This window comes from Pseudomonas sp. GW821-FHT02A11, assembly GCF_059421985.1.
This window is the reverse complement of the sequence record NZ_JBWKWB010000026.1, coordinates 1-54,109: the sequence shown is the minus strand read 5'-3', so window position 1 is coordinate 54,109 and position 54,109 is coordinate 1. Positions and strand designations below refer to the sequence as shown.

The following is a 54,109-nucleotide window of genomic DNA, read 5'->3' as shown; positions in this document are numbered from 1 at the left end:
AGCCCCTTCGGCGCGGTCTTGCTGAACTTGGCGTCGATGGTGTCGATCACTGTCGTCAGCACGTCGCTGACCTTGTGATAGTCCGGCTCACCATCATCCAGGTCGCGCAGGTCGGCCATGGCCTGCTGACCGCGAGCGATGATCTCGGCAACAGGCAGGTCGTCATTGGCTGACTGACTGATCGCCTGGGCCGTCTCCACGACCTTCCGCAGCACGGCGCGCTCGCGGATCACCCGGGCGTAGGTCTTCCAGCTCGAGGTGCCTTGGGCGTTCGCCTGGATGGTGGCCGCGTACCCCAGCATGCTGTCGCCGCTGGGCAGGTACTGGTGATGCTCGCTCACCATCACCACGTTCACCGGGTCGCCGGCCTCATGACAATCAAGGATTGCACGGAACAGCGCGGCGTTCTCGATCTCATGGAAGTCTGACGCGCTGACCTTGGTGGTGATCTCGTCAATCAGCAGCGGGTCAATGAACATCGCCCCGAGCACGCCATACTCGGCGTCGACGTTGAACAGTTCTCGGCTCATGCGGCACCTCGCGCGGATTCCCAGCGAAACAGCACTGCGAGGCCGCCCTTGTCGCGAAGCCGATCCACGGCCCGGTCACCGAGGCACTGGCGCAGATCGGTCATGCCGAGGTTGCTCACCACGATTGTCGGCTTGCGTTGCTCATACCGGCCATTGATGACTTCGAAGAGCACGGTGCGCTCAAAGTCGGTCCCATGCTGAACGCCAACCTCGTCGATGACCAACAAGTGCGGGAGCACCAGGTCGGCATAGACCTTAGATTCAGACCGGTCACGGTTACCGAACGTGTCCTTGACCGAGCGGATGATGCCGCCAGCAGTGGTATAGCGACCGATCAGACCCTGTGAGCCGAAGTTTTTGATCAGCTGCTGCAGGATGCCGGTGGCCAGGTGAGTCTTGCCGGTGCCGACCTGACCCAGCAGCATCACCGAACGGCCGACGCCGAAGTTTTCGCTGAATGCATCGACGTAACCGGTGGCCATGTTCCAGGCACGGAGCTTGTCCTGACTGTTGCCGGCGGACCAGGTGTCGAGCGAGCAGCTCTGAAAGCGCAGCGGGATACCGGCGTCGAGCAGGCGCTCATTGGTCAGGCGGTCACGGTGGATCATCACGCCGATGGCACGAATGACAGAATCGCCGGAGTGACGCTTGTCGAAGTTGCAGCGGGGGCAGCCATACCAGTGAGGCCCTGCACCAAACTGCTCAACAAGCGAGTCGGTGAACTGGCCATGGTCCACGCACTCTCGCAGCGCGGTCTCGATGGTGTGTCGAATAATCATCAGAGGTTCCCCGCGATTCGGTATTGCCCATCTGGACCGAGCTCAAGACCTTCCTCGTAGTCGATCTGGTCGAAGCCTGTGTGCCGGGAAGGCGCGCCAGTTCGAGCTGGCTTCAGAACATCGAGGTAGCGCTTCTTGTTCAGCCAAGTGGAAGCCATGGGGACGTATTGGCCATCGTCCTTGGTCCAGTCTCGAGATACGGAATGTTGGCCAAGGGCAGTCATCAAGGTCTGGCGCATGTTGGCGTCTGGCTTGAGGCGCTTCCATGCAGCTGCTGCCTCTTGCTTGCCCTTCCCGTTCGGGTAGAGCTTCCAGAACACCTCGAAGCCTTCCATCGGGTCGGGTTTAACCGAAGGTTTTTCAGTACTTGCTGCTTCACTCAGTACTTGCTTACCTTCAATACTTACTAGTGTCGGATTTGCCGGATACGGCTGAGCCGTTTCCGGTGAAGCCGGATACGGTGATTCCGGAAGCGGTGTTTCAGACACCAGATAATTGATCTCGCCGAGCACTCCAGACTCTGATCTGTCCTGCCGACGAGCGACGTAACCAGCATTGATCAGCTCCTGCAGAAGTCCGTAAACACCATCACGACCGGTAGGCTTGCAGGAATGAGCGGTCTCGCCGCGCAGGTGAGCAACTGATATCTCCCAGTGGTCAGGCTTGCCCAATAGAAACACCAGCAGGCCGCGTGCAGCCCAGCTCAAGCGCGAGTCCTCGCTGATACCTTTGTTCAGCAGATAGAAATTACCCTCAGGGCGAGGGGCGCGAATAATGCTCATGCCCTACCCTCCATTCCACCTACCAATCTCAGGCCCTTTCCACCGGTGCCAGCCTCCAGAATCTCGTTCAGAAGGACTTGCCCGTCGTCCGACATGCAGAAGTGATAGCAATGCTCTTTGATGGCGGTTTGTACGGCCTCGAAGCTCGCTCTGAAAAACTCCCGCGCAGGGCTTACCCTGTCAGCCTCAAACATATCGTGCAGAGTCAACTCGACATGGCGAGGGTCCTCGACCTCCCCATAGCACAGCAAAGTAAATGGCAGCGGCGAACTGGTTGAGTCGGATAGCTCGTTACGGCGCTGCATAGGTGATCGAGTAGTCATGCCGATTTTGAAAACACCCGGCATGCATGGATTGCTCATGCAGTAGACGAAGCCCCAGGCGCTCATTGCAAAGTCTCCCCCGCAGGGCGGCAAGCACCACTCACGGGCTCGCCAGTCAGTCGAGAGACCAGTTCACGGATAACTGCCATGGTGTCGATCGAGCTGACGCGCGCCTCCTCAATCTCCAGGGCATGCGGTGAGTCGTTGGAAATGGCTTCGTTCACCCGGCGGGCATACAGCAGCCCTGCGCGCCCCAGGTCCGTATCGCTCAGACCTTTGAACACTTCCGGTGGGTACGGTGAGCAGCCAGGTGCTACGCGCGGAATCTTCAGCACTGGCTCAGGCCCGCCCTCGATCGCGTGCTTGCGCATCTGTACCCAGTGCTCTGCCGAAACCTCGCTGGCACATGCACCTGTTTTGCGCTGGAACAGCGTTTGCAGAGCCCAGAAGGCGTGCACAAGCTCCATGTAGGCTTCGTCCTGAAACTTGATCTCTGCGCCCTCTTCGATGGACTCAGAGACTGACCCGACCATTTCGAAGCAGAACAGCAGCAAAGAAGCGTCTGAGTGCTTCCTGAGCTGATCAACGTCGATAGGCGCGGCCATGTTCTGCGTCGGAAACTTGAGGATATTGGTCATTGCGCACGCTCCAGCCGCTCGACGAGCGTGCGCAGTTTGCGTTTCAGCTTCGTCGTCAGATCGCGCTGGGTTTTCCACCGGCCATAGGCGGCGTTGGTGAAGTCGAGCACCGGAAGGTACGCATCGTCATCAGGGTCAATACGACGTCGTTCATCGCCATACGGGCGACCATGGGCCTGAAAGAAAACGGTGTACATGTCGTTCAGCTCACGCCGGAACGAATTGCGCTTCGTCTCAGCCAATTGATACAGCACTGCGGCCTCGGCGATCAGCTCCATGTGCGCCTGTTCGTTGAAAATCTTACTCATGGGTATCTCCAGCAGTGCCGAACAGCTCGGCCAGGTCAATATCAAAAACAGCCGCCCAGGCAGCGGCAGGCCAGGCCTTTACGCCTTCGGCGTAACGCTTGTCTGGAACTGTTTTAGGGGTGACGCCGTTGGCCTTACACCAGCGCCGGAGGTTGACGAAGCTGAAGCTGCGATTGAGTGCAGCCTCGACCTTCAGGATCGTCGCGTGACGCGCGCTGAAACCAAGTTCGTCTCGAAGGCGACTGGCTTCGCGCATGGCGGCGCTGGCGGTCGCCATTGCCGTTGCTTCGCGGCGGGAACCGATTTCGGCCTTTGTCTGAATAGCGTGGTCACGCTGCTCGATCGCCAACTGTTCCGAACGCTTCGACGCCAGCAGATGTTCAAGAGCGCTGATGTAATCGCGGGGTAGCACCGGGGCTGGTTGATTGCGCTGCTGCACCATGTCCCAAAACTCACGCACCAACGTTTTCTTGAAGGCGCGGACGATGGCAGTGTTGCGCATGTAGGTCAGAAGCAGCGTCGATTGCTGCTCGTTGAGGAATGCGTACTCGGTCGGGCGGCCTCCGGTACTTTCGGATTTGAAATCCAGAAGTCCGAACTCCTCCATATCCCCCTGATAGGTGCGCACCAGCTTAATGACGCTGGCGTGATCAACCTCGCAGCCAGCAGCGATTGCGAGCGTAGTGGTGACGGCATCGCCGTCTTTGATGATGACGATGGTCATACCCCACCCCCGACATGCACCGCGTCGTGAGAAGCGCCAGCGTGGCGGCCTTTCCAAAGGAAATTCCCGGAAGCGAAGGTTATTGCCTCAAGACGGCTTTCGAGCTCCGTTGCCATCGGGTTGCCCCAGCCGCCGAGGGCGGGAACGACCTGGGATAGCAAGATCGAACGTAGCTCGTTGAAAACCGCACGGGCCTCGTTCATACGTGCCATTTGCTCGGCACCCACCACCACAATGTCGAGCAGCTCGCCTTCAGTGGTTTCAAGCGCGCCACGATTGGCGAGCATCAACTTTCGTGGCGCGCGCATCTTCGGAATTGCTGCTGGTAGGAGACTCATGCGAAAGCCCTCGACCGTGTGTCACGGCGGTAGACGCGACGACGGGTACGAGCGCGCTCAATGAGCTGAGGCGCAACTTTCGGCCCGACATAAGCGGTAAGGCCGTCGGTCATCAACATGGATTGAGGTACAAAGCTGTATTGCCCGCCTGGCAGAGCGCGAGGCGCCCGGCGCGTGCGGGGAATGTGCAGGTCGAGCAGCGCCATTGCCTCGGCAGCTTCCTCCTGCACACGCTTGCCGTTTTCACAAAGCGGGACCGGCTCACCTGGGCGAATCTGATTCCAAGCAAAACGATCAGCCAGGATTTCGTTGACGAAGCCGATCGCCCGGTGACATTTGTCGTGGACTTCCTTGTTCTGAATGCCCCACAGGTCGAAGACGAAATGGTTGTCCAGCTTGTGCCCGATCTCATGCTGGACGATGAACGGATAGATCTCGTCGTCGTGGAGCTGTGACCAGTCGATTTCAGGGCGCTGAACGCTGCGCATTTGCCCTGCGTTAACGCTCGTGGCCAGCTGAATGACGATTTCCTCTTTCAGGTACTTGCTGTCGATGGCAGCGTCCTCATGAACAGCAAGCCCAAAGGGATTGAACATCCCCCAAGCGCCGCCCAACTGCTCAAATGTTGAAAGCCCAAGGCAGCAACCCGCCTGTTTAGCGAGCTCGGCAAGTTGGCGGTACTGAACGCGGCCAAGCCGCAAAGTGGTGTCGGTCTTCATTGCGCCGACTCCTTAGCAAGTTGTTGCGTCCGGCAATAACCGGTGGTATTTTCTGGGCGTGACATATCGTTCTCCTGGAACGAAGATTCAAGAAAGTCCATTGGCGTGGACTGGTTAAGAAGGCTCGCGGAATGCGGGCCTTTTTGTTGCCTACTGAAAAGTCAGCCGGACAACAAATACTGGAATGGGCGCTTGTTCATTTCTTGCTCCCGATCAGATCGGCAAACGCCATCAAATGGAAGTGGCTGAAAAGGGACTCAGCAGGCCCTTCCAGCTGCGGCTCTAATGTGTTTATGCAAAGGCTACTCATATACCGAGGGCCTTAGGAGGGTCGAGTTTTACCTTGGCGTAGGTACTGGATGCCTGAACAGCGGAATCGACCTCCTGTTGAGGATGGCACTGTGCGAGTATCTTTTGATTCAAGGTCGGAGCGAGATGCGGTCTGGACTTCTTCGGGCGCTTGGACTTTTCCCACTGAATGTCGGGGCGCAGCTCATCACGACTCACAGCGCCGTCGGTTGCATCCTCGATTTGAATTGCGCGCTCTGCAGTGATGGAGCGGTCGCCGGATATAAGTCGAGACAAATAGGACGCTGTGACCCCAAGCTTTAAGGCGAGCTGTTTTTTCCCTCCCCGAGGCAGCTCAGCTGCGTATTTCGAAAGCTCCATGATGTTTACCCATTGGAATACTTGGTACGTAGGTTACCCAGTTTACGTACCAAATCAAGGTAATTTCCCCACTGGGAAACAAAAGGTATATTTGAGGTATGGACATCAAAGACATACGCAAAGCTAGGCTTAGGCAGCTCATCAATCTCAAATTCGGAGGCGTTATGGCACGCCTTGCCGAAACCATAGGGCGCCAGTCGTCATACGTGGCGAGACTACTGGCGGAGAGCTCAGATCACAGTAGGAACATTGGCGAAAAGCTCGCCCGTGAGATTGAGGAAGCTTGTGACCTCCCTTACCGGTATCTTGACGCGCCTCTGGACGCTGAATTTCTCCCGGACGGATCGGGATGGGCAATTGGCTCACGCGGGGATGATCCGCAATCGGTGCTGGACGGTATAGAGATTCGAGACACGCTGCAGATACCAAAGCTTGATATCGGATTTGAACCAGGCGTTCTCGTTTGGGGGGTGCCGTCAGGGCATGATCGGATGATCAGTTCTATCGGACTGCACTCAGCATGGATACGCACTCATCTATCGGTAACATCCCCCTCCAATCTTCGTGTGATTAGCGCGGTCGGAAACTCAATGGAGCCATTAATCATGGATGGTGACTTGTTGCTCATTGACACTGGCATCCAAGAGTTCACGAGGGACGGAGTGTACGTTCTGTCTCATCTGGGCCAGATCATGATCAAACGAATTCAGCGGGTTCTGGACGGGCTTCGAGTGTTTTCGGATAACCGAGTCTATGTCGAAATGACGTTCCCGGCGGATAGGGAGCACGAAATTCAAATTCATGGCCGCGCGGTTTATACCTGGACTGGTACAAGCCTATGACCAAAATGTTGTACGAACCCGCCACGGCGGGTTTTTTTTTGCCTGAAATCTTTTCCAAAAGGTATTGACCAAAGATTTCCTTTTGGTAATCTTTGTTCCATCGCATTCATGCATGGAGCTTTTCAGATGATCACTTCGACCACCATCACCGCACATGGCATAACAGGCTTTCTGGGCCGTGGCGCTGCGCAACGTGAGTTGGAATGTTTGCTGGAAATTGCGGCTGGCAAGACATCGAAACAGGCAGCAAAGGGCTTGGGATGTACGCCGAGCACAGTCGAAAAGGCGGTTGAGCGCATCTTTTTCAAGCTGCGGGTAAGTAGTCGGGCAGCGCTTGTCGCCAAGGCCTTTGCCATGGGTTTGATCTCGTTCGCCGGCGCCGCCAGCCCTTCCCCCGAAAACCATCAGTCCGAAAACGAACACGACGGCATCCTGATCGCGTAACGCCGAAGCAGCGGCGTGCGCCTTCGATGTGAGGACGCAGTCCGGTGCTGGAACCAACACCTGAAACCGTGGGAGCTAATTGATGATCAACCTGAATATCCAGATCGGGGCCGGGCCCGCCCACCGAGCGGCACCTGCCGGTCAGGCCAGCACGACAAAACCAAAGCTGACCACGATCAAAGAGCTGGCCGAGGTCATAAAGATGGACCGGAGCGCAGCGCGGCGCTACGTGTTGCGCCTGGGCATCGAGCCAAAGCGTGCGCGCACATCGTCGAGCGGATTCCAGACCGCTTTAGTATTCACGCCGGAACAGGTCGAGCAGGTCGTGCAGGCAAGGTCGGCAGACGGGTACTGCTAACAGGCGTCAGCGCAGAGCCGCTTAGAAGTTAAGGCGGCTGTACGGTGATCAGCGAAGCCTGACCCATAACCCAACTGATTTTTGCGAAAGCCAACAACGCGGCCGGGATTCGTTCGGCCTGAAATAAGGAGATTCACCAAATGTTGATACTCAGCCGAAACGTCGGCGAAGCCATTCTGATTGGTAACGACATCACAGTCACCGTCCTCGGCGTCCAGCAGGGCCAGGTCCGCATCGGCATCACGGCACCGAAAGACGTCGCCGTTGATCGCTCTGAGATCCGCACCCGCAAGATCGAGAACCCACGTGCCGAGGTGGCCCATGCAGTCAATTGATCGAATCACTCTGGTGCTGCGCGCCAAAGAGGGCGAGACGCTTACCCCGCTCCTGCAGCACGTCACTCTGGGCGCACCCGTCGCCATAGGCACCGGCGTCGCTGTCATTGCCGGCGCCAGCGACCGCGATGTCCTGGAGGCCAGCCTTGGCAGTGACGAATTCAATATCGACGCCCGCATCAAGGAGGTCGCCGCAGAGGTCGACGCTCGCAACCTGTTTGCGCGCATCAACCCAGTAGGCGCCAGCCCTGACGAACTGGAGCAGGGACGCAATGGTTTCGTCGATGAGCGCACCCACGCGGATTACCTGATCTTCCTGGCCGGCTTCAACGCCGCACTGGAGACCGTCCCATGCGAATCCTGATCCTCGCCCTGCTGGCGACCTTGGCCAGCCTCGCCCACGCCGAACAACCCCAAGTGCTGATTGACGTTCAGCACGACTCCGTACGCGGCGTCACTTGCTGGATCACCCCAGCCGGGGGCATCAGCTGCTTGCCGGACAGTTCGCTCCCACAGAACGCCACCCCTGACACTCAGAAGAATCGGGCCTCTCAGACCAGTTTGCCCTCCCGAATCTCTGGGTTCGACGCCGGTTCGCTCCCACAGGCAGAGAAGGTCCAACTATGAGCATGCTCACCCAAGGTTCGCAGCTGACCGTGCGCACCGAGTTTGAAAGCCTGGGCGATCGCCTGATCCGTTTTGGGCAGGCGCTCAAGACCCCAGAAACCACTGTTGGCCAGCTGACAACCTTGGCCAACTCCTGCGGCATCGCGCTGAAGCTGCGGGCCGTGGCCGAAAGCAACGAAGGTGAAGCGCCGATCTGACGCATCAGTTCCATCACCAACGCAAAACCTGACGAGTCAGGAGTAAGACCGAATGCGCTACATGACCATCAGGAAATTCGCCAGCGAGTCTGGCTACAGCGAGGACGCTATCCGCTCGAAGATCCGCGATGGAATTTGGCGGCTTGGCGAAATCTGGTTCAGGGCTCCGGACGGCCGGACGCTGATCGACACACAGGGATATGAATCATGGGTAGAGACGGGCGGGGAGTTCGGGCGATCTCCGATTCGAGCATCGAAATCACGTTCATGTATCGGGGCGTCCGGTGCCGCGAGCGCATCACGCTCAAGCCCACCGCCACTAATCTGAAGAAGGCCGAGCAGCACAAGGCCGCGATCGAGCACGCGATTTCGATCGGGACCTTCGACTACTCGGTCACCTTCCCAGGCTCGGCGAGAGCTGCGAAGTTTGCGCCCGAGGCATCCCAAGAGACGGTTGCCGGGTTCCTTACCAGGTGGTTGGCGTCAAAGCAGAAGCACCTTTCCAGCAGCACCTACGAAGGCTATCGCAAGCTGGTCGAGCATCGGCTTGTGCCGGCGTTGGGCACGCACATGATTGTCGATCTGAAGCGGAAGACGATCAAGGACTGGCTCGACACGTTGGAGATCAGCAACAAGACGCTGAGCAATATCCAAAGCTGCCTGCGCTCAGCCATGACCGAAGCAATCGACGAGGAGTTGATCGAGAACAACCCGATGGCTGGCTGGACCTACAGGCGCAAAGAGGCGCCGACAGACGACGATGATGTCGATCCGTTCAGTCCAGAGGAGCAGCGCGCGATTATCGCAGCCGCAAACGGCCAAGCCGCCAACCTGATCCAGTTCGCACTCTGGACGGGACTGCGGACGAGTGAGCTGGTTGCACTCGACTGGGGTGACGTTGACTGGATTCGCGGTGAGGTGATGATCACCCGGGCGATGACCCAAGCGTCGAAGGGGATCGCAGAGATACCGAAGACTGCGGCCGGGCGTCGCTCCGTGAAGCTGCTCGGGCCAGCCATGGCAGCGCTCAAAGCGCAGAAGGATCACACCTTCCTGGCAGGCAACGAAGTGTTCCAGAACCCTCGGACGCTCGAGCGCTGGGCAGGCGACGGGCCGATCCGGAAGACGATGTGGGCGCATGCAGTGAAAAAGGCCGGGGTTCGGTACCGGCGCCCGTATCAAACCCGGCACACCTATGCCTCGATGATGCTTTCAGCCGGCGAGCATCCGATGTGGGTGGCTAAACAGATGGGGCACAGTGACTGGACCATGATTGCCAGGGTATATGGTCGATGGATGCCTTCAGCGGACGAAGATGCAGGCGGAAAAGCTGAAGTCCTGTGGTCCATTAATAATGTGAATTCCCCTAGCCCCGCTACGATTTTCACGAAGATCTAACAGTAGCCGAACGGCATGGTTTAGGATGCGCAAAGTCAAAATTGGAGGAAGCAAAATGGCGGTTTACGCGGTTTGGAACAATAAGGGCGGAGTTGGGAAAAGCTATCTGACGTTCCAGGTCGCCTCTGAATACGCGCAACAGAACCCTGACAAGCGCGTTCTGGTTGTCGACGTCTGCCCGCAAGCTAACTCTTCATCGATGATTCTGGGCGGAATCGAGGACGGTGAAAATGCGCTCGCAGCGATTCACCAAGGCACACCTCGGCGCACGATTGCCGGGTACATCGAGGATCGTATCCTCAGCCCATACGTTAACCCCAATACCGGGGCAAATTTCGTAACTCAGGCAAGCGCTATCAACCCTAACGTGCCAGACAACCTCTATCTGGTAGTCGGTGATGAGCAGTTGGAAATCCAGGCATCCAGGGTCATGTCTGCGACTTTTCCTGGTCCTCAAGATGCGTGGCGCATTGTTCACACATGGCTAAGCGATTTGATCAACGATATTGCCAATAGCTGGGATCAGGATGAGTACACAGTATTCATTGATTGCAATCCCAGCTTTTCCGTCTACACAGAACTAGCAATGTCGGCAGCGGACCGGTTGTTGATTCCATTTTCTGCGGACGGTTCCAGCAAGCGTGCAGTCAGAGCTGTTCTTTCCTTGGTGTATGGGATCGCCCGACAAGCAGGCCAGCAGCAGTCAGAGTTCTTTATCAACTCTAACCGATATCGAATGACCCTCCCGGAAATATATATGTACATCGGCAACAGATTGACTCAGATGAACCAGTCATCTGCGACTGCCTTCAAAACTGTTGTCAATGAGATTGGCGATGAAATCTATGAAGTATGGAAATCTAATGCCAACTTATTCTGCATTCATCCGAATGGTGCGTTAATCCCCAGCAATAAACGCCTATTCAAGGCAATGTTTCAGTACGAAGTTAACGATGCCAACACTGCTTCGGTGGTGTCGGGAGCTTCAGGGATACCTATCTCTGTGTTGCGCTCTGGACAGGCTAACGTTCTGGGCAAGCTGGTGAAAGTGAATCAAAGCCAACTGGATAAGCAGGTTCCGAACCTAGTGAACCTGGTTGCAGCTATCGAATGACAGCTTTATGACAGCCTTGTGGCTGAAAGCCCCGAGAAATAGGGTTTGGACGCGGGTTCAAATCCCCCCGGCTCCACCAAATATCAAAAAGCCGTCCTTGGACGGCTTTTTTGTGCCTGAGGTTTGGCAGGTGCAGCAAGCTCGCTCCTTTCCAGCAACCTGCCAAGCCCTGTGATACCTGGGTGGCAGAGGTCGACAAGCGCAACAGCATTACTCCTGCGCAAAGTAGTCACTGTCCAGCTGCTTGACCTCGTACACGTGCTTGACGCTAACGCCCAGGTTGTTTTCGACCATCAATCGCGCGAGTTCAACACCATCAATCAGCACCACTTTTATATCCAGCGCGAGCACCGCAGCGCGCGCTCCTTGGGAAAACTCTGACGTAGTAATAAACACCCCCTTCCGGGCACGCTGACGCGTCAGAGCGCCGATGAAGTTATCGATTTGCGGGCGATGCACGGTGTTAGTCCAGCGCTTAGCTTGCAGATAGATGACGTCGAGCCCAAGTTTGTCCTCTTTGATGATCCCATCGATGCCGTCGTCGTTGGTTGCCTGGGTCGCCTTACCTGCCTCTTTGCGCGACCCTCCGTAGCCCATGGCAATCATTAGATCGACCACGAGCTGCTCAAAGAACCGAGGGCTCGACGCCAGTACCTGTGCCAACAGGTCCTCTGCGAGCGACTGCACCAACGCTTGATGCACCTCGGCTAACTGCTCGTCCGGCGTTGTCTCGGTAAGATCAACGCTCGCTGCCAGGGGGAGATCGTTCGATTGCGACTTAGCCGTGTGGAAGTCTGCGAACTCGGGGAACCGCTTCAACCACGTCACAGTGATGCGTTCTGGGCCATTAGCCAACGTGTCCAAACCGCGTTGAGTGATCTGCACCATTCCCTTTGCAGGGATCGTCAGCAGCCCAGCCTTGTTGAGGTAGGTCCTAGCCCAACCCACTCGATTGTTGATCACAGTCTGCTGGCCAGATGGCAGGCGCTCCTTGCGCTCATCCTCAGTGAGTTGAAACTGATCGGCGACCCGTTCACGCAACTCATTAAGCTGCATCGGGACACTGTTTTGCACAGTGCTTAGCACCGGGCGCATCACACTTTGAAAGTCTGGAATTGCCATTGGTTCTCTTTACCCTTACCAGCCAGCTTCAGGCAGCGCCTTCGTTCCGATCATCGGCCGCAGCCGACGTTTTCAACATTTTCAGAATCATGAGCGCGAACGCCCGACTCTTCGTCTCATTATCGAGCACCTCGAGCGAGAGCTTCTCATAATCGGTCATTGCATCCAGAACGGTGTCCAGCACCCGTTTCGGGAAAAGGCCATGCATTACTTGATCGACGGAGTGGTTGTTCACCTGAGCCATCACATCCTCTTGGCGGCTGATGCGCTGAGCGATGCCGGTAAGGAACTGCAATTGGTCGTCGTCACTCACTTCGGCGCCGAAGATATCGTTCAGTGCGTCGATAATTTCCGAGAGTCGCTTTTTCTCCGGATCGTGAGGCTTTCCGCTACCCACATCGCTGCCGGGTTTGAGGCCGTATTCGCCACGCTCTTCATTCAGGCGCAGCTGGTATTCGGCGCGTTTACTCAGGCGATAGTGACTTAGTTGCAGCTCGCCGACATCCACGTCGTCCTGCTGTAGGCGGTCGACGCGTAGCAGCGGGTGCAAGTGCTTGGCGTAGACACAAAGCTGTTCGAGCTCTCGATCTTCATAGGGCACGATCTGCGAAAGAAACTCATACAAACGTACGAAGCTTTGCAAGTTTTTTCGGAACAGGTCGAGTTGATCGATTTGCTCGCCAGCTTCTTTAAGCGCGTGCTCGGCTTTTTTCAGGCCTGCACTGTCGCCGTTGATTTCGGCGGTGCGCTTGAAGTCCAGTGCCTGCTGGTGCGACTCCACCAAGAAGGCATAGCGCTTGGCGAAGCGTTCTTTTGCGGGTGTGCAGTAATAACTGAGCTTGCTGGCGGCCGCTTTGGGGTCGAAGAACGCCATGGCGAACGCCTCGACCTCCTGCCAGTGATAGATGCCCTCGGCATCCAGCTTCTTCTGCAGGTCATAGATGATCTGCGGGTCGGTCACATCGGTCAGCTCGGCCTTGGTGTAGTAAGGCAGGAAGGCGTCGAGAATGTCCTGCGGCTCATTGAAGAAGTCGAGGATGAAGGTTTGCTTGCTGTCACCGAAAGTGCGGTTCAATCGCGACAGTGTCTGCACGCAGTCAACACCCTGCAATTTTTTGTCCACGTACATGGCGCATAACTTGGGCTGATCGAAACCGGTCTGATACTTGTTGGCGGCGATCATCACGTTGAAGTCTTGCGTATCGAAGGCTTCAGCCAAGTCGCGACCGTTTAACCCGGCGTTGAGCAGATTGCTGTTTTCCGTTACTTCCTCTGGGATCACCTCATCCGGCAACACGCTGCCGGAGAACGCCACCAGCGGGTGCACGTCTTTGTAATCCATCTGCTGCACGTAGGCTTTCACTGCCAACTGATATCGCACCGCCTCCTGGCGGCTGCTGGTGACAACCATGGCTTTGGCTTGGCCATTCAGCAGGCCACGAATGTTGGCGCGGAAATGCTCGACGATCACCTCAACCTTTTGACTGATGTTGTACGGATGCAGGCGCACCCAACGCGCCAGCTTGATGCGCGCCTTCTTGCTGTCCACCTCGTCGTCTTCGCCATCCGGGTGGGCGATCTTCCAAGCGGTGCTGTAGGTGGTGTAGTTGCGCAGCACGTCGAGGATAAAACCCTCCTCGATGGCCTGGCGCATGGAGTACAGGTGAAACGCCTCGGGCTTATTGCTGGAACTGGCCGGCAGCGCCGGGTCGGCCGGGCGCCCGAACAGCTCTAGAGTTTTGGCCTTTGGCGTAGCGGTAAACGCGTAGTAGCTGATGCACTCATTCGGTTGGCGCGCTTGTACGGCAGCATCCAGAAGGTCTTCAGCGCTGACTTCCTCGGCGTCCAGCGCATCGCTGCCCAGAATCTGCTTCAGTTTGCTGGCCGACGATCCCGTTTGTGACGAGTGCGCCTCGTCAGCGATGACCGCATAACGTCCGCTGGCCAGCTTGGGGTATTTATCCAGCGCATCGAACAGCGCAGGGAAGGTCTGAATGGTGACGATGATGATGCGCGTCTGCTCGGCCAGCGCCTCGGCCAGTTGTTCGGATTTACTCTGATTGCCGACATCACGGCTGATCGGTTTGACGACACCTTGAGCGTGTTCGAATTGATAAATCGTGTTCTGCAACTGGCTGTCGAGCACAGTGCGGTCGGTGACGACGATTACCGAGTTGAACAGCCGCTGTCCTCCTGCGTTGTACATCGAGGCGAGTTGATGCGCAGTCCAGGCGATGGAGTTCGACTTACCGGAGCCCGCGCTGTGCTGGATCAGATAGCGTTTGCCCGGTCCTTCGGCATGGGTGGTTTCGATGAGTTTGTTGACCACTTCCCATTGGTGGTAACGCGGGAAGATCATCGTTTCCTTGGTCACCAGCGTACCGTCAAAGCCCTCGTTGGTTTTTTTGTCCAGGTGCAGAAAACGCCCCAGCACTTTAAGCCAGGCGTCTGGCTGCAACAGTCGCTGCCACAAATAGCTGGTCGCGTATTGGCTGTCGTCGGCAGGCATTGGGTTACCTGCGCCGCCTTCATCGCTACCGAGGTTGAATGGCAGAAAAAAGGTGTCTTTACCCGCCAACTTGGTAGTCATCGCCACTTCGTTCTGGCCCACGGCAAAGTGCACCAGCGCGCCGCGTTTGAAGGTCAGCAGCGGCTCGGGTTTACGTGTCAGCGGATCTTTAACCGGACGGTCGTCACGATACTGGCGCTTGGCGTTCTCCACTGACTGCTTGAACTCGCTTTTCAGTTCGAGCGTGGCAGTGGGGATGCCATTGACGAACAGCACCAAGTCCAGCCGAGGGTTGTAGCTTAGGCCACCATTGCCTGCATCACGTGCGTGCGGCGAGTAAGAAACCTCCGGCACCACGCGCAGGCGGTTGCACTGGTAGCGCTTAAAGGTGTCCGGGTTCATGTCGTGATCGGGCTGGAAACTGCACAGCTCGACTTTCACCGCCGGGAGCTTGAAGCCATGACGAAGGACATCCAAAGTGCCGCTCTGCTCCAGTTCGCGCACCAGCTTTTGCACCAGCACGTCGTCCGGGTTGTTCGGATTGGCCTTGGCGAACTTGTCCCAACGCTCCGGCCAGGCATCCGTGAAATAGCCCAGGACATCTTCGGTATACAGCGCCGTGCGGGCGTCGTAACCGCTGGCCGTGCCGACTAACCAGCCTTGGGCGGCCAGGGCGTCGATGATGTCCTGCTGGAATTGCGCTTCCTTGCTGTCCGCCATTACACGGCCTCTTGTTCTAATTCGTAAGTTGGCGCGCTGACCGGTGGTTGCCAGCTGCGTACGTCGATCTTGCCGGTGACGGCGGCGGAGATTAGGGCGGAACGGCGCTCAAAAAGCAGTACAGCGCTAGCTTCCGACTGAGCTATTAGAGCTTCATACTGAGCTTTTAACTCGCCAACCAATTTATCAATTTCGTCTCGCTCAATTTTCGGCGGGATTACAAGAGGGATGTTATAAACCTGTTCCACTCGAAGATGAACTACCGTGCTACCTGATGCCTCGCTTTCAATATATTTAGTAAGGCAATCAGAGGTAAGGAAGTCAAAAACAAATGGCGTCAGCTGTGAATCAATCGGGATAATGTTCATCATCCGCTGCCCCATACAAAGAGCTGTATCAGCAGGCACGATATAAACCTCTCCTGACGGGGCCTCTCGAGTAAAGAAAATGGACCCTGGCGGAGGTATACCTCTTTCTGTCCAAATTTTAAAATTATCGAGATCTGTATAAAGAGCATTATCTAGGCTTAGCTGCTGCTTTTTTATATTTGAGGTTCGAACTACTAAATATTCTCCGTCATCAACATATTCTGGAGTTCGGTTTTTACAGTCCACGATGTGAGAAATATTTTTTAGCCGCACCACTTCCCAATGTGCCGGCACCTCGCCCAACCACTCCACGCCGGAGTCTTTCATCGGCACCGTGGGGTCGAGGCCTTTGGTGACGGCTTGGGAAATCACGGCCTGGCGCTTTTCCTTGAGCAGTTCGATCAGGCGCTGCTGCTCTTCGATCAGAGCGTCGATACGGGCGGTTTCGTGGTCGAGGAAGCGGGCAATTTAGGTTTGTTCAATTGCAGTTGGGAAAGCGCCCTGAAACTTCAAAATATCAGTTGGATTAACCCGTTGATGGCTACGAGTAGCTGATTCAACCAATGATTCGAGTCGCTTTCTGAAGTTTTCAGACCTGACAAGATAATAAAGCCACTTATGGTTAAGAATGTCTGACTGTAAGGGAACAAATTCGCCTGAGCAGACAGTAAGGGCATCATGCGGTCGAGCCAAGCAAACCGTGTTTTTTCTCGGATTAAGCTTAGATATCAGAATTTGCCGGCGCTCAACCAAAAGCTTTGAGCTATCGATCTCGCTTCCATCTTCAAGCTGCCCATCGCCGGATGACTGAACAACGGGTATTGAATAGTGAAAGACCTCTTTATCGTTCAAGCTTTCAGCTCTTACAACCTTTGATGTTGAGCTGATATATGCATCGCCACGTGAGATTGTCCAATGCTCAGGAACCTCGCCCAGCCATTCTACGCCTGAGTCCTTGTATTTCGGATAAAAGCGAAACGTCATGCCGACAGGCCCTCAATCATCTGCTTGATGCGGTCTGTACAGGCTTTTAGGTCGCGGTCGATCTCAGCCAGCGGGCGCGGCGGCTTGAACACATAGAAGTGGCGATTAAAGGGAATCTCGAAACCGACAATGCCAACCTCGCCGTCCAGCGTATCGGTCTTGCTCTCGTCGATCCAGGAATTCGGCACATGGGGGATGACTTCGCGCTGGAAGTAGTCGTAAACCGATTCGCCCAGCGGCACGTTCTCGTTGTCGCGCAGGCCAGCATCCGCTTCTGGCTGGCCTTTGGTCCTGCAGATATCCGCCTCGGGGTCTCGCTCGCTTAGGGCGCTCATCAGAGCTTTGAGTTCCGGCGTGCTAAGGCTGACGCTGTGCGCGCTGAGGGCTTTTTTCAGCAGCTTGCTGAACTGCTCGCGGTTGCGGTGCAACTGGCTTGCGTCCATCGCTTGCAGGGCGGCCAATAGCTGCTGCTGAGCGGCGCTGTCGTGTTTCTGCAGGGCTTTTTCTTCCAGCACTTTGGCGATGCGCTCGGCGCTCGTTTGGAAGTTCAGGCGCAGCGGGCGTTCGACGGTGATGCGGCGGTAGCCGAAGGCGTCGATGGGGAAGATCTTGCTCTGTGCGGTTTGCTCAAAGCTGCCATACAGGCGCACCAGCTCGCTGATTTGATCCTCGGTGATGTACTGGCGCTTGCTGCCCAGCGACTTGCGCATTTTGGCGAAGTGCTGGCTGCCGTCGATCAACTGCACCTTGCCCTGGCGGGCGGCAGCTTTGTGGTTGGAGAGAATCCACACATAGGTGGCGATGCCGGTGTTGTAGAACATGTCGGTGGGCAACGCGATGATGGCTTCGACCAGGTCGTTCTGCAGCAGGTAGCGGCGAATCTCCGACTCGCCCGAACCCGCGCCGCCGGTAAACAGCGGCGAGCCGTTGAGGATAATGCCGATGCGCGAGCCACCGTCGCGTGGATCACGCATCTTGCTGACCAAGTGCAGGAGGAACAACAGCGAACCGTCAGATACCCGTGGCAGGCCTGGGCCGAAGCGGCCGTCGAAGCCCTTCACCGTGTGCTCGTCGGTAATCTGCTTCTGTACTTTCTTCCATTCCACGCCAAACGGCGGGTTGCTGAGCATAAAGTCGAAGCGTTTGTCGGCCAGTTGGTCGTTGGACAGGGTGTTACCGAGCTTGATGCTGGCCACGTCCTGGCCCTTGATCAGCATGTCCGCCTTGCAGATGGCGTAGGACTCGGGATTGAGCTCCTGACCGTGCAGCGACACGCTGACCTTGTCGCTGATGGATTGGATGTACTCATCGCCTTCGGACAGAAATCCACCCGTACCCGCAGTCGGGTCATAAATGGTGACGATGCTGTTTTCGGCGAGCTTGTGGTCCTGATCGGTAATCACCAGCGAGGTGGTGAGGTGCACTATATCGCGGGGAGTGAAGTGCTCCCCTGCAGTTTCGTTGGAGCTTTCTGCAAACTTGCGGATGAGCTCTTCGAAGATGATGCCCATGCCGAAGTTGCTGATGCGTTCGGGGCTCAGGTCAGTGGCAGCAAAGCGTTGCACCACCAGATAGAGCAGGTTTGCGTTCTCCAGCTGCTGAACGAAATCCTCAAAATGGAAATGCTCGAAAATCTCGCGCGCGTCTTTGCTGAAGGCCTGCACGTAGCTCATCAGGTCGGAAGCGGTCTGAGTGTCGGACAGCGTACCGAGCGTAAGCGGCGAGGCATTGAAGAACTGTTGGCCAGCAGCGCGCAGCAGAATCATTTCGCGCACGGTGTCAGGGCGGCCTTCCTGGGCGAAAGTCTGCTTGATCACTTCGTCCTTGGTCGGCGCCAGCACGCACTCCATCCGCCGCAGCAAGGTGAGAGGCAGAATGATGCGGCCGTATTGGGACTGCTTGAAATCACCACGCAGCAGGTCGGCAATCGACCAGAGAAATGCGGCCGTCTGGGAATGATTTTCCGTGTTCACGCAATAACTCCTTGGAGTGCGGGCAAAACGGTAAGTCTAACACCCCTAGGCGCTGATCCCGAGCATTAGCTCAGGCCTCAATCTGTCGCAACACCAAGACCATTCCCTATCCCCCAGTCAGCCAGTCAGCCAGTCAGCCAGATGCTGTGGAAAACAATTCATCGCTTGAGCATTTGATATACGTACCAAACCTTGTACCATCCTCACCACCCAAAGGTAGCCATTAGGCTTTCGTTCGCGCCACAAGGCGCAATCTGTCTCGCGCTTAGCCGAGAAGGACCTGATCCATGCACGTACTCACATTCAGCCAGGCCCGCGCCGGCCTTAAACAGGCGATGGATGATGTTTGCCGCGACCATGAGCCTGCTGTCATCACCCGCCAGCGCGGTGAGCCGGTGGTCATGCTTTCGCTGGATGACTACAACGCCATGAACGAGACCATGCATCTGTTGGGCTCGGCGGCAAACGCCACGCGCTTGCGTGCATCCATCGCTCAGCACAAGGCAGGGAAAGTGGTCGCCAGGGAGATTTCGCTCGGTGTCGAAGAACCAAAAACAACAAAACAAGACTGAGGCGCGTCAGGCGTCGATACAGTTCACAGGTATCGGTTGGGAAGACTACACGCACTGGCAGCAATGCGATCCGAAGACCCTGGCCAGCATCACCAAGCTGATTAATGAAATCCTGAGAAATCCTTTCAAAGGCATCGGCAAGCCGGAACCCCTCAAAGGCGACCTGACCGGCTACTGGTCTCGCCGCATCGACAAGGCACATCGCCTCGTCTATTTCTACGAAGCCGATACGCTGACGATCATCAGTTGCCGATTCCACTACGGCTAAAGTGCTCGGCTCCACCAAACATTAAAAAAGCCGTCCTTGGACGGCTTTTTTTGTGCCCGGATAAAACCCTCAAACCGGCACTGGCGCATTCCCCGCAATCAACCCCGCCTCACGCAGTTCCTTCCAGAACCCCGCAGGAATCAAAGCCTGCAACGCGGCCACATCTTCAGCAATCCGCTCAGGACGGCTTGCGCCTGGAATCACTGCCGCCACCGCCGGATTGGCCAACGCAAACTGCAACGCAGCCGCTTTGATGTCCACGCCGTGCTGTTGGGCGATGCGTTTGATGTGTTGGACCTTGGCGATGATGTCTGGGCTGGCTTTTTGGTATTCGAAGTGGGCGCCGCCGGCGAGGATGCCGGAGCTGTAGGGGCCGCCGACGACGATGTCGGTGTTGTTCGCGTGGGCTTCGGCCATGAGGCGTTGCAGGGCGCGTTCGTGGTCGAGCAGGGAGTAGCGGCCGGCGAGGAGGAAGCCGTCGGGCTGGGCGTCGGCAAGTTGCAGGGTCAGTTCGATGGGCTCGACGCGGTTGACGCCCAGGCCCCAGGCTTTGATCACGCCTTCGTCGCGCAGGCGGGTCAGGGCCTTGAAGGCGCCGGTGCGCGCTTGTTCGAAGTAGTGCAGCCATTGATCGCCGTAGAAGTCCTGGGCGATGTCGTGAATCCAGACGATGTCCAGGCGGTCGGTTTTCAGGCGCTTGAGGCTGTCTTCGATGGAGCGCAGGGTGGCGTCGGCGGTGTAGTCGTTGACGATTTTGTTGCGCAGGCCGTGCTCGAACACGCCGCTCTTTTCGCCCAGGTCGCGGGCGCTGTTGTCGAGTTCGTCGAGGATGACGCGGCCGACTTTGCTACTGAGTACGTATTCGTCGCGGTTGTATTTTTGCAGGGCGTTACCAAGGCGAATTTCCGACAGGCCAGCGCCATAGAACGGCGCGGTGTCGAAGTAGCGAACGCCTGCGGCCCAGGCCGCGTCGACGGTTGCGTCGGCTTCGTCCTCAGGGATGTTGCGAAACATGTTGCCCAGTGGGGCAGTGCCAAAACCCAGTTGGCCGGGGAGTTTGTCTTTGAGGCTCATGATGATCTCCGAATCGTTGTGGGTCGCTCTTGCGACCGTTGAGCCGATCCTAGATTGCCCATGCGAGACCGTCCAAGACACAATAGGCAACACTTAAGACCCTGAGAGCATCGCCATGTTGGACCTGCGCCAGCTTCGCTATTTTGTTGTCGTCGCCGAAGAGGAACACGTCGGTCGCGCCGCTGAACGTCTGCACATCTCGCAATCGCCCCTGAGCAGGCAGATCGCTCAGCTCGAAGAGCGCCTGGGGCTGATCCTGTTCGAGCGCAGTCAGCAGCGCATTCGCCTGACCACCGATGGCCGCACGTTCCTGACCGAAGCGCGCGCCTTGCTGACCCACGCCAATCGCCTGGAATCCTTGGGCAAGCGCCTGGGCCGGGGCGAGGAAGGCGGGTTGTGCATCGGCTATATCGAGAACGCCATGCACGCCAACGTGCTGCCCAAGGCGTTGAGTGAGGTGCGCGACATTCGGCCCGGCGTGCACGTCGCGCTGTACAACTTGAGTTCGGCGGATCAGCTCGAAGGCCTGCGTCAGCGCAGCCTGGACGTGGCGCTGGTGAGCGAGCCGCCCGCCGATGACGACCCGGACCTGACCCACCGTCAGCTGCTGGAAGACCCGATGCTGCTGGCGCTGCCCGTGAATCATGCGCTGGCGAATGTCGAGCGCCTTACGCCTGCTGATCTTGAGGATCTGGACTGGATCGGGGTGAAGTCCAGTCAGGGCCAGAGCCATCACGACGACTTTGTTGCGGCCTGTATCCGTGCAGGATTTACCCCGCAGATTCGTCTGGAAGCCGCCGAGCCCTACACCGCCCTGGGACTTGTCGCTGCCGGATTGGGCATTGCGATGACGCAAAAAAGCCTCAATCAGTCGGCGCATCCGGGGGTCGTGTTTAGGGAATTGCCCTGGCTGACCTTTACCATGCCGCTCTGGGCGGCGTGGCATCGGGTGACGTTGAGGCCTCTGGTTGGCGCCTTTCGCATGATCCTGACCGGCGCGGAGCCTGATGCCTCTCTCGGCGCCACGGCTGACCAGCCGACGCGCGAACCGGTTACCAACTGACCCTGACACCCAGCGATCCACTGACGCTTTCCAGCGCTTCGCTGTCCAGGTTGGTGTCGTAATCTGCCGACAGGTACAGGCTGACGTCGGACGACAGCTTGGCAACGAGGCCCATGCCGATGTCGGCCGACGAGGACCGGTGTTCACTCTTGATCCGGTCGACGCCGTTGTAAGTCACTGTGTCCTTGCCGCCGAACGTGTGCCAGAGATTGGCACGCAGGTACGGTTCGACGGGAATCGCGTTCAACTGGTAGCGCCCTTTGAGCCGAACACCGGTGCGCGCGGTCCAGTCATCCTGGGCATCGAAAGACACATCCGAAATGCCGTCGTGCTGCTTATCAAGGTCAACGCGCTGATGGATCACCTGAACCTGCGGCTCGACCACCCAATGCTCGGACACCGGCAGCGGGTACCCGCCCTCCAGTGACAGGCTTACGGCGCGGCCCTCGGTATCGAGTTTCACGCCGCGGTCCGACCGGTTGCTGCCGCTCAGTCGGGTGCCCATCGCGACCGCGTCAATGTAGGCGCCCTGGGGGCCAACGCGGGTCCAGTAGGCGCCGAAATGATCGCCCTCAAGCTTGAGATGACCGGCTTTGCGGTGCTCGAAACCTTCGGTGAAACCGTCGACATCGCCGCGCAGGCGACTTTGCCCGACAAACAGCCCCACTCTCTGCGAGGCTCCGGCATCGGACGATACGGCGTAGAGGTCATGCCCGATCTGATAGCCCTGACTCGACCCCTCAAAGCGCGGCGATACAGTGCCCGCCCAGCTCTTTCTCAGGTCGCTGCCATACAGGCGCGCCCACCCCGCAGGCGCTGCACCGTTGCCGGTCAGCAGGCTTTGCTCGCCCTGCCGATCGTGAAAGGTGCCGAGCGCAGCCCGCGTCAGCATCTGCACAGCAGGAACGATGACCGAGTAGACCGGGACCTCAAGACGATACAAGGGAATGGGATCCGCCCCCGCCAAGGCCTGTGGCAACGCGGGGGTGGTGGCGGCGGGTACCGGCGAGTTGGCGGCCAGCGCCGCAGTTTGCGGGATCTCGGGGGCAGAGGGCGCGACCGGCGTTGCTGTCGGCGGCTCCACAGACGGCTCATCGGCGCTGACGGTTGGCGCCGGCGCAGCAATCGGCGCGACAGGGGCCGGAATCACAGGCTCAGGTTCCGCTGGCGGCACGGCCAGCGCGCTGACTGCGACGACAGAAGATCGCAGATACCAGTTGTTCTCGGTCCCCGCCGTAACCCCGCCCTTGAACAGGTAATACTGATACGCCCCCGCCGAAACCGAGCCTTTGAGGGCGAACGCATCGTTGCTGCTGGTGGCGCCATTGACGGCCTGAACCACTTCGATGCCGCTGGCCCGGGTCAGGCCGCCAAGCCCGCCAAGATTGGTGACGCCCAATTGAGTGTTGCCACTGATCGTGCCTTGCGAAACGATCAGCCGGTCGCTGACCGAATCGTCTTCACCCAGCGCGGTCTGGACCCGCAATTGCCCATTGTTGCCCACGTAGTTGCCGAAGACGCTCAGGGTATCGCCCGCCACGGCGCTGCCTGTGGTCATGTCGATAACGCCTGAGTTATTGAGCGTCGCCAACTGGCCCGCCGTGTATGGCCGGATTGCACCGCGCGTTGCAATCAAGGCACTGCTGTCGTCGATAGTGAAGGTACCGGTTGCGGTGGTTTCGTCGCCAAGAAAGAAGTCACCTGCCAAATCAAAACGCGATTGACGGGTGAGGCTCACGATCTCCCAGCCGACATAGCGCGCGGGGGTGGCAGAAGCGGTATCGATGAAGGTCAAGGCGTCAGTGCCCAGCCCGCCATCGATGCTTGGTGTAGGACTGAGCTGGCCTTCATTGAGGTGGCTGATGCTCGCGACGTCGTTGCCGTCGCCCATCAGCACGGCAGATTGGATCTGCCCGCCTGAGCTCCAGCTGAACGTGTCATTGCCGAAGCTGGCGCGAATCTGCCCACTGACGACACCGCCGCTGACGCTGATGCTGTCATCGCCCCCGCTGACGCTGATGTTGCCGCCGACACTGCCGCCGAAGATGCGAACGGTGTCCTGGCCGAAGCCAGTCACCAGATTGCCGATGATCCGCCCACCCGAGAGGTCATAGACATTGTTGTCGAGCTTCATGTCCACACGGCCAATAGTGCCGCCGCTTTGGCTGGCGACGTCGCCATCTTCGAAGGCGCCGATGATGGTACCGCCAGTCATGGTAAACAGGTCGCGCCTGTCACCCTGCGACAGCGACAGGATGGTGCCGCCCGACATGAAAAAACGGTCCACACCGCTGCCCTGCAGCACAGCACCCGTGACAGTCCCGTCGCCGATACGGATGACGTTGCTGCCATCCCCGAGATCGACGGCGCCCTGGATCGTGCCGGAATCCATCAGCAACTGATTGGCGCCGGGGCCAAACAGCACATTGCCGGTGACCACCCCAGAACCACCGGATGGAAAGGTCAGGGTGTTGTTTCCCAGCAGATCGGTCAGGCCGGAACTGCTTCCACTGTCGCAGACATAGCTGTCATTGCCTGCGCCCGGTGTGAGGGTGCAGGCTGCCTTAATCTCCGTGACTGGCAATAACGACATAAATACGCAAGACATACAGAGAATATTGCTGACGCTAGCCCCTTTGGGCTGCTTCATCAGAAATACTCCTGCGGGCATGACCCGAGGTGTTTACTTCCCTTTAAAAACCGGTAGCAGTTCCATTCCTGTCACCGAGTTTGGAATCCTTGTCTTTTTTCAGATAAGTGCAGACTTGCAGCGACGTCAAGTTTTCCTGTCGGACAGCCAGTCAAGGCGGTCGATATCATCAGCAGCGCGCGTAAGAGCCAATTTGACGCACGGCGCGCCCGTTGTGACAACGTTAACAAGGGCGTAGACTTCGCCTCATCTGGTCGTACCCTCCCATACTCATAATAGTTTGCTGACTGCATGCACCGCACAGGCCTTGAGCCTCGCGCGGTCTTTTTGCTTGTCGGCGTTTCGTATGTGGGCTCGGCGGCCGCTGAATTTGATTTCACCTTGAGGCTGACACGTCTTTTAATGAACACCACCGATGCTCGCACTGGAAGTTGGCTCAGCGTTATCGCGCTGGCCCTGGCGGCTTTTATCTTCAACACCACGGAGTTCGTGCCGGTGGGTCTGCTGAGCGCCATCGGCCACAGCTTTGACATGACGACTGCGCAAGTCGGCCTGATGCTGACGGTCTACGCGTGGATCGTGTCGCTGACGTCTCTGCCGATGATGCTGATGACCCGCAACATCGAGCGACGCAAATTGCTGGCCTTCGTGTTCGTGCTGTTCATCGCCAGCCACGTGATGTCGAGCATGGCGTCGAGCTTCGGCATGTTGCTGGTCAGCCGCGTCGGCATCGCCCTGGCCCATGCGGTGTTCTGGTCGATCACCGCTTCCCTGGCGGTGCGCGTGGCGCCCGCCGGCAAGCAGGTTCAGGCACTGGGGCTGCTGGCCACCGGCACCTCGCTGGCCATGGTGTTGGGCATTCCGTTGGGGCGTGTGTTGGGGGAAGCGCTGGGCTGGCGCATGACGTTCCTGGCCATCGCCGGTACTGCGGGCCTGACCGTGCTGGTGCTGATGAAGTCGCTGCCGCTGCTGCCGAGCCAGAACTCCGGCTCCCTGCGCAGCCTGCCGATTCTGTTCAAGCGCCCTGCGCTGGTGTCGCTGTACGTGCTGACGGCGCTGGTGGTCACGGCGCAGTTCACGGCCTACAGCTACATCGAGCCTTTCGCACAGGTTGTGGGGAAAATGAGCGGCGACATGATCACCGTCGTCCTCTTGCTGTTCGGCGGCGCCGGTATTCTTGGCTCCATCGTGTTCAGCCGTTACAACAACCGCTACCCGCGTGGCCTGTTGATCGCTGCGGTCGGCGCGCTGGCGCTGTGCCTGGTGTTGCTGCTGCCGCTGTCGGGCAAGGCGTCGTGGATCGCGACGCTGAGCATTGTCTGGGGCATGGCGATCATGTGCTTCGGCCTGGTCATGCAGGCCAAGGTGCTGGCGATGGCGCCGGATGCCACGGACGTGGCCATGTCATTGCACTCGGGCATCTACAACATCGGCATCGGCGGCGGCGCGCTCTTGGGCAGCCTGGTGATCAGCCAGCTGGGCATCGCCAATATCGGTCTGGTCGGCGGTCTTGTGGCCCTCAGCGGCCTGGCGCTGGCGTGCGTAGCGACATTGCGGTATGGCGAATCCATTCGCGCCTGAGTAGCCGTTAAGCGCCGGGTATCTGCAGACAGGTCAACGCGGTGTGTCAGACATAACGCATCGCGGCCGTCGTAAGCTTCGACTTCTCCTACAGGGTTGGCGCCAAACCGAGTTCCTTTGCAAACCATCATTCCCATCGATAACCAACATTCCCGCGATTGCCTTCCGCCCAAAATTCAGGGGCGTACTATCACCTCACACCCAAACACGAACGAGGGCAGGAAAAATGGTTATTCATCTTCTGACTTGCTTGACGCTCGCAGCCCTCACCAGCTACGTCGTCGCCCTCAAGCTGTTCGCGCTGGAACCCGTGCATGCCACGGACGAACAGGCTCATCGTGTTATGGCACGGGCCAACTAAGGCCCAAGTAGCTGACACTTATCAGCACCTTGTGACTTTCAACTTCCTGTTTGATGCGGAGCACTCGACATGACCCGAGACGTCACCCTGCACGTTAGTTTTCCCAAATTTGGTAATAACTATTACTCACAACATGTCGTCGTACGCAAAAACCGCCAAAACCTGATTGAAGACACTCGCTTCGATGCCTTCATGATGCCCTCGGCGGAAAATCACTTCAGCAATGAAGTGGTGGGCTTCAACGATCAGTTCCGTTTTCTGACGGATGTGTTGGCCATGCATCTTCTGGAAGTTGAAAGTGCGCGACCTGCGCGCAAAGCCCGTCCTTTTGCGCAGTCGCACGCGGTTTAATTCAAAAATATTGAATTGAATGTGCATTATTTCGAATTTGCTTCATTGTTTGTCCCCGCCCACAATCCTCATGCTTTGAGTTCGACGGGAGGTCGCCGCAACGACCTCCCTTTCGTCGTTCTGCCCTTTGAAATGACTAGCACATGCCCCTTCTGTGCGGGAGCTCAGCCACTGCCGGCGCGCTCCTTTTTTCACCTGGAATTCTCGCTTGAAAGCCCTTCTTCGCAGCTTCATCCCCCACTCGCTCAACACTCATCCGGCCGAATGGTCACGCTCGGCGTTAGGCGCCTGCCTGGGGATATTCGTCAGTGCGCTGTTGAGTCAGCAGTTTTTCGGCCTCGATGTCACGTTGCACTTGCTTGGCCCGATGGGGGCGTCGGCGGTGCTGTTGTTCGCAGTGTCGACCGGCGCATTGGCGCAGCCGTGGTCGATCATCGGCAGCTACCTGATATCCGCCCTGGTGGCGCTGTCGTGCGTTCATCTATTTGGGCATACGGTCACGGCGGCGAGTGTCGCGGTGTGTTCGGCGATCGTGATCATGTGCATCTGCCGCTGCCTGCACCCGCCAGGCGCAGCGGTGGCGATCAGCATCATTACCTCAAGGCAGGAGCTGGCCGCGCTCGGGTTGCAGGTGCTGTGGCCGGTAATGCTCAACGCCTGCGCCCTACTGCTCACGGCGCTGATCTACAACAACCTGACGCGGATGCGTTATCCCCACATTCAGCCACCCTCTGCGCCTGCACTTCCTCGAACGGAGCGCGGATTCAACAGCGACGATCTGGACAAAGCTTTGGACGATGTAGGGACGTTCATCGATGTGTCCCGTGAGGACCTCGAAATGATCCTGCTCATGGCCGAAGCCAACGCCCAGCAGCGCAAGCGGGCTTAAATCAACGGGTCCCAACGCTGCGACCAGTCGCCCTTCTCTTTGGCAATGTCACGCAGCAGTTCGAACGCGCGCTGCAAGGTCGATGACGGGTTGTCCCGCGAGTAAACCAGGTACGTCGGGTAGCTGAACTCGGGCGCCAGCGGCACGCGCTCGACGATGCCGCGGTCCAGATACGACTGGACCACCCGCGTGCGAAAGTAACCGGCGCCGCCATTGTCGAGAATGTACTGCAGGGCGAAAGGCCCGAGGTTGAAGGCGACAGCGGCCTTGGATTTTTCTGGCATGGCGGCGTCGTGTTGCTCACGAAACGCAGGGCCCCAATCGATGTACACATAGGGCTCGGGCTTATCGACCACGCGCACCAGAATCAGCTTCTCTTCCAGCAATTCTTCGACCTGCAACGCAGGCCAGTAGGCCGGCCGATACACCAGCGCGGCATCCAGCACCCCCCGCTCGACATCCTTCATCAGCGCCTCGCCGTCCTTGACCTCCGAATGCAGGGCATGGTCCGGAATCGCGTAGCGGATCTCGCGCACCCAACTGAGCATCAGCGGGTTGCACAGGCTCATTTCGGCACCCACTCGCAACACGTGACGATAGCCATCGGGCAGCGGTATCTCCCGTCGCGCGGCGTCCCAGGTTTGCACCAGTTGGTTGGCGAACAGCACAAACGCTTCGCCATCGCAGGTCAGTTTGGCGCCGGTGCGATTACGAATGAACAGCGTGCAGTTGAGGTGGCTTTCCAGCTTCTGCACCCGCGCGGTGATGGCGGTCTGGGTGACGTGCAGCTTTTCGGCAGCGGCCATGAAGCTGCCCAGGCGGACGATTTCGAGGAAGGTTCGGGCGAGGTCAATGTCCATCGGTGGGCTCGGCTGCTGGCTTCAAGGCGTCGGCTTTCAAGGTTGTCGCGCCATGGTAGCGCAGTGGCATGCCGTTCAGCGGGAAAGCGTTGAGGATTGAATCGCAAAGACGATTTCGATCTGGCAGAAATCCCAAATCCGCTGTCTCATGCAGCAGGTTCGTACAGATCACGAGCCCCTCACCTACCCTTCTGCGGAAAACAACATGAAACACGCCCTGCTCACCGGCCTGCTCCTGACTGCCTTCGCCCTGCCCTTCGCGGCGTCGGCCAACGATGACAACAGCCAGTGCCAGATAAACCTGAGCAAAGTTCGAGATGCCAAAGTCGCCAAGCCCAACCTCAGCGATGCCGTGAAAAGCGATGTCGACACCACCGTGCACCGCGCCGAATCGGCACTGGCGCGGCACAACGACGACGGGGCGCGGGAGTGTGTAACGTTGACGCAGCAGGCACTGCAGAAGATTCAGAGCAATTGAGCTAGTCGCAGCACAACAAATCTACTGTAGGAGCAATTCATTCGCGATGCGTTTGTACATTCGACGGATTTGCATCGGATGTACCTGCCTCTCGCGAATGATTCGCTCCCACAGGTTCACGCCGTTATTTAAGTACCAACAACCGATAAACCCCCGCCTCGCTCTCGATCCCATGGGTGTCATGGGTGAACCCGGGAAAGGACCGGTCGAAACTCTCCAGCGCCTTCAGGTACGCCAGCAGCGGGCCATCCGACGGACCGGCATTTTCCCCCGGCATCAGCAGCGGAATGCCTGGCGGATAGGGCACGATCCCCGTCGCGGCGATACGCCCCGCGGCCTCCTCAAGCGTCACCTGCTCGACCTCATTCCTCACCAGTTTTTCATACGCCTCCACCGGGCTGAATTCGGCTTTTGGCAGCGTGCCGAACGCTTGGGCCATGGCGGCTGTGGTCTTGGTTTTCTTCATGGCTGCGAAGATTTCTTCAGCCAGATCCCTCAGGCCCATGCCGGCATAGCGTTGCTGATTGGCCGTCAGCAAATCGGGCAGGCACAGCTCCAGTTCCAGGTTGGTGTCGTAGTCGCGCTTGAAGTCCAGCAGCGCGTTGACCAGCGTGCCCCATTTGCCTTTGGTGATGCCGATGGAGAACAGAAACAGGATGGTGAAATCGGTGGTTTTCTCGACCACGATGCCTTGGCGCCCCAGGTACGCGCTGAGCACGCAGGCCGGGATGCCGAAGTCGAGCAGGTTGCCGTCGTCGCCCATACCGGGGCTCAGGATCGACACCTTGATCGGGTCGAGCATGCAATAGCCGTCTTCGATGTCGCCAAAGCCGTGCCAGACCTCGTTCGGGTGCAGCACCCAGCAATTGGGATCGGCCTTGAGCTTGGCGGGGTCGACTTCGTGAAACGGAATCGAGGTCGCGCCGACCGGCACTGACGGCGGCTGCCAGCAGGAGAAAAACCAGTCGTCGTTGCTGAGCATGTCGCTCTGCATCCGCGAGATGACCTGGCGGAACGCGATGGCTTCCTCGATGGATTCGTTGGTCAGAATCTGCCCGCTGGGCGCCTCCATCATCGCCGAGCTGACGTCGCACGAAGCCATGATCGCGTAGTTGGGCGAGGTCGAGGCGTGCATCATGTACGACTCGTTGAAGCGCCCGTGGGGGATCGGGTTGCGCCCGTTGCGCACGTGAATCATCGAGGCCTGAGACAGCGCTGCGAGCAGCTTGTGGGTCGACTGCGTAGCGAAAACGGTGGGTTTGGACGGGTCATGATCGTCGGGGCTGCCGTGCATCGCGAAGCGATCCTTGTACAGCGGGTTGAAGCGCGCGTAGCCGTACCAGGCCTCGTCGAAGTGCAGGCGGTCGACGCTCTGCCCCAACAGCTCCTCGACGCGGGTAACGTTGTAGGTCAGGCCGTCGTAGGTGGAGTTGGTGACGATGGCGTGCACCGGCGTCGGATCGATGTGGCTTTTGACCAGCGGGTTGCTGGCGATGGCCCCCTTCACGCCCTCGGCGCTCAGGGTCTGCGGCAGGATCGGGCCGATGATGCCGAAGCGGTTACGCGTGGGCACCAGATACGTTGGAATCGCGCCCGACAGCGTCATCGCATGCTCGGCGGACTTGTGGCAATTACGGTCGCAAAGCGCGATCTGGTCGCGGGTCACGCTGGCCATCAGGATCACCCGGTTGGACATCGACGAGCCGTTGGTCACGTAGTACGTGCGATGGGCGCCGAACACCTTGGCCGCATAGCGCTCGCCCTGGCCGATAGGCCCGCTGTGATCGAGCAGCGAGCCCAGTTCACCGACGGAAATCGACAGGTCGGAACGCAGCAGGTTCTCGCCAAAAAACTCGTAGAACGCCCGCCCTGCAGTGCTCTTCAAGAAAGCCGTGCCGCCTGCATGACCGGGTGTGTGCCACGAGTACTCATAACTGCGGGCGAACTTGAGCAGCGCCCCGAACATCGGCGGCAACACGGCCTGACGATAGCGCTCGATGGCCGCCATGATCCGCCCGCTGAGGAAACGGCTGGTGTCTTCCGGCAGCCAGATGAAGTCGTCGGCGTGCTGCATCACGATCAGCGGCACGCTCGATGCAGTGCTGCGATCGCTGATCAGAAACACCGGCACGCGGGTGTTGCGTTCGCGCAGGGCGGTGAGCAGGTCGATGCATTCCTGATGGTCTGCGCTGTCATCCATTTCCCAGCTGAGCAGCACGCACTGGATGGCCGGGTCGGTGCTCAGAATCGACTTGGCATCGCTCAGGCTCTCCGAGGTCAGCACGCTGATGGAGCGCTCCTCGACATCGGCGATCAGCTGGATCAAGGCCCTGCCGAACACGCTGCGTTTGTCGGGCTGCTTGCTGACCAGCAGCGCCAGCATGCCGAGCAGGTGTCTGTATTCCGTCATGGTTGAGTCTCCAAGGTGGCCTGATTCACGCTTTTAAGAGGCAGGTTATTCACAGGAATGGGGTCGCCAACAATGTGCTGCGCGGCGACGGTCTGGGTCGGAACGCTGTTGTTCAGGGCCTCCAGTTTGATCAGGCGCGTGTTGACGAAGCCGAACAGCGTGTAGCCGACGATAGTCGCCACGCCGCCGAGCATCAGCGCCTGCTCGCCGGAGCTGTACAGCGCCAGATAGCTGTAGGCCGCAGCGATGTAGGCGACGATGTTGGTGATCAGTGCCTTGCGGGCCGGCACATTGGAGACCTTCTGCAGGGTCATCAGCGTGGCCATCGACAGGATGTACGGCACCAGGTTAGTCACCACGGCGAGGTTCACCAGGGTGTCGAACTGCTTGGCCAGATCGGGGCTGATGGTCAGCAGGGCCATGGCCGTCTGCATCGCCAGCAGGATCAGCATGCTGATGATCGGCACCCCGTGTTTGTTGGCTTTGGCGAAGATGGGCAGGAAGTAACCGGTGTCCGCCGAGCTCTTGAACACCTGCGCCACAGTGAACTGCCAGCCCAGCAGCGAGCCGATGCACGCCAGCACCATCAGGCCCATGACGATGTTACCAATCAGGGGGGTGAACATCTTAGCGAACACCAGGCCAAACGGCGCGGTAGACGACACCAGCTCGGCGTTGTCGACGATACCGGCAATGACGTTGGTGGAGACGATATAGATCACCGCCGCGCCCAAAGTGCCGCCGAGCACCGCAATGGGCACGTTCTTCTCGGGGTTCTCGACCGCATCGCCGTTGGCGCACGCCGATTCAAGCCCGAGAAACGCCCACAACGTGATCGCCACCGAAGCGCCCGCCGCCTCGTACCAGGTTTTGTCGTGAGGATTCCAGCCTGCGGCGTACACGCTGCTGTCGAACCAGAACCAGCCAACAGTCGACACCAACACCACTGGCGCGATAACCCCCCAAACCGTGACCGAACCAATCCTGCCGGTAATACTTGCGCCGCCGAAGTTGGCAAACGTGGTAATCCACAGCAACGCGATGGTCGCCAGACCGACTTGCAGCGAACCCAGCTTTATACCGAATAACGTCTGGATATAACCCACCGCCGTAATACTGATGGCCACGTTGGCGATCAATAACGACAAACCGTAGGTGTAGTTGGTGATGTAGTTGCCGGACTTACCGAACGTGTATTCGGCATACCCGCCCATCCCGCCGGTCTTGCGGCTGAGCATGCCGCAGCGGGCGAACGCGTAAGCCAGCGCCAGGGAGCCGGTGGCCGTGATCAGCCAGGAGAGGATTGAGATGCCGCCGACTTCAGCGAGTTTGGTTGGCAACAACACGATGCCGGAGCCCAACATGTTGACGGCCGTCAACATGGTGAGTTGTCCCACACTCATTTTCTTTGCGACTGACATTCCGTTGCCTCATGGGGATGAAGTGAGAGGCTTTTAGCTATAGCAAAGGTTTGTTACTAAGCAAGAACGTCTGACAATAAATCAGATAGCGAAAAGCCATCTTCTTACAGCTTCAAAATGAGTAGCGAAGGGGATCGACATGATTGAATAGTGCGGGCAAGTCCGGACGGAAAGGTCGTTTTCGGGATGAGATGACATCCTCATGTTGCGTTCCCGCTTGCCCGCGGTAGCGATTTAAAAGACGCCGCCGCTGGCAAGCTGTGCCGCTACAGGTTTTAGTCAGGAAGGCTGTTTTTCAGACGAGCCATGACGTCGAGGTCCGTGCGCTCGAATCGCAAAGGCGTGGCAGAAATCCCGCCATGGGTCACCACCCAGGTTTCGCTGTCCTCGAAATCGGGCCGTTCGTGACGGTCGATGGTCAGCCAGGAGTAACCCTGTTCGCGCATGTCGGTGCGCTGAGTGATGTTCAGGCCATCCATGCGACCGATGCCCTGTCGGGTGATCTGCAGCAGCCCCGCCTCTTCTGGCGCGACGTCGGGGAAGTTGACGTTGAGGCAGACATCCGCTGCCCATTCCATGCTGATCAGCCGACGAATCACGTCCGGCGCCAGGGCGCGGGCGGCGCCCCACTTCACGGCATCGCGACGGGTGAAAAACTGGCTCAGGGCAATCGACGGTACACCCAGGAGTAGCCCCGCCATGGCCGCGCCAACGGTGCCGGAGAACATTGTTTCAACGCCCAGATTGGCACCTTTGTTGATGCCCGACAGCAGCAATTGCGGCGGCTTGTCCATTAGCTGACGCAGGCCGATCGCCACACAATCCGCTGGCGTGCCCGACACCGAAAAACGCCGTTCGCCACGGGCCTTCACCCGCAATGGGTGATGAAGGCTCAGGGCGTGAGAGATGCCGCTTTGGTCCTGATCCGGCGCGACGACCCAAACTTCATCAGCCAACTCGCGGGCAACCGCCTCCAGGACTTCCAACCCCGGCGCGTCAATGCCATCGTCATTGGTGATCAGGATCCTCTCGATTCGCGGGCTCGACATGCAGTGCTCCTTGGCAGATAAATCGTCAAATGCAGCGTGAGTCATCTGTAGCAGCACGGCTTGCCGGCGGCATTCAGAAGGCGTGACCGATCTCAGACAGTGATGAGGACACCTGTGGGAGCGAATTCATTCGCGAGACGCAAGTACATCCGAGCCAAATCCGTCGTCTGCCCGGACCTCTCGCGAATGAATTCGCTTCCACAGGGTTTGGCGCCAGCCAACAGCTTTGCGCAAAACCTCAAACAAACAACGTAAACAGCGCAAACCCGGCGTACCAGACAATCGCCGCGCGGATGAGCAACTCCCACAGCACGTCCAGGCTGTTCACACCCTCGGCGCCCACCACCGGCGCAGGCACTTCACCGGCCACGCAACCGGCGCGGGTGATCAGGGCCGCCGCGCTGATGTTCCAGTTGAGCAACTCGCTGAGCATCACGCGGCTGACCGCGACGAAGTTGCCCACCAGGGCGAAACTCGCCGCCAGCAAACGCACGGGCACCCAGTCGAAGGCATGACGCAGCTGAGCCGCACGCTCGACCAGCGCAGGCGTCTTGCCATGCTCGGCCGCCAGCGCCAACAGGCGATAGGCCAGCGCCGCCACCGGGCCCAGCACGAAATACCAGAAGATCACCGCGAAGAAGCCCTGATAGACCTGCCACAACAGGTATGTCTGTACGCCGCCGAGCAGCTGCTCTTCATCCTCGGCACGAACGCCCAGATCACGATCGGCCACCAGCACTGCCGCTTCCTGATCGCCCCGTCGGCAGGCATCGCGGAAGGAACCCAGCCTGGCCTTGATATCGCCACGGCCCAGGCTATAGATCAGCACCAACAGGTGAATCGGCAGCGCCAGCCAGCCGTAGGCGACCGAGCCGACGATCACCAGCACCAGCGCCAGAACCAGCAGAGGCAGCAACACCGTCAGCGTCAGAATCCACCACGGGCGCTTGGCCGTACGCGGGTTGGATTCCAGTCGCCCCAATTGATACAGCCAGGGCGCATCACGCTGAACACGTTGGCGCAGGGCCGAAAACTTCTCGACCCACACGGCCAACAGCAACACCAGAAAACTCATCACCTGCTCCTTGATTCAATCCTGCAAAGCCGAACGAAACCGCGCCCAGTCAAAGCATGGCCCCGGATCGGTCTTGCGCCCCGGGGCAATGTCGCTGTGCCCACAGATGCGTGGTGGCGTGATCGCGGGCCAAGCCGACCGCAACTGTCGGGTCAGGGCGATCAGCGCCTGGTATTGCGCGTCGGTGAACGGCTGATCGTCAGTGCCTTCCAGCTCGATGCCGATGGAAAAGTCGTTGCACGTCTCGCGCCCTTCAAACAGCGAAACCCCGGCATGCCAGGCACGGTCCAGACAGGAGACGAACTGCGTCAGCTCGCCATCACGCTCGATGAGAAAATGCGCGGACACACGCAGTTCGGCGATGCTTTCAAAGTAGGGGTGTTCGGTGAGATCCAGTCGGTTCTGGAAGAATTCCTGGACCTTGCCGGTCTTGAATTGCGCGGGCGGCAGGCTGATGTTGTGGATGACCAGCAGCGAAATGTCCGCCTCGGGGCGCGTGTTGAAATTGGGCGAAGGGCAATGGTGCGCGCCGTGGCACCAGCCCGTGGCGGGGTCCAACTGCATGAAGGGTCCTTAAAACCTGAGTCGACAGCGGTCAGTATGCCCGCGATGAGAAGGGATGTGTGCGGCAAAATCCAAGACAACATTCAACTGACTGTGGGAGCGAATTCATTCGGGAGGCGTCGGTCCGCTCATCACCAATGCGTCTGGAAAACCGGATCGCGAATAAATTCGCTCCCACAGGTATGCGCTTAGCCCTTGAGCTTGCGCAGATTCCCGAGCACCGACTCCAGCGCCCGATCGAACAGCAGCGAATCATCCAGCACACGAATCGTGCCGCGACGAAACTCCACGGCCAGCCCCATGCGAGTCTTTTCAAGGACCTTCATGCCGGTTCGATTGACGAACACATAACGACCGCTCGGCTCGACAATTGCGGCCAGCTTGCAACGCAGCTTGTGGTCTTCGTCTTCGTGAAGCTCGACCCAGCTGCCCAGGCGCAATTTATCGACCTGCAGCAGGCATTCGTCGTTCTCCGGCAGATGCACCGCTGGCTCGCTCAGCACTTGCTCGCCCGGCGCTACCAGGACGATTTCTTCGACCACAGCCATCATCGACGGCCCTTCGGCCGAGTCACCCGCTGCCACGTGTGCCTGCTCGTCCGGCCCACGGGTCGCGTGGTTGAAGGCCTGCACGTGCAAGGCTTCGAGCTGGCTGAAAAACTCGCTGGTGGCGAACGGGTCGAACGCCGCACTGCTGAGCCCGTCGCGCAGGGACTTGAGCAAGCCGGGCACCAGCTCCAGCAGACGCTGACGGGCTTCCAGGTCGTCATGGGGCTCGACGCTCCAGATCAGATCGTCCATGGCCTGCAGACCGGCGCGCCATTCGCCGGACTGCTCGCCATGTTTGAGGCAGGTCAGCAGCAGCACCTTGCTCCAGGCTTCCTGCAACAGACGCACGACCACCTCGGGCAGCGTCTTGCCGCGCAGGCGATCGTTCAGGGCCTGTTGCACGCGCTGACGGGCCAGTTCAGCCAGCGCCCGCCCTTCTTCGGCGTCGCGGGTTCGTTGCTCAAGCAGTTCGCTGCGACGGCGCTCATCGCTGGTGAAGGCGAGAAAATCCACCAGCAGCTCGGTGAAGATCGCAGGATCGTCGACGAAATCGTGCAGCAAACGCTGAACGATCTGGTCGATGCGCGTGTACAGCGAGTCGCGCTGCATGTCGTCGCGACCGCCCCAACCCAACGCCGCCGAGGCGATTTCGTTGAGCAGGCGTCGCGCCGGATGGCTGCCACGGCTGAAAAAACTCTTGTCGATGACCGCCACTTTGAGCATTGGAATCTGCAGACGCGCGATCAGCGCACGCAACGAATCCGGCAGGTTACGGTCATCCAGAATGAATTCGAAAAGCATCGAGACCAGGTTGATCACGTCCTCGTCCATCGTACCCACGGTGCGGAATTTCCCGCTGCGGGCACTGACGCGGCTGATCAGTTGTTCGAGCTGCGCGCGCAGGTCGAAGTCGTCCGGGGTCTCGGCGCGGGGCACGTACTGCTGCAGGTGAGACAGCAGACGCAGCAGATCCTGGCTGGAAATCGGCCGGGCTTCGGTGGCGTTTTCAGGGCGCGGGGTGAGGTTGCCGCGCACGAACACGAGCAATTCCTGCATCGCCGAAAACACTTCCTGCACGCTCTTGTCGAGTTTCTCGGCAGCCTGTACCAGTGCGGCATTTTCAGCGCGCTGGGCTTCAGTGGGCGCGGCGGCGCTCGCGGAGCGATCGGAGGCACGCCGAGATGGCAGGACCTTCAACTCCGGCAGCACACCCGCAGCGATCAACAGCAGGTTGGCTTCTTCATACAGCTGGTCGGCGTTGGACAGCGCGTATTTTTCGAAGAGCTTGAGGATGATCAGCTTGACCTTGATCTCCACGCCCAGATTGCGGCCCGCCTGCAAAAAGAAATCGCACAGCAGCGTCGGCCCCAGCGGGTTGCTCTCGTCGGTCAGCGGTTGCGGGATCAGCTCGTTCAGGCGCGTGGTCAGCTGGCTCAGGGCCACGCCGTCACGGTTCATCACCTTGGTCACCATGGCGTCGATCGCCACGGTACGTTCCAGGTCGTCGTTGTGCACCAGCGCGAGTTTGTCGAAGGTAACGGGTTCAGCGAGGATCGGCTCGGCAATCTCATAATTTCCGAGGCGCAGGAAGGCTTCGAAAAATTTGTCCAGGAAGTTGCGCTCGATGCTCTTTCGCTTCAGGCGAAGGTCGCGCATGGCTTCGAAAAAGACGTTCTGCTCGGCGTTGTTGTGCGCCCGGTCGGCCATTTCGAAGAGGGTGTCGTCGGCGTTATCGAACAACGTCTGCAGGCTTTCTTTAAGCTGCTGAGCAGCTTTATCGCGGACCTGCAGCAGAACGACGGGCAGCCGAGCGACAGGCGAGGACCCCGACTGGTCCGGACCCGACTTACTCAAAGGCACCACTTTATTGTCGTTCTGCATCAAGGACTCCTTCCGTCAACCCACTCGCAACAGCCACACTTTCTGACAAACGCAGGATGAGCCTGGGTTTGACCGGTTCTCGAAATTTTGTCCCTGGGGAATACGGCGATAACGTCAAGGCTATGACGTCAAATACAAGGCGCAGTATCTGGTAAATCCTGTCCGCCCGCCAGCGGACGCTTCGCCTTAATTGGAATAATAGGAGGGAGCGAAGCGGTTCGTGCACCGATAGACCGCGAAAATCGCATTCTGTCGCATATGAGATGAAAAAACCGACCAAGTGCAGCTCATGCACTCATTTGAAGGGCGCGACGCAGGTGGGTTGGTACAGACGACTGCCTTATACTCCGACCACTTAGTAAGTGGAGTCCGATATGCCGAATCTACGTCTTGCCGCTCTGACCGCCGAAATCGAAGCCAACGTACGCCGTGCGCTGCTTGAGGACGTGGGCAGTGGCGACATCACTGCGCAACTGATCACCGCCGAGCGTCTGGCCAAGGCCACCGTGATTTCCCGCGATGCAGCGGTGATCGCTGGCACGGCCTGGGTCGACAGCGTTTTCCGCCAGCTCGACCAGCGCGTTGCCGTGCATTGGCAAGTCGCGGACGGCGAACGGGTCCAGCCCAACCAGGCCCTGTTCCACCTCGAAGGCCCTGCCCGCTCGCTGCTCACTGGCGAGCGCAGTGCCCTCAACTTCCTGCAAATGCTCTCCGGCGTCGCAACACGCTCGCAGCATTATGCCGACATGGTCGCTGACACCCAGGTCAAACTGCTCGACACCCGCAAAACCCTCCCCGGCTTGCGCCTTGCGCAGAAATACGCCGTCACCTGCGGCGGCTGCCACAACCATCGCATTGGCCTGTACGACGCCTTCCTGATCAAGGAAAACCACATCGCAGCCTGCGGCGGCATCGCCCAAGCCATCGTCGCCGCCCACAAGATCGCCCCCGGCAAAACGGTTGAAGTCGAAGTCGAAAGCCTCGACGAACTCAAACAGGCCCTCGACGGCGGCGCCGACATCATCATGCTCGACGAACTCAGCCTCGACGACATGCGCGAAGCCGTACGCCTCACGGCAGGCCGCGCCAAACTCGAAGCCAGCGGCGGCGTGACCGACGCGACCCTGCGCACAATTGCCGAAACGGGCGTGGATTACATCTCGATCGGGACGTTGACCAAGGATGTGAGGGCGGTGGATTTGTCGATGCGGTTGAGTGTTTGACGTTCGAACCCGTAGGAGCGCGCTTGCCCGTGAATACGGTTTGTCAGTTACGCTGCATGATGCTGAAACACCGCCATCGCGGGCAAGCATGCTCCTACAGCATGACGAACCCTGCGGAAACGAAAAGCCCGGTCTTGAGGACCGGGCTTTTTGTTTGGTGCCGAAAATAGGAATCGAACCTACGACCTTCGCGTTACGAGTGCGCTGCTCTACCGACTGAGCTATTTCGGCTATGGCGGCAGGCTAGCAAAGTCGATAACGGCAGACAACGTTTTGAGCACCATCAGTACATGGCAGCCAATGGAAAAATCCCGCCTGATGGCGGGATTTGGAAGCCCAAGGCAACCTCAGATATCGAGGTGGTCAGGGAATATTAACGGCAGGTAGTAGGACGCAACTGAGCAGGTACCGTACCAGCGCAGGTCCAAACCAAAGTACCTGTAGCGTCCTGCGCAGGAGTCAATGTAATTGTCAGACCGCGCAGGGCAGTGTTCGAGTTAGCTTGATCGGCCAAAGCGGTAATCACTCCGCCTGCACCAACGTTTACGGAGGCAGTATATTTACCGGTCGCCCCACCATAGTTAGCAGCCGCGTTACTGGCAGGAAGCGCTCCAGTAGCTTGAAAAACCTCAGCGACAGGAGTTTTTGCCCCATCCGCCAGAGACATCAGCTCCGTCACCTGAGCTCTGACCGTATAATTTTGATAAGCCGGAAGCGCTACAGCAGCCAAAATACCGACGATCGCCACCACGATCATCAGCTCGATCAGGGTAAAGCCTTTTTGTGTATTCATTGGTACTACTCCAAAACGTCAATGAGGTGTCGCCCTAAAATGCGAGAAGCATAGTGTGTGCCAACCTGCACTGACCCACCCCACTAGAGTGGCACCTTACCTCACTCCTCGCACCCGACCCAGACCCGGCATAAAGTGACATTTTTTGTCACTACTATACGCCAATTTGGCAGCCAAGCCCGACTACGCTATAAAAGGTCCAATGTCTGTGTGTGGTGGCTGGAATGACTGATGTGGTCCTCACTGGTTTGGCAAAGCAACTCGTTTTAGCTGAACTTCTCAACGAAAAAGCTGCACAACAAGCCTATCAGCAAGCGCGTCGCGATAAGGTTTCGCTTGTCAGTCATCTCGTTCAAAATAAGTTAGTCAAAGGTCTGACACTGGCAGAGCTGGCATCAGAGCAGTTCGGATTGCCTTTTCTTGATTTGAACACGCTCGACAAAGATAGCCAGCTTAGAGGGCTCGTCAGTGAAAAGCTGATTAGGCAACACTCGGTTTTGCCGTTGTGGCGCAGAGGCAACAAGCTGTTTGTCGGTGTATCCGACCCGACAAACCATCAAGCGATCACTGACATCCAATTCAGTACCGGCCTGAACACTGAAGCGATCTTGGTTGAGGACGACAAACTCACTGCCGCCATCGAGAAGTTTTTCGATAGTCATTCTGGCTTGGGCGACATGTCAGATGTTGACCTCGGCCTAGAAATCGAAGCCGTTGATGATGCCAAGGAAAATCCGATTGCCGGGCAGGACGCCGATGACGCGCCAGTTGTCAAATTCGTCAATAAAATGCTCATGGACGCTATTCGTCTGGGTTCATCGGACTTGCACTTTGAACCTTATGAAAAGATTTTTCGAGTACGCTTGCGCACTGACGGCATTCTTCACGAGGTGGCCAAACCCCCAACCCAATTGGCGGGCAGGATCGCAGCGCGTCTGAAGGTTATGGCAGGACTCGATATTTCCGAGCGTCGTAAGCCACAGGATGGTCGCATCAAACTACGTATTTCCAAAAGCCGCGCCATCGATTTTCGCGTCAACACCTTGCCTACTCTATGGGGCGAGAAAATCGTGATGCGGATACTCGATCCCACCAGCGCACAAATGGGCATTGACGCATTGGGCTATGAGCCTGAACAAAAAGCGCTGTATCTCGATGCCCTAAGCAAGCCACAAGGCATGATCTTGGTAACCGGTCCGACCGGCTCAGGTAAAACAGTTTCACTTTATACCGGTCTCAATATCCTTAATACCCCGGATATAAACATCTCCACAGCTGAGGATCCTGTTGAAATCAACCTTGAGGGTATCAATCAAGTTAACGTCAATCCCCGTCAAGGCATGGATTTTTCTCAGGCTCTGCGCGCATTTCTGCGCCAGGATCCAGACGTGATCATGGTCGGTGAAATTCGAGATCTTGAAACTGCGGAGATTGCGATCAAGGCGTCGCAGACAGGCCACATGGTCCTTTCTACGCTACACACAAACAGCGCTGCAGAAACATTGACTCGCTTGCATCATATGGGTGTAGCTGCGTTCAATATCGCCACAGCAATCAATCTTATCATCGCTCAGCGGCTCGCTCGCAAACTCTGCCCACATTGCAAGAAAGAAATCGAGATACCCAAAGAAACCCAGGTTGCTGAGGGGTTTCCAGCAGAGAAGATAGGAACATTTAAACTTTACTCTCCGGTAGGTTGCGAACAGTGTAATGCAGGCTATAAGGGCCGCGTGGGTATTTATGAGGTAGTCAAAAGCACCCCCGCACTTGAGCGTATCATCATGGAAGAAGGAAACTCCCTCGAAATTTCGGCCCAAATGCGTAAAGACGGGTTCAACGACCTCCGAACTTCAGGCCTAATGAAAGCTATGCAAGGCCTTACTAGCCTTGAGGAAGTCAACCGCGTGACCAAGGACTGAACATGGCGACCAAACCAGTAAGAGTCAGTGTTTACACTTGGGAAGGGCTGGATAAAAAAGGCACCAAAGTTTCGGGAGAGCTGAATGGACACAACCCGGCCCTCATCAAAGCACAACTTAGAAAACAAGGTATCAATCCGACTAAAGTCAAAAAAAAATCTGTATCGTTCTTCGGCGCAGGTAAGAAAATCAAACCCTTGGATATTGCTTTCTTCAGTCGGCAGATGGCGACCATGATGAAGGCCGGGGTGCCATTGCTGCAGTCATTCGATATCATTAGCGAAGGTTCCGACAATCCGAATATGCGAAAGCTGGTAAATGATGTCAAACAAGAAGTAGCCTCAGGGCACAGTCTGGCCACATCTCTCCGGCAAAAACCTATGTACTTTGACGAGCTGTTTTGCAACCTCGTAGATGCCGGGGAACAGGCGGGGGCACTGGAGTCGCTACTTGACCGAGTTGCCACCTATAAAGAAAAGACCGAATCGCTTAAAGCGAAGATAAAAAAAGCGATGACTTACCCCATTGCGGTAGTCGTCGTGGCATTTATCGTGACAATGATCCTGCTTCTAAAAGTGGTCCCCCAGTTCCAGGAGATTTTCGCAGGCTTTGGCGCCAAGCTGCCTCAGTTCACACTGATGGTCATAGGCTTATCACAGATTGTGCAGGATTACTGGTGGATGCTAATAGGTGCGCTGTTCATTTTAATTATTTTATTTAAGCGTGTACATCGGAAATCTGAGAAATTTAGAAACTCTCTTGACCGCGGATTGTTAAAGATACCGGTCATAGGCCCGCTGCTTTATAAATCTGCGGTTGCACGTTATGCGCGTACCCTCTCGACCACCTTCGCAGCGGGTGTTCCTCTCGTCGATGCGTTGGATTCAGTAGCAGGTGCCACTGGCAATGTCGTGTTCCGAAATGCCGTTCAAAAAGTCAAACAGGATGTATCTACCGGCATGCAGCTGAATTTCTCGATGCGAAGTACCGGTGTATTTCCAATGCTCGCGGTGCAAATGACCGCCATTGGGGAAGAGTCCGGCGCTCTGGATTCTATGCTCGATAAAGTTGCGACCTATTATGAAGATGAGGTAGATAACTTAGTTGATAGTCTCACCAGCCTAATGGAACCAATGATCATGGCCGTGCTGGGTGTCATCGTTGGCGGCCTGGTCATCGCCATGTACCTTCCCATTTTCCAGCTCGGAAACGCCGTTTAAAATGTCCCTCCCCAACTTCCTGGCCAGCTCCCCGCTGGCCTTCGTTTTCTGCACCCTCGTTTTAGGCCTGCTCGTCGGCAGTTTTCTCAACGTGGTCATCTACCGCCTACCCAAGATGATGCTGCGCGACTGGAAAACCCAGGCCCGTGAGGTGCTGGAATTGCCTCCGGAACCTCAGCCTGAGACCTTCAACCTTATCCTCCCCCACTCCCGTTGCCCGCACTGTTCGCACAGGATCCGCGCGTGGGAGAACGTGCCGGTGGTGAGTTATCTGGTGTTGGGCGGCAAGTGTTCGAGTTGCAAGGCGCCGATCAGCAAGCGCTACCCGCTGGTGGAGCTGGCGTGTGGGTTGATGTCGGCGTTCGTGGCCTGGCATTTCGGCTTTGGCTGGCAGGCGGGGGCGGTATTGGTGTTGAGTTGGGGGTTGTTGTCGATGAGTTTGATCGACGCTGACCATCAGTTGTTGCCGGATGCGATTGTGGTGCCGCTGTTGTGGCTGGGGTTGATCGTCAATTCGTTTGGCCTGTTTGCGTCGCTGGGCGATGCGCTGTGGGGCGCGGTCGCCGGGTATTTAGTGCTGTGGTGCGTGTTCTGGCTGTTCAAGCTGATCACCGGCAAGGAGGGCATGGGCTACGGCGATTTCAAATTGCTGGCGATGCTCGGCGCCTGGGGCGGCTGGCAGATTTTGCCGTTGACGATTTTGCTGTCGTCGATCGTCGGCGCGGTGTTGGGCTTGATTTTGCTGCGCCTGCGCAACGTGCAGACCAGCACACCCATCCCGTTCGGGCCGTATCTGGCCATTGCGGGGTGGATCGCATTGCTCTGGGGTGATCAAATAACGTCTTCGTATTTGCAGATCGCCGGTTTCAAATGAGCCTTTCCGAAACAAGCAGCAACGTTTCAACGCCCTGGATTCTGGGTCTGACGGGTGGCATCGGCAGTGGCAAGAGCGCCGCTGCGCAGTGTTTCGTCGACCTGGGCATTCATCTGGTGGACGCCGATCAGGCTGCACGCTGGGTGGTCGAGCCGGGGCGCCCTGCCCTGGCGCAGATCACCGAGCATTTCGGCAACGGAGTGTTGCAGGCGGATGGCACGTTGAATCGTGCGGCGTTGCGCGAGCTGATCTTCAAGGACCCGCAACGGCGCGTCTGGCTTGAAGGTCTGCTGCATCCGCTGATCCGAGAAGAAATCCGCCAATACCTGGCCCGCGCAGTATCACCCTACGCGATTCTGGTTTCGCCGCTGCTGCTGGAAACGACACAACATCAAATGGTGCAGCGGGTGTTGGTGATCGACGTGCCGGAGGCGCTGCAGATCGAGCGCACCGTGCTGCGCGACAAGACCAACGAGGAGCAGGTACGGGCGATTCTCAAGGTGCAGGCCAGTCGTGAAGAACGTCTGAGTCGCGCCGATGATGTGATCATCAATGACCGCGACCCCGCGTGGCTGAAAAGCGAAGTCCAGCGACTGCATCACTTTTATCTAACTTTGCGTGGAGGCCAATGATGAGCCAACCAATGACCGTCGATTGCCCAACCTGCGGAGCCCCCGTGGAATGGACCCCGGAGAGCAAATTCCGGCCGTTCTGTTCGGACCGTTGCAAGCTGATTGACCTGGGCGCCTGGGCGTCGGAAGAACATGCAATTCCGGTGGCCCCGGATGCCGAAGATGAGTTGTTTTCGGGTGAATTTGACCCGCGTCAGCATTGATCGAACGCGACACCTGAGCCCTCAGGTGTCGCCATCAGCCACCCAGGGTTCTGACAAATACCGCGTGCGGTTGAACGTCTCCAGCCATTCGGGGCAGAACACCACAAGTGCGGTGACGATGATCCCGTTGATGAACGCCTCGGGAAAGATGATCAGCCACAGGTAACCAACGAAATCCCCCAGCCATTCCGGCATGGCAAACAGCCCGTCGTGCCACAGCACGCCCATCGCAATCAGCAGACACAACAATGCCGCCAACGCTGCAGCGAAGAAACCGGAGCAGAAGATGTAGGTAAACGGGCTTTTGGGTTGTGCGCGTTCGACCAGCAGTGAGCAGCCTTCGGTGATCAGCACGGGCAGTACGATCAGCAGCAGGCCGTTGACGCCCATCGGCGCGAGATCCTGCCGCCCCATCGCCAGCATGCCCAGTTGCGCCACCAGCCCGCCGACGATCGCCAGCGGCCAGTCAAGCAGCAAGGTTACAGCGGTCATGCCGAGAAAGTGGTACGAAACGCCGGTGTTGAAATCCCGTCGCAGCAACCAGAGCAAAAACAGCGCGAAGATGGTGCCTAACAACAGGTGCTGACGCCGTGTGTCGGCGAACAATTCAACCCAAGGACAGCGCCACACCGCCCACAGCAGCATCGGCACGTACAGGAGCCAGGCAAGGAGCATGGTTGGGGCGGCGAGCACTTGGGTTCCGAGCATGACTGATTGTTCTTTTGAGTTCGGATAAGGGCAGTCTACACCCGCTGAATCAGACTGCGTGCTCAAAGCAAAAACACCCGATGGAGCGGGTTTATTCGCTCCATCGAGTGGGAAACTTTACGAAGAGTTGTGGGTTAGCCGAGCTTACGCTGTGGCGCGCCGTGAACCATGGTGTAGGCGTAGTCGACGCCCATGCCGTAAGCGCCGCTGTGTTCCAGCACCAGTTGCATGACAGCTTCGTAAGTTTCTTTGTGTGCCCAGTCGCGTTGGAACTCGAGCAGCACTTGTTGCCAGGTCACCGGGACCGCGCCGGCTTGAATCATGCGCTGCACCGACATGTCGTGAGCCTCTTTGGTGGTGCCGCCCGACGCGTCGGTGACGATGTACACCTCGTAGCCTTCCGCCAGCGCGTCCAGGGTCGGGAAGTTCAGGCAGACTTCGGTCCAGAGCGCGGCGATGATCAACTTCTTGCGACCGGTGGCCTTTACCGCTTCGACCAGCTTCTTGTCTTCCCAAGAGTTCATCGACGTGCGCTCGATGGGCTGTTGCTCCGGGTGCACGGCCAGCAGTTCTGGCCAGATGTAACCGCTGAAGCTCTTGGTTTCCACCGACGTGAAAATGGTCGGTACGTTGAAGATCTTGGCGGCCTTGGCCAGGCCAACCGTGTTGTTTTTCAGCGTTTGACGATCGATCGATTGCACGCCGAAGGCCATTTGCGGCTGGTGGTCGATCAGGATCAGAGCGGAGTTGGTTGGGTTCAGCAGTTCGCGGATAGACATGGCATGTTCCTCTGAATGTCAGTAAGGGTCTGTAGGGGTGAGCCGCTGGAGCGCCTGGCGCTGTTTGTTTGCTGGCTTGGAAGTCAATCTACGGACTAGCCTACCTTGGAACAATCCCATAGAATCGAGACTCATTGTTTCCATATTAGGGACGTTAATGGATCGTATCGAATGCATGCGCGCGTTTGTTGCCACGGTCGGGGCCAACGGCTTTGCCGCAGCGGCTCGTGCACTGGACGTACCACGCTCGAAAGTGAGCAAGCAGATTCAGGCACTGGAAGAAGCGATAGGTGTGCAACTGCTGCAACGCACCACGCGCAGCCTCCATCTGACAGAAGCTGGCACCGAGTACTACGACGCCTGTCGTGATGTCATCGCCTCGCTGGATGAAGCCGAGCAGCGCGCGCGCACCGGCATGGGCGAGATACGCGGCGTGTTGCGGGTCAACGCGCCGATGTCGTTTGGCTTGAGTCGCCTGGGGCCGCTGATCCCGCGCTTCAACGAACTGCACCCCAACGTTGAGCTGCAAGTAGTGCTCAGTGATCAGCAGGTCGACCCGGTCAAAGGCGGTTTCGACGTCACTATCCGCATTGCCAGCTTGCCGGACTCATCGATGGTTGCGCGCACTCTGGCCCCTGCGCCGCGCATCATGGTCGCTTCGGCTGACTACCTCGCCAAGCATGGAGAGCCGACGTCGCCCAAGGATCTGGCGAATCATCAATTCCTCAGTTACGGCTATTTGCAGAGCGGCATCAGCCTGCAGTTGTGCAACGGCAAAGAGACCCAGCGCGTGACCGTCAGCGGCCCGCTGCACGCCAACAACGGAGACATCCTCGCCCAAGCGGCGGTGGGGGGAATGGGCATTGCGCTGCTGCCTAACTTCATCGTTGAACGCGCGGTGGCCGATGGACGTTTGAAGCCGGTGCTGTGCGAGTGGCAAGCGCCGGCGATCTCGGTCAACGCGGTGTATCCGTCGGCACGCCGGGTGCCGATGAAGACCCGGGCGTTCATTGATTTTCTCACCCAGGAGCTGGCGTTGGGCTCGGCGGGGTTTTGAGCCATCGCGCAGCTTCGCTTCTGCCAAAGGCTTATGCGACTGCGCCCACAGGCTCCTTGCCCTCCAGCACCGCCGTCAGACTGGCCAACACCATCTCGCCCATGCGCGTGCGCGTCTGCACCGTGGCGCTGGCGCGGTGGGGTTGCAGGATGACGGTTTCCAGGCCGAACAGCGCATCCGGCACGTTGGGCTCGTCAACGAATACGTCCAGCCCTGCCCCGGCAATCGAGCCCGATTGCAGCGCGGCGATCAGGTCCGGCTCGTTTACCAGGCTGCCCCGCGCGACGTTGATCAGATACCCTTCAGCCCCAACGCATGCAGCACCTCGGCGTTGATGATGCCCTTGGTTTTGTCAGCCGCTGCGGCAACGATCAGCGCATCGCTTTGGCGCGCCAGCTCGACCAGGTCGCTGACGAAGGTAAAGGCACATCGCTCATCGCATTGAGATCGGTGTAGCTGATCGGGCAGCCAAACGCCGCAGCCCGCGTGGCGACCGCCCGGCCAACTCGCCCAAAGCCAACGATACCCACGCGCATGCCGCTGAACGCATCAGCCCGAACGCGCCTCGGCTGCACAGAAAAACCCGATGACGTTGGTGTCGAGCACGCTCAGCCACGTTTCTACCGGCAGCCCGATAGGCCTCTGCCCGGAGGGCGCAGGAGCAAGCTTGCTTCTACGGCCTGCGGCAAGAATCAAAAGCCAGAGCCAGAGCCTTCAACTTTAAGTTCCACAAGACGTTTCAACTTCCTGCCAGAGCGCTAAGCTCTCCCCCATGGACGACTCCGACTACCTGCGTCTGCTGACGATCCAGGCCGAGCAAGCCAATGCGTTTCTGTCCAATGCGCGTAAATGGGAACGGGAGCGCTGGGTGTGCCAGCGTTTGCTGCAAGGCCTGAACATTCCTCATCGCACCGACGATTTCCTGCCCGCCGGGCAAGAGCCGCCGGACGTACTGTTTCGCGATGCGTGTTTTGAGGTGTTCTTTGTGCTCGATGAAGGGCGCAGGCTCAATGATGAGTGGCGCGAGGAGTTGAAGCGCAGGCGCAGTGCGTTTTCCCTGAGCCAACTGGTGCGGCGCGAGGCCAAGCCCAAGCGTATTCCGGCGTCCGAACTGCTGCGGCGTCTGGCGCCGACCTTGCGCAAGAAGGCGCACAACTACCAGGAGCGCGGGCTGGATTTGAGCGAGCTGGACATCATCGCCTTCGCCAGTCTCAAGCGTGAGGTGCTGGACCTCAACAGCCATTTTCCTCCGCCCACCGAATACCTGCGACAGGGCTGGCGCTCGCTCTCACTGGTAGGTCCGACCTTCGCCCGCGTGCTGTTTGCGCACCCTGATGCGCCGGATTTTCTGCGTACGAATCTGGGGCGCAGCGTGGTGTTCGATGTGGGGATCAGCCTGTGATGGCGCAATTTCCGCGCGAATGTTACAAAGCGGCATGCGCATTGAAATCCGGCGTAACCCACGGCCGGAGTCAGTCGTCAACGAAGTTACCGTGTTGCAGACCGTCGTTTTCTGACGCCGGTCAATGTTCATGACGAGGCTTTATGACCAGCCGCCTGAACCCTGACGACCAGAAGCGTGTCGAAGAGTACCTTCAAGCGCCTCAGCATCAAGTCGAGCGTCGGCCTTTTCGGCCCTGGCTGCTCCTTGTGGTGGTGCTTGTCGTGGTGATCGGGTTGGGCCTGTTGAGCCGTTTACTGAGCTATCTGACGCTATGAGCTGCCTGGCGCTCGCGCGGATAACGCCACTTGAGAATTCCTTAAGCCTTATGAGATATCCCCATGACTCATCGTATCGTGATCGTCGGCGGAGGCGCCGGTGGTCTGGAGCTGGCTACCCGTCTGGGTAAAACCCTGGGCAAGAAAGGCACCGCCAGCGTCACGCTGGTGGACGCCAATCTGACTCACATCTGGAAACCCCTGCTGCACGAAGTGGCCGCAGGCTCGCTCAACTCCTATGAGGACGAGCTGAACTACGTGGCGCAGGCCAAGTGGAACCACTTCCAGTTTCAGCTGGGTCGCATGGAAGGGCTGGACCGCGAGAACAAGCAGATTCATCTGGCCGCCACGCTCGACGAAAACGGCAACGAGCTGGTCCCCGCGCGCAGCCTGGATTACGACTCGCTGGTGATCGCGGTCGGCAGTACGACCAACGATTTCGGTACCAAAGGGGCGGCCGAACATTGCCTGTTCCTCGACACCCGCAAGCAGGCCGAGCGCTTCCACCAGCAGCTGCTTAATCGCTATCTGCGTGCTCACGCCAACGAGTTGGCGGCCACCGAAGAAATCAACGTGGCCATCGTTGGCGCGGGCGCTACAGGGGTTGAACTGGCCGCTGAACTGCACAACGCGGCTCACGAACTGGCGGCTTACGGGCTGGGCCAGATCAAGCCGGAAAACCTGCGCATCACCGTGATCGAAGCCGGTCCGCGCGTGCTGCCTGCCCTGCCGGAACGTATTGGCGGGCCGGTACACAAGACCCTGGAAAAGCTCGGCGTGACCGTGCTGACCAACTCGGCAGTCAGTGAAGTGACGGCTGAAGGCCTGGTGACCGCAACCGGTCAGGTGATTCCCGCGACGCTGAAAGTCTGGGCGGCGGGCATTCGCGCTCCGGCGTTTCTGGAAGGCATCGCGGGGCTTGAGACCAATCGCATCAATCAATTGCAGGTGCGGCCTACGCTGCAGACCACTCGCGACGACAACATCTTCGCCTTCGGTGACTGCGCGGCCTGCCCGCAGAAAGGCACGGATCGCAACGTCCCGCCTCGCGCCCAGGCGGCGCACCAGCAGGCCTCGCTGCTGGTGAAATCACTGAAGCTGCGCATTGAAGGCGGCGAGTTGCCGGAGTATCGCTACCAGGATTACGGCTCGCTGATCTCCCTGTCGAAGTTCTCGGCGGTGGGCAATCTGATGGGCAACCTGACTGGCAGCGTGATGCTGGAGGGCTGGCTGGCGCGGATGTTCTACGTGTCGTTGTACCGCATGCACCAGATGGCGCTGTACGGCACGTTCCGCACGTTGATGCTGATGCTGGGCAGTCGGATCGGGCGCGGGACTGAGCCAAGGATGAAGCTGCATTAATCCCCTCAACCTGTGGGAGCGAATTTATTCGCGAGGCACCATGACAACCGACAGATAGGTCTCGGATGTTCCGGCCATCGCGAATGAATTCGCTCCCACAGCTCAAAATCGCATGCTCCTAAGGCATCACCCGCCCTTTCCCCGAATGCTTGGCCTTGTACATCCAGCGGTCGGCCTCGCGCATCAGTTCGTCCGGGGCTTTGCCCGAACCGGGTTCGTACATCGAAAAACCCACGCTGGCGTTGCTGCGAATCACGTCGCCCTTGATGATGATTGGCTCGGCAATCGCGGCCAGCAGCTTCTTCCCCACCTCCCGCGCCTCATCTACACCCGGCACGATGCCTTCCAGAATCACGATGAACTCATCCCCCGCCAGTCGAACCAGACTGTCAGTGCGCCTCACGCAGCTGTGCAATCGCGCGGAAATGGTCCGCAGCAGGTCATCCCCCGCATCATGCCCGTAGGTGTCGTTGACCCCTTTGAAGCCATCCAGATCGATGAACATCAGCGCCAACTGCAGCGTTGAGCGATCGGCGCGGGCCATTGCGATCGGCAGCAACGCATCCAGTGCGCGGCGGTTATAGAGGCCGGTGAGCGCGTCGTGACGGGCTTCCTGCTCCAGCTCCTTGCGCCCCTGAATGTTCTGGATGATGGAAATGAAATACTCCAGATCCCCCTCTTCGGAGAGCTTCTTGGTCACGCTGAGGTTGACCCACACCGAGGCCCCGTCCTTGCGCAGGTAACGCTTCTCCAACTGATAGCGGTCAATCTGGTTGTCGATCAGTTGCTGCAGCATCTCCATGTCGCTGTCCAGGTCATCGGGGTGGGTGATGTCCTGGAAGGTCAGGTGTTTGAGCTCCTCGGGGGTGTAACCGAGGATTTCGCACAGCGCCGTATTGACGCTGATCCAGCCGCCGTCCGGCGCGACCAGGGCGATGCCCACGGAGGCCAGCTCGAACATCGAGCGATAACCCGCCTCACTGGCCTTGAACAACGCATCCGAGCGATTTCGTTGAAGCCGCGCCAGCATCAGATTTTCCCGCAGCTGCACCTCGCGGCTGACGATGTCGGCCAAGTCGCGCAGGGTGTCCACTTCTTCCTGGCTCAACTGGCGAGGACGCTCGTCGATGGCGCAGAGCGTACCGACGGCAAAACCCTTGCTGGTGCGAATCGGCACCCCTGCATAAAAGCGTATGTGCGGCGCGCCGGTCACCAGCTGGTTGTCGCGAAAGCGCTCATCTTCGGCGGCATCGGGCACCACCAGCGGCGAGGTTTGCAGAATGGCGTGGGCACAGAAGGCCATTTCTCTGGGGGTTTCAGTGGCCTGGAGCCCTGCACGGGATTTGAACCACTGACGATCTTCGTCGACGAGCGACACCAAGGCGATGGGGACGTCGAGCACGCGCGCCACCAAACGGGTGATCCGGTCGAGTGAGGCCTCGGCCGGGGTGTCGAGAATTTCCAGTGCTTGCAGCGCCTCGAGGCGCTCTTTTTCGTATGGAGGAATTGGCGCTTTCATATTTCTCGGCCGACCCTGAAAAGACCTTCTGGAGTCTATACCGGGTCGTATGAATACGCACTGGCGAATCGAGCTTTGCCATCAATCAGTTACAAGCGTCTGGTCTGCGGCGCGTTTCCAGAGTAACTCGATAAACTGCACACGCTCCCGACTCGCCGCCTCGCCCTTGCGTGTGAGCAGGCCGAACGGTGCCGTGCGCTCCTCGATCTTCACCGGCAAAGCCTTGACCAGGCCCATCTTCAGGTAATCGCGAAGGGCCGATTCGGACAGCACCATGATGGCGTCCGTCAGTTGCACCAGTTGCTGCATCGAATACACCGAGCTGAATTCGGGCCGTCGGCGTCAGCAGACACTTCCTGTCATAAAAACGTGCTGATTACTGTGATCCCATAGCGACATCACACCCCGATGTCGCACGATCACAGGAAGTCATCCATGTTTCAGCTTTCCCGAATGATGCTGGCCGCAGGCCTGGGCATTGCACTCAACCTGTCCTGGCTGAGCAGCGCTGGGGCCGCGCAGGACGTCACCGGCGCAGGCTCCACGTTCATCTACCCGGTGCTCTTCAAATGGGCCACCGATTACAACCAGAAGACCGGCGTGAAGGTGAACTACCAGAGCATCGGCTCCGGCGCAGGCGTGGCGCAGATTAAGGAGGGCGCGGTGGATTTCGGCGCCACCGACATGCCGCTCAAATCCAGCGACCTGCAAACCCTGGGCTTGCAGCAGTTCCCCTCGGTGATCGGCGGCGTGGTGCCAGTGATCAACGTGGCATCGATCAAGCCCGGCACGATCAAATTCAGCGGCGCGGTGCTGGCCGACATCTATCTGGGCAAAATCAAAAAGTGGAACGACCCGGCGCTGCTGGCGCTCAATGCTGGCTTGAAGCTGCCAGACAGCAGCATCAACGTCGTCTACCGCTCGGAGGATTCGGGTACGACGTACAACTGGGCCAGCTATCTGTCCAAGGTCAGCGCAGAATGGAAAGACAAGGTCGGCGCAGGCACCTCGGTCAAATGGCCAGTGGGCATCGGCAGCAAGGGCAGCGAAGGCGTCGCCTCGTACGTACAAAAAATGCCCAACTCCATCGGCTACGTCGAATATGCCTACATCAAGCAGCAGAACCTGAACTTCGGCCTATTACAGAACGCCGCTGGGCATTTCGTTGTACCGAGCTCGGAGTCCTTCCAGGCGGCCGCCGCGACTGCCGATTGGAAAAACGCCAAGGACTTTGACCTGTCGATGCTCAACGCGCCGGGGGACAACGCCTACCCGATCACTGCCGCAACCTTCATCGTGCTGTACAAGCAGCCCAAAGACGCTGATCGCCAGAAGACCGTGCAGGAGTTCTTCCGCTGGACCCTCGAAAACGGCCAGGACCAAGCGCGTTCACTGGACTTCGCGCCGATTCCGACTGACCTGAAGAATCAGATCGAAGCCTATTGGGGCGACGTGCCTAAAGCGCAGTAGGCCTTCCCAACGCGAGCGCGGCTGATCCTGCGCTCAGCGTCCCGACATTCTGTCGAGCAACGCACTCTTCTCCTCCAGCACCGCAGCGCGCCGGGCGATCTCGGCGCGAGCGGCCTGGATACGCGAACGCCCTGCATCCACGGCGGCATCCGGCGACTGAAACAGGCTGTCCGGCGCGTACCACTTGCCCTTGGCCGAGCGCTCGTTCTGACCATCGGCGGTCGGGCCGACCAACTCCACTTCCAGCACGACAAAGCTGCGGGTCAACACCCAAGCGGTGTAGGGATAGGTGCGGGCGTTCACATTCGGCCTCATGGTTTGTCTCGTTGATGAGGTATTCACACAGCGCAGATATCGATCTGGGCGCTTCCAGGCTCGCTCCAGCGTGGTTTTATTGCCTGAAAACACGGGGAGCGGCTGTCCATGATACCTATCGCTGTATATTTTTTCATATAACGAAAATGAAGACTGCGTTAACGGGCTTGACGATGCCGATAAGAGCCGAATAGAGGCAAGGAGGCTGGGGCGAAGAAAGGGGAAATCGAAGAACGGAGCAGCCAGAAACGAAAAAAGGCGTCCCGAAGGACGCCTTTTTTGTGGGTTGCAACGCAAATGGCGCTGTAACCTGATTTTCTACCCTGAGTACTGCTGGGGCGAAAATGGTCGGGGTAAGGGGATTCGAACTCCTGACATCCTGCTCCCAAAGCAGGCGCGCTACCGGACTGCGCTATACCC

Annotated in this window: 55 protein-coding genes, 1 tRNA gene and 4 pseudogenes (1 of these 60 cut by a window edge); 27 read left to right on the top strand and 33 right to left on the bottom strand. The window is 58.4% G+C overall.

All coding sequences use genetic code 11. From position 1 onward, the window contains the following. The 10 genes from AC07V9_RS25220 to AC07V9_RS25175 all read right to left on the bottom strand — a co-directional run. A protein-coding gene (locus AC07V9_RS25220) for a replicative DNA helicase (RefSeq protein WP_495018351.1) crosses the window boundary here: on the bottom strand, positions 1–530 show its 5' end (the start). Its footprint begins 847 nt before the window's first position; only the first 530 of its 1,377 coding nucleotides appear in the window; its start codon is at positions 528–530; its stop codon lies beyond the left edge, outside the window. After that, positions 527–1,309 carry an ATP-binding protein gene (locus AC07V9_RS25215; RefSeq protein WP_495018350.1) on the bottom strand — a complete coding sequence of 261 codons (783 nt, stop codon included), beginning with the start codon at positions 1,307–1,309 and terminating at the stop codon, positions 527–529. Before AC07V9_RS25215 ends, AC07V9_RS25220 begins: the two co-directional genes overlap by 4 nt. Next, positions 1,309–2,091, bottom strand: a complete 783-nt coding sequence (locus AC07V9_RS25210; RefSeq protein WP_495018349.1) for an LvrA C-terminal domain-related protein — start codon at positions 2,089–2,091, stop codon at positions 1,309–1,311. Before AC07V9_RS25210 ends, AC07V9_RS25215 begins: the two co-directional genes overlap by 1 nt. Continuing rightward, positions 2,088–2,480 carry a GIY-YIG nuclease family protein gene (locus AC07V9_RS25205; RefSeq protein ID WP_495018348.1) on the bottom strand — a complete coding sequence of 131 codons (393 nt, stop codon included), beginning with the start codon at positions 2,478–2,480 and terminating at the stop codon, positions 2,088–2,090. The genes AC07V9_RS25210 and AC07V9_RS25205 overlap by 4 nt, the downstream gene beginning before the upstream one ends. Next, positions 2,477–3,052 (bottom strand): hypothetical protein, encoded by a 576-nt coding sequence (locus AC07V9_RS25200; RefSeq protein ID WP_495018347.1) that lies wholly within the window; start codon positions 3,050–3,052, stop codon positions 2,477–2,479. Before AC07V9_RS25200 ends, AC07V9_RS25205 begins: the two co-directional genes overlap by 4 nt. After that, positions 3,049–3,360, bottom strand: coding sequence for a hypothetical protein (locus tag AC07V9_RS25195; RefSeq protein ID WP_495018346.1), 312 nt, complete (start codon positions 3,358–3,360; stop codon positions 3,049–3,051). Before AC07V9_RS25195 ends, AC07V9_RS25200 begins: the two co-directional genes overlap by 4 nt. Then, positions 3,353–4,084, bottom strand: a complete 732-nt coding sequence (locus AC07V9_RS25190; protein WP_495018345.1) for a Rha family transcriptional regulator — start codon at positions 4,082–4,084, stop codon at positions 3,353–3,355. The genes AC07V9_RS25195 and AC07V9_RS25190 overlap by 8 nt, the downstream gene beginning before the upstream one ends. Further along, a complete protein-coding gene (locus tag AC07V9_RS25185; protein WP_495018344.1) occupies positions 4,081–4,371 on the bottom strand; it encodes a hypothetical protein in 291 nt (96 codons plus the stop codon). Before AC07V9_RS25185 ends, AC07V9_RS25190 begins: the two co-directional genes overlap by 4 nt. A 47-nt stretch (positions 4,372–4,418) precedes the next feature. Further along, on the bottom strand, positions 4,419–5,141 hold the full coding sequence (locus tag AC07V9_RS25180; RefSeq protein WP_495018343.1) for a hypothetical protein: 723 nt from the start codon (positions 5,139–5,141) through the stop codon (positions 4,419–4,421). 306 nt (positions 5,142–5,447) lie between these two features. Next, positions 5,448–5,810 carry a transcriptional regulator gene (locus AC07V9_RS25175; protein ID WP_495018342.1) on the bottom strand — a complete coding sequence of 121 codons (363 nt, stop codon included), beginning with the start codon at positions 5,808–5,810 and terminating at the stop codon, positions 5,448–5,450. 98 nt (positions 5,811–5,908) lie between these two features. Here AC07V9_RS25175 and AC07V9_RS25170 point away from each other — a divergent pair, with 98 nt between their 5' ends. From AC07V9_RS25170 to AC07V9_RS25130, 9 genes are all read left to right on the top strand, one after another. Continuing rightward, positions 5,909–6,652, top strand: coding sequence for a S24 family peptidase (locus AC07V9_RS25170; protein ID WP_495018341.1), 744 nt, complete (start codon positions 5,909–5,911; stop codon positions 6,650–6,652). Positions 6,653–6,778: 126 nt separating this feature from the next. Then, positions 6,779–7,096 (top strand): response regulator transcription factor, encoded by a 318-nt coding sequence (locus AC07V9_RS25165; RefSeq protein ID WP_495018340.1) that lies wholly within the window; start codon positions 6,779–6,781, stop codon positions 7,094–7,096. 82 nt (positions 7,097–7,178) lie between these two features. Then, complete coding sequence (locus tag AC07V9_RS25160) at positions 7,179–7,454, top strand: hypothetical protein (RefSeq protein ID WP_495018339.1); 276 nt, start codon at positions 7,179–7,181, stop codon at positions 7,452–7,454. A 140-nt stretch (positions 7,455–7,594) separates the two neighbouring features. After that, on the top strand, positions 7,595–7,789 hold the full coding sequence (gene csrA / locus AC07V9_RS25155) for a carbon storage regulator CsrA (RefSeq protein WP_495018338.1): 195 nt from the start codon (positions 7,595–7,597) through the stop codon (positions 7,787–7,789). Then, positions 7,776–8,153 (top strand): carbon storage regulator CsrA, encoded by a 378-nt coding sequence (locus tag AC07V9_RS25150; protein ID WP_495018337.1) that lies wholly within the window; start codon positions 7,776–7,778, stop codon positions 8,151–8,153. The genes csrA and AC07V9_RS25150 overlap by 14 nt, the downstream gene beginning before the upstream one ends. Next, positions 8,141–8,416, top strand: coding sequence for a hypothetical protein (locus AC07V9_RS25145; RefSeq protein ID WP_495018336.1), 276 nt, complete (start codon positions 8,141–8,143; stop codon positions 8,414–8,416). The genes AC07V9_RS25150 and AC07V9_RS25145 overlap by 13 nt, the downstream gene beginning before the upstream one ends. Beyond that, positions 8,413–8,613, top strand: a complete 201-nt coding sequence (locus AC07V9_RS25140; protein ID WP_495018335.1) for a hypothetical protein — start codon at positions 8,413–8,415, stop codon at positions 8,611–8,613. Before AC07V9_RS25145 ends, AC07V9_RS25140 begins: the two co-directional genes overlap by 4 nt. Positions 8,614–8,820: 207 nt before the next feature. Next, positions 8,821–10,011 (top strand): Arm DNA-binding domain-containing protein, encoded by a 1,191-nt coding sequence (locus tag AC07V9_RS25135; RefSeq protein WP_495018334.1) that lies wholly within the window; start codon positions 8,821–8,823, stop codon positions 10,009–10,011. Between the two features lie 55 nt (positions 10,012–10,066). Beyond that, on the top strand, positions 10,067–11,125 hold the full coding sequence (locus AC07V9_RS25130; protein WP_495018333.1) for a ParA family protein: 1,059 nt from the start codon (positions 10,067–10,069) through the stop codon (positions 11,123–11,125). A 210-nt stretch (positions 11,126–11,335) separates the two neighbouring features. Here the strand turns inward: AC07V9_RS25130 and AC07V9_RS25125 are convergent, their stop codons facing one another. The 6 genes and pseudogenes from AC07V9_RS25125 to AC07V9_RS25100 all read right to left on the bottom strand — a co-directional run bounded on the left by AC07V9_RS25125 (position 11,336) and on the right by AC07V9_RS25100 (position 18,801). Further along, positions 11,336–12,247 carry a restriction endonuclease gene (locus AC07V9_RS25125; protein WP_495018332.1) on the bottom strand — a complete coding sequence of 304 codons (912 nt, stop codon included), beginning with the start codon at positions 12,245–12,247 and terminating at the stop codon, positions 11,336–11,338. 28 nt (positions 12,248–12,275) lie between these two features. After that, complete coding sequence (locus tag AC07V9_RS25120) at positions 12,276–15,476, bottom strand: type I restriction endonuclease subunit R (protein WP_495018331.1); 3,201 nt, start codon at positions 15,474–15,476, stop codon at positions 12,276–12,278. Next, positions 15,476–15,604 (bottom strand): annotated as a pseudogene (locus AC07V9_RS25115) (restriction endonuclease subunit S); the annotation flags it as partial. The pseudogene AC07V9_RS25115 and the gene AC07V9_RS25120, both read right to left, overlap by 1 nt. Before the next feature lie 126 nt (positions 15,605–15,730). Continuing rightward, positions 15,731–16,336: pseudogene (locus AC07V9_RS25110) on the bottom strand (restriction endonuclease subunit S); the annotation flags it as partial. Then, positions 16,313–16,828, bottom strand: a complete 516-nt coding sequence (locus AC07V9_RS25105; protein WP_495018386.1) for a restriction endonuclease subunit S domain-containing protein — start codon at positions 16,826–16,828, stop codon at positions 16,313–16,315. The pseudogene AC07V9_RS25110 and the gene AC07V9_RS25105, both read right to left, overlap by 24 nt. Then, positions 16,825–18,801 (bottom strand): type I restriction-modification system subunit M, encoded by a 1,977-nt coding sequence (locus tag AC07V9_RS25100; protein ID WP_495018330.1) that lies wholly within the window; start codon positions 18,799–18,801, stop codon positions 16,825–16,827. The genes AC07V9_RS25105 and AC07V9_RS25100 overlap by 4 nt, the downstream gene beginning before the upstream one ends. 287 nt (positions 18,802–19,088) lie before the next feature. Here AC07V9_RS25100 and AC07V9_RS25095 point away from each other — a divergent pair, with 287 nt between their 5' ends. Then, positions 19,089–19,373: a type II toxin-antitoxin system Phd/YefM family antitoxin gene (locus AC07V9_RS25095; RefSeq protein WP_495018329.1), complete on the top strand. Its 285-nt coding sequence runs from the start codon at positions 19,089–19,091 to the stop codon at positions 19,371–19,373. After that, positions 19,339–19,641 carry a Txe/YoeB family addiction module toxin gene (locus AC07V9_RS25090; RefSeq protein WP_495018328.1) on the top strand — a complete coding sequence of 101 codons (303 nt, stop codon included), beginning with the start codon at positions 19,339–19,341 and terminating at the stop codon, positions 19,639–19,641. Before AC07V9_RS25095 ends, AC07V9_RS25090 begins: the two co-directional genes overlap by 35 nt. A gap of 69 nt (positions 19,642–19,710) precedes the next feature. On the opposite strand, the gene AC07V9_RS25085 is transcribed toward AC07V9_RS25090, so the two are convergent. After that, positions 19,711–20,715 (bottom strand): aldo/keto reductase, encoded by a 1,005-nt coding sequence (locus AC07V9_RS25085; RefSeq protein WP_495018327.1) that lies wholly within the window; start codon positions 20,713–20,715, stop codon positions 19,711–19,713. Between the two features lie 115 nt (positions 20,716–20,830). Between AC07V9_RS25085 and AC07V9_RS25080 the strand changes: the two genes are divergently transcribed. Beyond that, positions 20,831–21,778 (top strand): LysR substrate-binding domain-containing protein, encoded by a 948-nt coding sequence (locus AC07V9_RS25080; protein WP_495018326.1) that lies wholly within the window; start codon positions 20,831–20,833, stop codon positions 21,776–21,778. On the opposite strand, the gene AC07V9_RS25075 is transcribed toward AC07V9_RS25080, so the two are convergent. Next, positions 21,768–24,428 (bottom strand): autotransporter family protein, encoded by a 2,661-nt coding sequence (locus AC07V9_RS25075; RefSeq protein WP_495018325.1) that lies wholly within the window; start codon positions 24,426–24,428, stop codon positions 21,768–21,770. The genes AC07V9_RS25080 and AC07V9_RS25075 overlap by 11 nt on opposite strands. A 402-nt stretch (positions 24,429–24,830) precedes the next feature. Between AC07V9_RS25075 and AC07V9_RS25070 the strand changes: the two genes are divergently transcribed. From AC07V9_RS25070 to AC07V9_RS25060, 3 genes are all read left to right on the top strand, one after another. Beyond that, positions 24,831–26,009: a sugar transporter gene (locus AC07V9_RS25070; protein ID WP_495018324.1), complete on the top strand. Its 1,179-nt coding sequence runs from the start codon at positions 24,831–24,833 to the stop codon at positions 26,007–26,009. Between the two features lie 430 nt (positions 26,010–26,439). After that, complete coding sequence (locus tag AC07V9_RS25065; protein ID WP_495018323.1) at positions 26,440–26,721, top strand: hypothetical protein; 282 nt, start codon at positions 26,440–26,442, stop codon at positions 26,719–26,721. Positions 26,722–26,929: 208 nt separating this feature from the next. Continuing rightward, the gene (locus AC07V9_RS25060; protein WP_495018322.1) at positions 26,930–27,610 is read left to right on the top strand and encodes an HPP family protein; all 681 of its coding nucleotides are present in this window, start codon (positions 26,930–26,932) and stop codon (positions 27,608–27,610) included. Here the strand turns inward: AC07V9_RS25060 and AC07V9_RS25055 are convergent. Continuing rightward, entirely contained in the window at positions 27,607–28,470 is an 864-nt protein-coding gene (locus AC07V9_RS25055) for a LysR family transcriptional regulator (protein WP_495018321.1), read from the bottom strand. The two genes, AC07V9_RS25060 and AC07V9_RS25055, sit on opposite strands and share 4 nt — an antisense overlap. A 205-nt stretch (positions 28,471–28,675) precedes the next feature. On the opposite strand from AC07V9_RS25055, the gene AC07V9_RS25050 reads away from it, so the two are divergent. Continuing rightward, the gene (locus tag AC07V9_RS25050; protein WP_495018320.1) at positions 28,676–28,948 is read left to right on the top strand and encodes a PA2433 domain-containing protein; all 273 of its coding nucleotides are present in this window, start codon (positions 28,676–28,678) and stop codon (positions 28,946–28,948) included. A 124-nt stretch (positions 28,949–29,072) separates the two neighbouring features. On the opposite strand, the gene AC07V9_RS25045 is transcribed toward AC07V9_RS25050, so the two are convergent. From AC07V9_RS25045 to AC07V9_RS25020, 6 genes are all read right to left on the bottom strand, one after another. After that, positions 29,073–31,358, bottom strand: a complete 2,286-nt coding sequence (locus tag AC07V9_RS25045) for an Orn/Lys/Arg family decarboxylase (RefSeq protein WP_495018319.1) — start codon at positions 31,356–31,358, stop codon at positions 29,073–29,075. Further along, positions 31,355–32,779, bottom strand: a complete 1,425-nt coding sequence (potE, locus tag AC07V9_RS25040; protein WP_495018318.1) for a putrescine-ornithine antiporter — start codon at positions 32,777–32,779, stop codon at positions 31,355–31,357. The genes AC07V9_RS25045 and potE overlap by 4 nt, the downstream gene beginning before the upstream one ends. A gap of 275 nt (positions 32,780–33,054) precedes the next feature. After that, on the bottom strand, positions 33,055–33,828 hold the full coding sequence (gene surE / locus AC07V9_RS25035) for a 5'/3'-nucleotidase SurE (RefSeq protein WP_495018317.1): 774 nt from the start codon (positions 33,826–33,828) through the stop codon (positions 33,055–33,057). Positions 33,829–34,066: 238 nt separating this feature from the next. Next, complete coding sequence (gene ampE / locus AC07V9_RS25030; RefSeq protein ID WP_495018316.1) at positions 34,067–34,903, bottom strand: regulatory signaling modulator protein AmpE; 837 nt, start codon at positions 34,901–34,903, stop codon at positions 34,067–34,069. A 15-nt stretch (positions 34,904–34,918) separates the two neighbouring features. Continuing rightward, positions 34,919–35,467: a 1,6-anhydro-N-acetylmuramyl-L-alanine amidase AmpD gene (gene ampD, locus AC07V9_RS25025; protein WP_495018315.1), complete on the bottom strand. Its 549-nt coding sequence runs from the start codon at positions 35,465–35,467 to the stop codon at positions 34,919–34,921. Positions 35,468–35,655: 188 nt separating this feature from the next. Continuing rightward, positions 35,656–37,896, bottom strand: a complete 2,241-nt coding sequence (locus AC07V9_RS25020) for a DUF1631 domain-containing protein (protein ID WP_495018314.1) — start codon at positions 37,894–37,896, stop codon at positions 35,656–35,658. A gap of 374 nt (positions 37,897–38,270) precedes the next feature. Here AC07V9_RS25020 and nadC point away from each other — a divergent pair, with 374 nt between their 5' ends. Next, positions 38,271–39,119: a carboxylating nicotinate-nucleotide diphosphorylase gene (nadC, locus tag AC07V9_RS25015; RefSeq protein ID WP_495018313.1), complete on the top strand. Its 849-nt coding sequence runs from the start codon at positions 38,271–38,273 to the stop codon at positions 39,117–39,119. Between the two features lie 155 nt (positions 39,120–39,274). On the opposite strand, the gene AC07V9_RS25010 is transcribed toward nadC, so the two are convergent. Beyond that, a tRNA-Thr gene (locus AC07V9_RS25010) sits at positions 39,275–39,350 on the bottom strand. A 142-nt stretch (positions 39,351–39,492) separates the two neighbouring features. Then, positions 39,493–39,912, bottom strand: coding sequence for a pilin (locus tag AC07V9_RS25005; protein WP_495018312.1), 420 nt, complete (start codon positions 39,910–39,912; stop codon positions 39,493–39,495). Between the two features lie 224 nt (positions 39,913–40,136). On the opposite strand from AC07V9_RS25005, the gene pilB reads away from it, so the two are divergent. From pilB to yacG, 5 genes are read left to right on the top strand one after another with little or no spacing between them, the layout of a single operon-like run. After that, positions 40,137–41,831, top strand: a complete 1,695-nt coding sequence (gene pilB, locus AC07V9_RS25000; RefSeq protein ID WP_495018311.1) for a type IV-A pilus assembly ATPase PilB — start codon at positions 40,137–40,139, stop codon at positions 41,829–41,831. A gap of 2 nt (positions 41,832–41,833) precedes the next feature. Next, the gene (locus tag AC07V9_RS24995) at positions 41,834–43,051 is read left to right on the top strand and encodes a type II secretion system F family protein (protein ID WP_495018310.1); all 1,218 of its coding nucleotides are present in this window, start codon (positions 41,834–41,836) and stop codon (positions 43,049–43,051) included. Between the two features lies 1 nt (position 43,052). After that, positions 43,053–43,925: a prepilin peptidase gene (locus AC07V9_RS24990; RefSeq protein ID WP_495018309.1), complete on the top strand. Its 873-nt coding sequence runs from the start codon at positions 43,053–43,055 to the stop codon at positions 43,923–43,925. Continuing rightward, positions 43,922–44,557 carry a dephospho-CoA kinase gene (coaE, locus tag AC07V9_RS24985; RefSeq protein ID WP_495018308.1) on the top strand — a complete coding sequence of 212 codons (636 nt, stop codon included), beginning with the start codon at positions 43,922–43,924 and terminating at the stop codon, positions 44,555–44,557. Before AC07V9_RS24990 ends, coaE begins: the two co-directional genes overlap by 4 nt. Further along, positions 44,557–44,760 (top strand): DNA gyrase inhibitor YacG, encoded by a 204-nt coding sequence (gene yacG, locus AC07V9_RS24980; RefSeq protein ID WP_296254509.1) that lies wholly within the window; start codon positions 44,557–44,559, stop codon positions 44,758–44,760. The genes coaE and yacG overlap by 1 nt, the downstream gene beginning before the upstream one ends. A gap of 21 nt (positions 44,761–44,781) precedes the next feature. On the opposite strand, the gene AC07V9_RS24975 is transcribed toward yacG, so the two are convergent. Then, entirely contained in the window at positions 44,782–45,468 is a 687-nt protein-coding gene (locus AC07V9_RS24975) for an energy-coupling factor ABC transporter permease (protein ID WP_495018307.1), read from the bottom strand. A 134-nt stretch (positions 45,469–45,602) separates the two neighbouring features. Continuing rightward, positions 45,603–46,247, bottom strand: coding sequence for a hydrolase (locus AC07V9_RS24970; protein ID WP_495018306.1), 645 nt, complete (start codon positions 46,245–46,247; stop codon positions 45,603–45,605). Positions 46,248–46,404: 157 nt separating this feature from the next. Here AC07V9_RS24970 and AC07V9_RS24965 point away from each other — a divergent pair, with 157 nt between their 5' ends. Then, entirely contained in the window at positions 46,405–47,304 is a 900-nt protein-coding gene (locus AC07V9_RS24965; protein WP_495018305.1) for a LysR family transcriptional regulator, read from the top strand. A gap of 31 nt (positions 47,305–47,335) precedes the next feature. Here the strand turns inward: AC07V9_RS24965 and AC07V9_RS24960 are convergent. Beyond that, positions 47,336–47,846: pseudogene (locus tag AC07V9_RS24960) on the bottom strand (NAD(P)-dependent oxidoreductase); the annotation flags it as partial. Positions 47,847–48,076: 230 nt separating this feature from the next. On the opposite strand from AC07V9_RS24960, the gene AC07V9_RS24955 reads away from it, so the two are divergent. From AC07V9_RS24955 to AC07V9_RS24945, 3 genes are all read left to right on the top strand, one after another. Next, positions 48,077–48,706, top strand: coding sequence for a DUF1780 domain-containing protein (locus AC07V9_RS24955; RefSeq protein WP_495018304.1), 630 nt, complete (start codon positions 48,077–48,079; stop codon positions 48,704–48,706). 143 nt (positions 48,707–48,849) lie between these two features. Beyond that, positions 48,850–49,023: a DUF3094 family protein gene (locus tag AC07V9_RS24950; RefSeq protein WP_431745289.1), complete on the top strand. Its 174-nt coding sequence runs from the start codon at positions 48,850–48,852 to the stop codon at positions 49,021–49,023. Positions 49,024–49,086: 63 nt separating this feature from the next. Beyond that, the gene (locus tag AC07V9_RS24945; RefSeq protein WP_495018303.1) at positions 49,087–50,385 is read left to right on the top strand and encodes an NAD(P)/FAD-dependent oxidoreductase; all 1,299 of its coding nucleotides are present in this window, start codon (positions 49,087–49,089) and stop codon (positions 50,383–50,385) included. A gap of 118 nt (positions 50,386–50,503) precedes the next feature. On the opposite strand, the gene AC07V9_RS24940 is transcribed toward AC07V9_RS24945, so the two are convergent. Continuing rightward, positions 50,504–51,904 carry a diguanylate cyclase domain-containing protein gene (locus AC07V9_RS24940; protein WP_495018302.1) on the bottom strand — a complete coding sequence of 467 codons (1,401 nt, stop codon included), beginning with the start codon at positions 51,902–51,904 and terminating at the stop codon, positions 50,504–50,506. An 81-nt stretch (positions 51,905–51,985) separates the two neighbouring features. Then, a pseudogene (locus tag AC07V9_RS24935) lies at positions 51,986–52,234 on the bottom strand (LysR substrate-binding domain-containing protein); the annotation flags it as partial. 105 nt (positions 52,235–52,339) lie between these two features. Here AC07V9_RS24935 and pstS point away from each other — a divergent pair. Then, positions 52,340–53,374 (top strand): phosphate ABC transporter substrate-binding protein PstS, encoded by a 1,035-nt coding sequence (gene pstS / locus AC07V9_RS24930; RefSeq protein ID WP_495018301.1) that lies wholly within the window; start codon positions 52,340–52,342, stop codon positions 53,372–53,374. 33 nt (positions 53,375–53,407) lie between these two features. Here the strand turns inward: pstS and AC07V9_RS24925 are convergent, their stop codons facing one another. Continuing rightward, positions 53,408–53,689, bottom strand: coding sequence for a hypothetical protein (locus tag AC07V9_RS24925; protein WP_495018300.1), 282 nt, complete (start codon positions 53,687–53,689; stop codon positions 53,408–53,410). Between the last annotated feature and the right edge of the window lie 420 nt (positions 53,690–54,109).

What these genes read in the sequence shown, in the direction of transcription:
- AC07V9_RS25160 (WP_495018339.1), top strand. Translation starts at nt 7,179, where the DNA reads ATGATCAACCTGAATATCCAGATCGGGGCCGGGCCCGCCCACCGAGCG.
- AC07V9_RS24945 (WP_495018303.1), top strand. Translation starts at nt 49,087, where the DNA reads ATGACTCATCGTATCGTGATCGTCGGCGGAGGCGCCGGTGGTCTGGAG.
- AC07V9_RS24970 (WP_495018306.1), bottom strand. Translation starts at nt 46,247, where the DNA reads ATGTCTATCCGCGAACTGCTGAACCCAACCAACTCCGCTCTGATCCTG.
- AC07V9_RS24955 (WP_495018304.1), top strand. Translation starts at nt 48,077, where the DNA reads ATGGACGACTCCGACTACCTGCGTCTGCTGACGATCCAGGCCGAGCAA.
- AC07V9_RS25055 (WP_495018321.1), bottom strand. Translation starts at nt 28,470, where the DNA reads ATGGACATTGACCTCGCCCGAACCTTCCTCGAAATCGTCCGCCTGGGC.
- AC07V9_RS24950 (WP_431745289.1), top strand. Translation starts at nt 48,850, where the DNA reads ATGACCAGCCGCCTGAACCCTGACGACCAGAAGCGTGTCGAAGAGTAC.
- AC07V9_RS24965 (WP_495018305.1), top strand. Translation starts at nt 46,405, where the DNA reads ATGGATCGTATCGAATGCATGCGCGCGTTTGTTGCCACGGTCGGGGCC.
- AC07V9_RS25150 (WP_495018337.1), top strand. Translation starts at nt 7,776, where the DNA reads ATGCAGTCAATTGATCGAATCACTCTGGTGCTGCGCGCCAAAGAGGGC.
- pilB (WP_495018311.1), top strand. Translation starts at nt 40,137, where the DNA reads ATGACTGATGTGGTCCTCACTGGTTTGGCAAAGCAACTCGTTTTAGCT.
- AC07V9_RS24995 (WP_495018310.1), top strand. Translation starts at nt 41,834, where the DNA reads ATGGCGACCAAACCAGTAAGAGTCAGTGTTTACACTTGGGAAGGGCTG.
- AC07V9_RS25085 (WP_495018327.1), bottom strand. Translation starts at nt 20,715, where the DNA reads ATGAGCCTCAAAGACAAACTCCCCGGCCAACTGGGTTTTGGCACTGCC.
- AC07V9_RS25045 (WP_495018319.1), bottom strand. Translation starts at nt 31,358, where the DNA reads ATGACGGAATACAGACACCTGCTCGGCATGCTGGCGCTGCTGGTCAGC.
- AC07V9_RS25205 (WP_495018348.1), bottom strand. Translation starts at nt 2,480, where the DNA reads ATGAGCGCCTGGGGCTTCGTCTACTGCATGAGCAATCCATGCATGCCG.
- AC07V9_RS24975 (WP_495018307.1), bottom strand. Translation starts at nt 45,468, where the DNA reads ATGCTCGGAACCCAAGTGCTCGCCGCCCCAACCATGCTCCTTGCCTGG.
- AC07V9_RS25210 (WP_495018349.1), bottom strand. Translation starts at nt 2,091, where the DNA reads ATGAGCATTATTCGCGCCCCTCGCCCTGAGGGTAATTTCTATCTGCTG.
- AC07V9_RS25165 (WP_495018340.1), top strand. Translation starts at nt 6,779, where the DNA reads ATGATCACTTCGACCACCATCACCGCACATGGCATAACAGGCTTTCTG.
- AC07V9_RS25215 (WP_495018350.1), bottom strand. Translation starts at nt 1,309, where the DNA reads ATGATTATTCGACACACCATCGAGACCGCGCTGCGAGAGTGCGTGGAC.
- AC07V9_RS25200 (WP_495018347.1), bottom strand. Translation starts at nt 3,052, where the DNA reads ATGACCAATATCCTCAAGTTTCCGACGCAGAACATGGCCGCGCCTATC.
- AC07V9_RS25170 (WP_495018341.1), top strand. Translation starts at nt 5,909, where the DNA reads ATGGACATCAAAGACATACGCAAAGCTAGGCTTAGGCAGCTCATCAAT.
- potE (WP_495018318.1), bottom strand. Translation starts at nt 32,779, where the DNA reads ATGTCAGTCGCAAAGAAAATGAGTGTGGGACAACTCACCATGTTGACG.
- AC07V9_RS24940 (WP_495018302.1), bottom strand. Translation starts at nt 51,904, where the DNA reads ATGAAAGCGCCAATTCCTCCATACGAAAAAGAGCGCCTCGAGGCGCTG.
- AC07V9_RS25005 (WP_495018312.1), bottom strand. Translation starts at nt 39,912, where the DNA reads ATGAATACACAAAAAGGCTTTACCCTGATCGAGCTGATGATCGTGGTG.
- AC07V9_RS25190 (WP_495018345.1), bottom strand. Translation starts at nt 4,084, where the DNA reads ATGACCATCGTCATCATCAAAGACGGCGATGCCGTCACCACTACGCTC.
- AC07V9_RS25120 (WP_495018331.1), bottom strand. Translation starts at nt 15,476, where the DNA reads ATGGCGGACAGCAAGGAAGCGCAATTCCAGCAGGACATCATCGACGCC.
- AC07V9_RS24925 (WP_495018300.1), bottom strand. Translation starts at nt 53,689, where the DNA reads ATGAGGCCGAATGTGAACGCCCGCACCTATCCCTACACCGCTTGGGTG.
- AC07V9_RS25065 (WP_495018323.1), top strand. Translation starts at nt 26,440, where the DNA reads ATGACCCGAGACGTCACCCTGCACGTTAGTTTTCCCAAATTTGGTAAT.
- AC07V9_RS25050 (WP_495018320.1), top strand. Translation starts at nt 28,676, where the DNA reads ATGAAACACGCCCTGCTCACCGGCCTGCTCCTGACTGCCTTCGCCCTG.
- AC07V9_RS24990 (WP_495018309.1), top strand. Translation starts at nt 43,053, where the DNA reads ATGTCCCTCCCCAACTTCCTGGCCAGCTCCCCGCTGGCCTTCGTTTTC.
- AC07V9_RS25180 (WP_495018343.1), bottom strand. Translation starts at nt 5,141, where the DNA reads ATGAAGACCGACACCACTTTGCGGCTTGGCCGCGTTCAGTACCGCCAA.
- AC07V9_RS25020 (WP_495018314.1), bottom strand. Translation starts at nt 37,896, where the DNA reads ATGCAGAACGACAATAAAGTGGTGCCTTTGAGTAAGTCGGGTCCGGAC.
- AC07V9_RS25105 (WP_495018386.1), bottom strand. Translation starts at nt 16,828, where the DNA reads ATGACGTTTCGCTTTTATCCGAAATACAAGGACTCAGGCGTAGAATGG.
- AC07V9_RS25145 (WP_495018336.1), top strand. Translation starts at nt 8,141, where the DNA reads ATGCGAATCCTGATCCTCGCCCTGCTGGCGACCTTGGCCAGCCTCGCC.
- AC07V9_RS25095 (WP_495018329.1), top strand. Translation starts at nt 19,089, where the DNA reads ATGCACGTACTCACATTCAGCCAGGCCCGCGCCGGCCTTAAACAGGCG.
- AC07V9_RS25140 (WP_495018335.1), top strand. Translation starts at nt 8,413, where the DNA reads ATGAGCATGCTCACCCAAGGTTCGCAGCTGACCGTGCGCACCGAGTTT.
- surE (WP_495018317.1), bottom strand. Translation starts at nt 33,828, where the DNA reads ATGTCGAGCCCGCGAATCGAGAGGATCCTGATCACCAATGACGATGGC.
- AC07V9_RS25195 (WP_495018346.1), bottom strand. Translation starts at nt 3,360, where the DNA reads ATGAGTAAGATTTTCAACGAACAGGCGCACATGGAGCTGATCGCCGAG.
- AC07V9_RS25185 (WP_495018344.1), bottom strand. Translation starts at nt 4,371, where the DNA reads ATGCTCGCCAATCGTGGCGCGCTTGAAACCACTGAAGGCGAGCTGCTC.
- AC07V9_RS25070 (WP_495018324.1), top strand. Translation starts at nt 24,831, where the DNA reads ATGAACACCACCGATGCTCGCACTGGAAGTTGGCTCAGCGTTATCGCG.
- csrA (WP_495018338.1), top strand. Translation starts at nt 7,595, where the DNA reads ATGTTGATACTCAGCCGAAACGTCGGCGAAGCCATTCTGATTGGTAAC.
- yacG (WP_296254509.1), top strand. Translation starts at nt 44,557, where the DNA reads ATGAGCCAACCAATGACCGTCGATTGCCCAACCTGCGGAGCCCCCGTG.
- coaE (WP_495018308.1), top strand. Translation starts at nt 43,922, where the DNA reads ATGAGCCTTTCCGAAACAAGCAGCAACGTTTCAACGCCCTGGATTCTG.
- AC07V9_RS25080 (WP_495018326.1), top strand. Translation starts at nt 20,831, where the DNA reads ATGTTGGACCTGCGCCAGCTTCGCTATTTTGTTGTCGTCGCCGAAGAG.
- ampD (WP_495018315.1), bottom strand. Translation starts at nt 35,467, where the DNA reads ATGCAGTTGGACCCCGCCACGGGCTGGTGCCACGGCGCGCACCATTGC.
- AC07V9_RS25125 (WP_495018332.1), bottom strand. Translation starts at nt 12,247, where the DNA reads ATGGCAATTCCAGACTTTCAAAGTGTGATGCGCCCGGTGCTAAGCACT.
- AC07V9_RS25135 (WP_495018334.1), top strand. Translation starts at nt 8,821, where the DNA reads ATGGGTAGAGACGGGCGGGGAGTTCGGGCGATCTCCGATTCGAGCATC.
- AC07V9_RS25175 (WP_495018342.1), bottom strand. Translation starts at nt 5,810, where the DNA reads ATGGAGCTTTCGAAATACGCAGCTGAGCTGCCTCGGGGAGGGAAAAAA.
- nadC (WP_495018313.1), top strand. Translation starts at nt 38,271, where the DNA reads ATGCCGAATCTACGTCTTGCCGCTCTGACCGCCGAAATCGAAGCCAAC.
- pstS (WP_495018301.1), top strand. Translation starts at nt 52,340, where the DNA reads ATGTTTCAGCTTTCCCGAATGATGCTGGCCGCAGGCCTGGGCATTGCA.
- ampE (WP_495018316.1), bottom strand. Translation starts at nt 34,903, where the DNA reads ATGAGTTTTCTGGTGTTGCTGTTGGCCGTGTGGGTCGAGAAGTTTTCG.
- AC07V9_RS25130 (WP_495018333.1), top strand. Translation starts at nt 10,067, where the DNA reads ATGGCGGTTTACGCGGTTTGGAACAATAAGGGCGGAGTTGGGAAAAGC.
- AC07V9_RS25075 (WP_495018325.1), bottom strand. Translation starts at nt 24,428, where the DNA reads ATGAAGCAGCCCAAAGGGGCTAGCGTCAGCAATATTCTCTGTATGTCT.